We start from the raw sequence: 57,333 nt of genomic DNA, 5'->3' as shown, positions 1-57,333 counted from the left end.
TATTAAGGGACCGCTGACGACTCCAATTGGTGGAGGTATCCGTTCATTAAATGTGGCCCTCCGTCAGACGTTGGATTTATATGTTTGTCTCCGTCCGGTTCGTTGGTTTAAAGGAGTCGTATCTCCGGTAAAGGAGCCGCAGAAAGTGAATATGTATATCTTCCGTGAGAATACGGAAGATATCTATGCCGGAATCGAATGGCAACAAGGGACTCCGGAGGCACAAAAGTTATTGAAGTTCCTCACCGAGGAAATGGGAGTGAAGAAAATACGTTTCCCGGAAACTTCCTCTTTCGGCATCAAGCCGGTTTCTGTGGAAGGTACGGAGCGTCTGGTGCGTGCCGCTATCGAATACGCGATATTGCATCAGTTACCGAGCGTGACTTTGGTACACAAAGGTAACATCATGAAATTCACGGAAGGTGGTTTCAAACTATGGGGATACGCTTTAGCGGAACGGGAGTTTGCGGATCTCACTTTCACATGGCCTCAATATGAGAAGATCAAGAAAGAGCAAGGTGAGGAAGCGGCCAATACCGCCTTAGTGGAAGCTTCAAAGGCCGGTAAAATCATTATCAAGGATGTCATAGCCGATGCTTTCTTGCAAAACACTCTATTAATTCCGGAAGAATATTCCGTGATCGCTACCTTGAACCTGAACGGCGATTATATCTCCGATCAATTAGCGGCGATGGTAGGTGGCATTGGCATTGCTCCCGGCGCTAATATCAACTATAACAGTGGTCATGCGATCTTCGAGGCAACACATGGAACCGCTCCGAATATTGCGGGAAAGAATCTCGTAAACCCCTCTTCCTTATTATTATCATCCGTGATGATGCTGGAATATATGGGATGGAGTGATGCGGCTAACCTGATTACATCCGCTATGGAGCAAGCTTTCTCCGCTGGAGAGGCCACTCATGACTTGGCTCGTTTTATGCCGAACGGCAAATCTCTCGGCACCAAAGAATTTGGTGATCGTATCATCTCTATTATCGAAACAATTAAATTAGTATAGTCATGTTGAAGAAAGAATATTTAATTTACAAATTGTCCGAGGCTGCCAGAGAGGCTTGCAAGATCGACAACGAACTTTTCCCGATGTATAATGTGAAACGTGGCCTTCGTAACGAGGATGGTAGTGGCGTGTTAGTAGGATTGACCCAAGTCGGTAATGTAGTAGGATACGAACGCTTGCCAGAGGGCGGTCTTAAAGCGATCCCCGGTAAGTTATTCTATAGAGGTTACGACGTAGAGGATTTAGCGCGTGATTTCATCAAGGAAAAACGGTTCGGTTTTGAGGAAGTGGCTTATTTATTACTTTCTGGTAAACTCCCCGATAAAGAGGAATTATCAGCCTTTAAAGAACTGTTGAACGATAATATGCCCTTGGAGCAAAAGACCAAGATGAATATTCTGGATCTGGAAGGACAGAACATCATGAATATATTGGCTCGTAGCGTATTGGAGATGTATACCTTCGACGCAAACCCGGACGACACCTCCCGAGATAACTTAATGCGCCAATCTATTGAATTGATCTCTAAGTTCCCGACGATTATCGCTTATGCCTACAATATTTATCGTCATAGCACACAGGGGCGTTCTTTACACATCCGTCATCCGCACGAGAACTTATCGATCGCAGAAAATTTCCTTCACATGCTGAAACGTGATTTCACGGATCTGGACGCACGTACGTTGGATTTGCTCTTGGTATTGCAAGCAGAACATGGTGGTGGTAATAACTCTACGTTCACGGTACGCGTCACTAGTTCTACGGGAACGGATACGTACTCATCTATCGCAGCTGGTATCGGCTCATTGAAAGGCCCGTTGCACGGAGGTGCCAATATTCAGGTAGTAGATATGTTCCATCATTTGAAAGAGAATATCGCGGATTGGAAGAACGTGGACGAGATCGATACTTATTTCATGCGGATGCTTAACAAAGAGGCTTATAACAAGACAGGCTTGATCTATGGTATCGGCCATGCGGTCTATACGATTTCCGATCCCCGTGCGGTCGTATTAAAGGAACTGGCTCGTGATCTGGCAAAAGAGAAAGGTCGCTCTGAGGAATTCGCCTTCCTTGAGTTATTAGAGGAAAGAGCGATCGAATGTTTCGCCAAGCATAAAGGAACTAAGAAACGGGTTTCCTCGAACGTGGACTTCTATTCCGGATTCGTTTATGAGATGATCGGTTTGCCACAGGAAATCTATACGCCTTTATTCGCCATGGCCCGAATCGTGGGTTGGACCGCTCACCGTATCGAGGAGTTGAACTTTGACGGAAAACGCATCATCCGTCCGGCTTACAAGAACGTTTTGGACGATCGGGAATATATCTCCATCAACGAGCGATAACACTAAAAAAATCATAGTTATGTTTTCTTTCATTCATAGTTATAAGTTGAAGGATTCATAACTATGATTTTTTAGCATGCTCAGGCTGATAATAATATCCTACATAAAACCCTTAAAATGTAAATTTCTCAAGTTTCATCGCACCTAATCCTTGCAATTTAGGAACCAACGTTACGAAATGCTCAGCTTTTTCGTGAGCTGATAAGGATTCAGCGTCTTTCCACGTCTCACAAATCATCAATACATCACTACGAGTAGCGCTCTCGAAAATATCATAAGCAATACAGCCATTGTCTTTCAAAGACTTTTCAACCAATTCTTTCGCAGTCTCCAATGCGGCGGGACGATTCTCCTCACTTACTTGAATAAATACATTTAGTCTAATCATACTCATAATTGTTTTAAGAATGTTACATACTTGATCAAAAGTACAGCACAAATATAGAAATAAACCCGTATATTTGTCATTCGAAACGTATAATTAACAGCATGAAGGAATCTGTTCGTATTCTTCGTTTCGCCATTGTAGGTTCTTCTAACGCTTTGATCACCGCATTGGTAATCTGGATATTAATGGATATTCTGGATTGTAATTACTTGTGGTCGAACATGGCTGGATATGTGGCTGCCTTGGTGAATAACTTCTTTTGGAGTAAATACTGGGTATTTTCTTCCGGGAAAGGTAATTTCTGGAAGGAGATTCCTTTATTCCTAATCGCTTTTGGTTGCGCTTACGCTACTCAATTCATATTCTTGCTTTTAATGGTGGAGGTGATCGATCTAAATGAATATCTGGGTCAGTTCCTTGGACTTTTCGTTTACGGAGCCGTTAATTTTATGATGAATAAGAGGCTTACTTTTAAGAGCTAGAATCCGATAAATCGTATCAAAGGAAGTGGTATAGTACGCCAGTAGTGGTGAAGGTCAACGCGACTATTCGCATAAGCCTTCACCACTACTGGTGTTGACCATCGGGACTAGTCGCGTGAGCCATCGAGACTAATCGTGCTGAATCGCTAACGGGTAAGGCTCGTAAACTGCTTCCCGAGTCTGTAAAGATAGAAAGCTAGATGCGTAAAAGCGAATACGAATGAGATAATCAATAAGACTTTACTTTCGCCCCATCCCACGGTTTGCTGGTGCCAAAGCCCCGTAATCACGCAAAGCACGGATAGGGTAATACCGATCATATCCAATGTGGTCTGTCCCGAGCGATGTTTCTGCATATGTTCCAGTTTGCTGTGTTTGATGCCATAGCAGACATATATATCCAGACCGATTAACATCCATAATACCAAACGAATCCATGTATCAGCCGGGAGAAAAAGCATCATCACCAGACAAGTTATGATACCGGCGATAGGCACGAACGGAACCAACGGGGTTTTGAAAGACCGGGGAGCGTCCGGCATTGTCTTACGGACAATCAATACCCCGGCGCAAACTAGCGTAAAGGCGAACAAAGTCCCGATACTACACATCTCGCCCGCTACGCTCGCCGGAACGAAAGCTGCCAATGTACCGACCAATAACATAAACAGGAAATTACTTCGTGCCGGCGTGCGGAATTTCTCATGGATATGGGAAAATAGGGGAGGAAGCAGCCCATCCCGGCTCATACTCAAGAATACACGGCTCTGTCCTAATAACGTTACCATGATAACCGAGCAATACCCCAGTAAAATAGCTATTACGATCGCCCGGTTCATCCAAGGGTAATCCGGACGAATCACACCAGAAGCATCCATTTGTCCCATATGATCGATAGCTATTGCCACAGGAGCGATTCCATTCTGGCCAGCAAAAGCGGAGTAATGTACGACTCCGGTCATCACGTGGGCAAACAGCATATATAATATAGTACAAACCACCAATGACATCAATATCCCGATCGGCATATCCCGTTTCGGGTTCTTGGTTTCCTGCGCCGCCGTACTTACAGCGTCGAAACCGAGGAAAGCAAAGAATACGATAGCCGCCCCTCGTAGGATACCGGAAAATCCGAACTCGCCTAGAGTCCCTGTATTAGTGGGGATATAAGGCGTATAATTCTCCATACGGATATATTTCCATCCCAAGACTACGAACACCAAGACTACGGAGACTTTCAAGAATACGATGATCCCATTGAAGATAGAACTGCCTTCCGTTCCTCGTATCAACAAAATACTCATTAACACCACGATCAAAAAAGCCGGGATATTCACGATACCGCCATCCCAAGGGCAAGCCGTCAAGGCTTGCGGTAAATGCACTCCGAATCCTTCCAGAAAAACGACCAAATACCGACTCCAACTTATGCTAACGGTCGTAGCGGCCACGCAGTACTCGAGCACCAAATCCCAACCGATAATCCAAGCGACCAACTCACCCATCGTGGCGTACGAGTAGGTGTATGCGCTACCTGCCACCGGGATCATGGAAGCGAACTCGGCGTAACATAACCCGGCGAAACAACAGCCCAAGGCGGCGATAGCGAAAGATAAAGTAATGGCAGGCCCCGTATACCCGGCGGCCACCGCACCCGTAATGGAGAACAATCCGGCACCGATAATAACACCGACACCTAAGGCGATCAAACTCCACGGGCCAAGGATACGCTTCAGCGATTTACTGCCCGAATCATTTGCCTCGGTCATCAAATCCGCTAAAGGCTTCTTTATAAATAAACCCATCTGTATAGATTAAAAAATTAGTAATTGGGCGCAAAGGTAGGAATTTTTATTATGTTTGCCGAAAAGTAAAAGCAAGGACAGAAACAAACAAGAAAATAAATAGACAATTAAATAATGAAACAATTGATAGCCTGTTGCGGATTAGATTGCGAAAGTTGCGATGCCCGCATAGCCACAGTTAAGAATGATGATGAGCTAAGAGAAAAAACCGCCCAAAAGTGGAGCGCCATGAACAATGCGCCCGAAATTACAGCCGCAACTATAAACTGTATGGGGTGTCGTGCGGACGGAGTGAAATTTGCGTATTGCAGTGATTATTGTGAAATACGCAAATGTGTATCCGTAAAAGGCTTTAATACATGTGGCGATTGTGATGAATTAGATAGTTGCCAGATAGTCGGCGCAGTCCTTCAGCATGCTCCCGGCGCAAGAGAAAATCTATTGTAGAAGCAAATAAAGATAAATCTCTAACATATCCGATCCTAATTCCGTATTGGCAGCCGTTCCCAAAGCCACTCAGGGATCAGTCTCCAGAGAAAGACAAGGATAGCGTATTTCCAATCGATGATCGCCCTTCTCTTTTTCCGGTCTATAGCGTTGGCGATACGCAGGGCGGCATATTGGGGAGACATCAGCATAGGATAATTCCTGCCGTCTTTTAATAAATCCGTACGGACAAATCCCGGACGGATATCCGTAAATATAATAGGCTGTTTCTCCATACGGGAAAGTTGGGCTAAAGCGTCTATATAAATATTTTGGTATCGTTTGGTAGCCGAGTAGGAGGGAGCGACACCTAATCCTTTGGTTCCGGCAATAGAGCTGATTACAGATATATGCCCGCCACCTTGACTGGAAAAATAACGATAAGCAGCTAGTACCATACGTGTAAAACCCGTCACATTCGTCTGTATCGTAGCTTGTTCAATGGAAGTGTCTAAGTATTTATTCTGGTTGCCGATCCCTGAACTAAGCAAGAAGATGTCCATTCCTCCCAAATCACGGATCAACTCTTCCAAACGATCGGCGGCATCCTCGGCGGTCACGTCCAACCGCTTTATCCGGATATGTTCCGGATCTTGCCTACGAAGCTCTTCTAATCGATCCACCCGACGGCCAGCCAACCCTAATTGATATCCTCGTTTCCAATAGATCTTAGCGACCTCATAGCCAATACCGGAGGTAGCGCCAATAATGATAATTCGTTTGACCATAATACTTGATGCCATAAATTAACAATAAAGACAAATTAAATTCTCATGCCATGTCTACTGCAACCCGCCTTGCAGTAGTACTGCACCGCACGTGCAGCGTCACTGCAACGGGCGTGCAGTAACACTGCAAGGCGGGTTGCAGTGACGCAGGTTAAGTAACATACGGCTAAAATAGCATAAAATCCCTTGCAATCCCCATCTGTTTCGTTATATTTGCTACAATTTATAAACTTGATAAAATAAAACGCTATGTCAGTAAAATCTTATATCGAATCCAATAAGGATCGCTTTCTTGAGGAATTGTTCTCTTTAATCCGTATTCCGTCAATCAGCGCCAAGCATGAGAATAAGCCGGACATGTTGACATGTGCCCTACGTTGGACTGAGGTGCTGTTGTCTTCCGGTGCGGATAAGGCCGAGGTAATGCCTACGAAAGGCAATCCTGTCGTATACGCCGAGAAAATGGTATCTCCCAATGCTCCGACCGTATTGGTTTACGCTCATTACGACGTGATGCCCGCCGAACCTTTGGAATTGTGGAAGAGTGAACCTTTCGAGCCGGTGATCCGGGACGGACGCATTTGGGCCCGTGGAGCAGACGATGATAAGGGACAGGGTATGATTCAAGTAAAAGGTTTTGAGACAGCGATTAAAGAAGGTTTGTTACAGTGTAACGTGAAGTTTATTTTCGAAGGAGAGGAGGAGATAGGTTCTCCTAGCTTGGAAGATTTTTGCCGGGAACATAAAGAATTATTGAAAGCGGATGTAATCCTCGTTTCCGATACAAGCATGGTCAGCGCTGAAACACCGTCGCTCACGACAGGCTTACGTGGTTTGGCTTACTGGGAAATAGAAGTAACCGGACCGAACCGCGATTTGCATTCCGGTCATTTTGGCGGAGCCGTAGCGAATCCGATCAATGTACTTTGCAAATTGATGGCAGATATCGCCGACGTGGATGGACGCATCACGATCCCGGGTTTTTATGACGACGTGGAGGATGTATCTCCTGCGGAACGGGAGATGATCGCCCAAATCCCATTCGACGAGGAAAAATATAAGAAAGCGATCGGGGTAGACGCTCTTTTCGGAGAGAAAGGCTATTCTACGCTAGAACGTAATAGTTGTCGGCCTTCTTTCGATATCTGTGGTATTTGGGGCGGATATACGGGGGAAGGAAGCAAAACGGTATTGCCTTCAAAGGCTTATGCCAAGGTTTCCACTCGTTTGGTTCCACACCAAGATCATGCCAAGATCTCCCAAATGTTTGAGGAGTATATGGCTCGTGTGACTCCGCCTTATGTTAAAGTGAAAGTTACGCCCAGTCATGGCGGGCAAGGATATGTTTGTCCGATAGACTTGCCGGCTTATCAAGCGGCAGAAAAGGCTGTTGGCATCGCATTTGGGAAGAAGCCGTTGGCGGTTCGTCGCGGAGGTAGCATTCCTATTATCTCTACATTTGAGCAGGTATTAGGTATCAAGACCGTACTGATGGGATTCGGCTTGGAGCAAAACGCGATCCATTCGCCCAACGAGAGTCAGGAGTTGGATATCTTCTTCAAGGGAATCGAGTCGGTAGCGGAATTCTACCGTTTATATAAATAAGAAGGAAGAAGATGAGTATATTAATAAAGAATGTCCTGTTCAACGATAAAACGATTGATATCTATATCGAAGGAAAAGAGATCAAGCAAATAGGAGCGGGGCTGTCCTTTCCTGCCGATAAGATACTGGATGGTAGCCGTAAAGCCGTCATTCCCGGTTTCGTGAACGCTCATACGCATGCTGCCATGACTTTGTTCCGTGGCTTTGGCGATGATATGCCGCTTATGCCGTGGCTTGAGCAAAAGATCTGGCCGAATGAGGCGAAGATGACCCGTGAGGATGTCTATTGGGGAGCGAAATTAGCCTGCTTGGAAATGATAAAAAGTGGCACGACCACTTTCTTTGATATGTATCATAAGTTCCGGGGAACAGCGGACGCTACCGAGGAAATGGGTTTACGCGGCATGATAGCCGGTGTTTGTTTCGATCACTTCCAACCGGATCAGGCGGAGAAATGCAAACGTCACAACGAGAAACTGGTTGAAGAGGTGAACGGATATAGCAAACGTATTCAATATGCCTTAGGGCCACATGCCATTTATACGGTATCCGGAGAATTACTGCAATGGTGCCATCAATTCGCCATGGAACATAATATCCCGATTCATCTGCATTTAGCGGAAACGGAAGGCGAGGTTGAGAATTCGATCAAACATTTCGGACTGTCTCCCGTACGTTATTTATATAAGTTAGGGATCTTATCACCCCGTTTGATCATCGCTCATGGAATTTACATCGATGATGATGAGCTTCGTATGCTGGCCGATCATGAGGTGAAAGTCGTACATAACCCGGCCTCAAACATGAAACTGGCTTCCGGTATTCATTTTAAGTTCAAGGAAATGCGCCAATTGGGTATTACCGTGGGATTGGGAACGGACGGTTGTTCCTCTTCCAATAACTTGGATATGATCGAGGCGATGAAGCTGGCTTCCCTATTAGGAAAAGCTTGGCGAAAAGATCCCGAAGCCTTGACTGCGAATGAGATGCTGCAAGCCGCCACAGCGGAAGGAGCCGCTATGTTCGGTTTAAAAGCCGGCCAGATCAAGGAGGGTTATTTAGCCGATCTATGTTTGATAGATCTCAACACCCCCGCTTTTACCCCGAACTTCAACTTCGTCTCCAATCTGGTATACGCCGCCAACGGCAGTTGCGTGGATACCGTTATCTGTGATGGTAAAATATTGATGGAGAATAAGAAGGTACCGGGAGAGGACGAGATTATGGAGAAAGCGGCAGAGATAGCTTATAACTTGATGAAACGTTAAATTGATTAAATATGGAAATGATTAAAACCGAACAATATCGGGAAGCGGCCGCCTATTTAGCTAGCCGGATCGAAGGTAACCCGGAGACCGCCATTATCCTTGGTAGTGGCTTAGGCTCTTTAGCCGATCAAATAACAGACCCTATAGTGATACCTTATGCAGAAATCCCACATTTTATGAAATCTACCGCTACCGGGCATAAGGGGAATTTTATTTGTGGCAAACTAGGGGATAAGCAAGTCTTGGCTATGCAAGGCCGTTTTCACTACTATGAGGGCTACACAATGCAACAGGTCACTTTTCCCGTACGTGTAATGAAGCTCTTAGGAATCAAGAACCTTTTGGTCTCGAACGCCGCTGGAGGTATCAATAATACGTTCAAGGTAGGTGATCTGATGATCATCCGGGATCATATCAATATGATGCCGAACCCGCTGATCGGTCCGAACAATGAGGATTTCGGCACTCGTTTCCCGGATATGACCCGTGCTTATGATCGTGAATTTATCCGCTATGTGGAAGAAATAGCCGCCTCCCGATCTATCCCGTTAAAGAAAGGCGTATATGTAGGTTTGACAGGCCCTTCCTTCGAGACTCCTTCCGAGTACGCTTTCTATGGAAAAGTCGGGGGAGATGCGATCGGTATGAGTACGGTACCGGAAGTAATCGTGGCACGTCATGCGGGCTTGCGTGTATTCGGTATGTCTGTCATCACGAACGAAGGTTATCACTTCGCTGACGACTTTGTAAATGATGGTGCCGATGTTATCGTAGCGGCTAATAAAGCAGCATCTGTTATGACACAACTATTTATGGAATTGGTCAAAAAAATCCAATAAAAAAGTAGCGCAAAGGCTTGGTGGTTTCAATGAAATCACTACCTTTGCACTCGCAATCGAAACAAAGCGGTTGTATATGCGGAAGTAGCTCAGTTGGTAGAGCATAACCTTGCCAAGGTTAGGGTCGCGGGTTCGAGTCCCGTCTTCCGCTCTTTCTCGTATTGATTGCCCAGGTGGCGGAATTGGTAGACGCGCTCGTTTCAGGTGCGAGTGGTTTTGCGATCGTGCAGGTTCGAGTCCTGTTCTGGGCACCCTTCCTAAAATGCGCAGGTGGTGGAATTGGTAGACACGCTACTTTGAGGGGGTAGTGCCGGTTACGGCGTGTGAGTTCAAGTCTCATCCTGCGTACTTAAGTAAAAAAAGAAATAAGAGCATGATCTATTCAATTAGGTCATGCTTTTTTTGTGTGTCAAAATGACAGACGAATAAGATGGACGAACATAAAAAAAGCCGGACTCACGCCCGGCTTCTATATTCATAGACAAACTTATTCAGCATCTTTCTTTTTTATCGAAGTCGTGATTTTCTGCTCTTCCTTATCAAAGTCTACGATAATCGTATCGCCTTCACCTACTGAGGCACGGATAATCATCTCCGCCATCTCATCTTCCAGATACTTCTGGATCGCACGCTTCAACGGACGGGCACCGAATTGGATATCGTAGCCTTTTGTGGCGATGAAATCTTTAGCCTCGTCTGTGATCGACAACTCATAGCCCAGATTTGATACACGCTGATACAGACCCTGTAACTCAATATCGATAATCTTATGAATAGCGGCTTTATCAAGCTGATCGAACATAATGATATCATCCACACGGTTCAAGAACTCTGGAGCAAACGCTTTATTCAACGCTTTCTGGATCACGCTACGGGAGAAATCCTTATCCGGCTCACCGGCCATCTGGGTATTGAAACCAACGCCACGACCAAAATCTTTCAATTGCCGGGTACCGATATTGGAAGTCATGATCAAGATCGTATTCTTGAAGTCAATACGTCTACCCAGACTATCCGTCAAACGGCCTTCATCCAAGACTTGCAACAGCAAGTTAAATACATCCGGATGCGCTTTCTCGATTTCGTCCAATAAGACCACCGAATAGGGCTTGCGACGTACTTTCTCCGTTAACTGACCACCTTCCTCGTAACCAACGTATCCGGGAGGCGCTCCGATCAAACGGGAAACAGCGAATTTCTCCAAGTATTCACTCATATCGATACGTACCAAAGAATCCGCCGAATCAAATAGATATTCAGCAAGCTTCTTGGCCAAGTGAGTCTTACCTACACCCGTCGGTCCTAGGAACATAAAAGTTCCGATCGGCTTATTCGGATCTTTCAAGCCGACACGGTTACGTTGAATTGCCTTTACGATCTTTTGAACAGCATCATCCTGCCCAACCACCTTACTTTTCAATACGTCCGCCATTTCCAGAAGCTTGACATTCTCTGCCTTAGCGATACGTTGAACAGGTACACCGGACATCATGGCAACAACTTCAGCGACCTTCTCTTCATCAACGGTCTCCCGATGTTCTTGAAGCTCTTGTTCCCATTTAGCTTTTGCGGCCTCCAGTTGCAATAAATACTGACGCTCCTTATCGCGGAAACTTGCGGCTAACTCAAAGTTCTGAGATTTCACGGCCGCTAATTTCTCATTCTTCGTATCCTCGATCTTTGCCTCAAGCTCTTCGATACTTTTCGGAACAATGATATTAGATATATGTACACGGGAACCGGCCTCGTCTAAAGCATCGATCGCCTTATCCGGGAAATTACGGTCACTGATATATCTTTCTGTCAATTTTACACACGCTTGTAAAGCATCTTCAGTATAGATCACGTTATGGTGCTCCTCATAGCGAGGTTTGATATTACGCAAGATCTGCAAAGTTTCTTCCGCCGTAGTCGGATCAACGATCACTTTCTGGAAACGACGTTCCAACGCACCGTCTTTCTCGATATTCTTACGATATTCATCCAAAGTAGTAGCGCCAATGCATTGAATCTCACCACGAGCCAACGCAGGTTTCAGCATATTCGCCGCATCCATAGATCCGGAAGCGGAACCAGCGCCAACAATCGTATGAATCTCATCGATAAAGAGGATGATATTCGGGTTCTTCGATAACTCATTCAAGATAGCCTTAATACGTTCCTCGAATTGTCCGCGGTATTTCGTACCGGCGACAATAGAAGCCATATCCAAGCTAATCACACGCTTATCGAATAACACCCGGGAAACCTTACGCTGAATTATGCGTAAAGCCAATCCCTCTACGATGGCCGACTTACCCACACCCGGCTCACCAATCAATACCGGATTATTTTTCTTCCTACGGCTTAATATCTGGGCCAAACGCTCGATCTCCTTCTCACGTCCCACAATCGGGTCTAGACGGTTTTCTGCGGCGGCACGTGTCATATCCGTTCCGAAGTTATCCAGAACAGGTGTATCATTAGGGGATTTCGGTTGAGCGGCTCCCGCTCCAGCACCGGAAGAGGGGCGAGATGCCTCACGACGAGAGGAGAAACCTTCGTCCTCGTCATCTTCGTCATCATCCGTATATCCGTCGCTGATCTCGTCGAATTCCTCCATATTATTCAAACTGGTTCCGCTTACTAATATATTATATGCGGAACGATAAGTAATACCCGCGTCGTTCAACACCTTGGCAGCAACATTAAACTCCTCTTTCAATATCGCCAATAGGAGATGTTCCGTATCGGTCTCATCTTCCTTGAATAAACGAGATTCCAGCATACTCATACGCAAGACACGTTCTGTAGTCTTACTTATAGCGATCTCATGCTGGACAGAATCCTCAGAATCGAATGTGTTCTTTATTTCTTGCTCAATCTTGCGTTTAATATCCATCGGATCGGTATGTAGCTCTCGCAAGACACGCATTGCCTCGCCTTCGCCTTCCCGGATGATGCCTAGCATCAAATGTTCCGGCCCGATATAGCTATTCTGGAGCCTAGCCGCTTCTTCACGGCTATACTCAATCACGTCAATCAATCTTTTCGAATAATTTTTCATACTATATTATATATGTACTGATTACGCAAAGTTACATAATCTATTCCAACTATCATCAAATTTCGTGCCATTATTCCTTAATAAGCCTTGAAAAGCCCGGAGGCGCAAAATTTCAAGACAAATTCTTTCGTAGTATACGGAAAAACCTTACCTTAGTGCAATTTTTCAGAGGTGAGATATTGAGTGTAATTAATATAAAACTAAATGGTTGATCAAGACAGAATTATTAAGATTAACATCGAAGAGGAAATGAAATCGGCATACATTGATTATTCAATGTCTGTCATTGTTTCACGTGCTCTTCCTGATGTTAGGGATGGCTTTAAGCCGGTTCACCGCCGTATTTTATTTGGAATGAATGAACTGGGTAACACATCCGACAAACCTTATAAAAAATCTGCGAGAATAGTTGGTGAAGTTTTAGGTAAATATCATCCACATGGCGACTCGTCTGTATATTTCGCCATGGTTCGTATGGCCCAGACATGGTCTATGCGTTATCCGTTAGTAGACGGACAAGGTAACTTCGGTTCAGTGGACGGTGATAGTCCTGCCGCTATGCGTTATACAGAGGCACGACTGAGTAAACTCGCCGAAGAAATGCTCCGGGATATCGATAAGGACACGGTAGATTTCCAGCTTAACTTCGATGATACGTTGAAGGAGCCAACCGTATTGCCGACTCGTGTTCCTAACTTACTTGTAAATGGTGGATCGGGTATCGCCGTTGGTATGGCTACGAATATGCCGACTCATAACTTGAGCGAGGTATTAGATGGTTGTATCGCCTATATCGACGCCAAGGGAGATATCGAGGTAGAGGGCTTAATGCAATATATCAAGGCTCCGGACTTCCCTACAGGCGCTACAATTTATGGCTATGCAGGCGTGAAAGACGCTTTCGAGACGGGTAGGGGACGTATCATCCTTCGCGGTAAAGCCGAGATTGAGGTGGAGAATAATCATGAGAAGATTATTATTACCGAGATTCCTTATTTGGTAAATAAGGCTGAGTTGATCAAGTATATCGCTGACCTGGTAAACGAGAAGCGTATCGATGGCATTTCCAATGTCAATGATGAGTCCGACCGTAGCGGTATGCGTATCGTAGTTGACGTGAAACGTGACGCGAACTCGAGTGTCGTACTGAATAAATTGTATAAGCTTACGGCTCTGCAATCCTCATTCAGCGTTAATAATATCGCTTTGGTGAACGGCCGTCCGAGGTTGCTTAACTTAAAAGACTTAATCAAGGCGTTTGTTGAGCACCGTCATGAGGTTGTTATCCGGCGTACAAAATATGAATTGAGGAAAGCGGAAGAGAGAGCCCATATATTGGAAGGCTTGATCATCGCTTCCGATAATATAGACGAGGTAATCGCGATTATCAAGTCTTCCAAGAGCCCGCAAGAGGCTATCGAGCGTTTGATCGAACGTTTCTCTTTATCTGAGCTTCAAGCACGTGCGATTGTAGAGATGAGACTTCGTCAGTTGACAGGTCTGGAACAAGACAAATTGCGTGCGGAATATGAGGAGATCGAGAAGTTGATCGCTTATTTGAATGAGATTCTGGAGAAAGAGGACCTTTGTATGAAGGTTATCAAAGATGAATTATTGGAAATCAAGGATAAATTTGGCGACGAACGTAAGACGGATATCGTTTACGCCTCTGAGGAATTAAATCCGGAGGATTTCTATGCGGATGATGAGATGATCATTACCGTATCTCATATGGGATATATCAAACGTACCCCGTTGAGTGAGTTCCGTGCGCAAGGCCGTGGTGGTGTAGGAGCGAAGGGTTCCGAGACTAGAGACGAGGATTTCGTTGAGTATATCTATCCGGCATCCATGCACGCGACCTTATTATTCTTCACGGCAAAAGGTAAATGTTATTGGTTGAAGGTATTCGAGATTCCGGAAGGGGCTAAGAACGCTAAAGGACGTGCGATCCAGAATCTTCTGAATATCGAGCCGGATGATAAGGTACAAGCTTTTATACGTGTTAAGAAATTAACCACCGATACGGAATTCATTAATTCTCATTACCTATTATTCTGTACGAAGAAAGGTGTGATCAAAAAGACCTTGTTGGAGGCCTATTCCCGTCCTCGTCAAAACGGTGTGAACGCTATTACATTGCGTGAAGACGATGGCTTGATCCAAGTATGTATGACGAATGGTAACAACGAGGTGATCATAGCGAACCGTAACGGCCGGGCGATCCGTTTCCATGAAAGCGCGGTACGTGTAATGGGCCGTACGGCTTCCGGAGTGAAAGGTATGACTTTGGACGAGGATAATACCGATGAAGTCGTTGGTATGATCTGTATCAAGGACAAGGAAAAAGAGACCGTACTCGTCGTATCAGAGCAGGGATATGGAAAACGTTCCTCTATCGAGGATTATCGTATAACGAATCGTGGCGGTAAAGGCGTAAAAACCATTAATATCACGGAGAAGACCGGTAAATTAGTTGCCATCAAGAATGTTACGGACGAGAACGATTTAATGATTATCAATAAGTCGGGTATCGCTATCCGTATGAAAGTGGCCGATTTGAACGTAATAGGACGTGCTACTCAAGGTGTTCGTTTGATTAATCTAGAAAAGCGCAACGACGAAATCGCTTCTGTATGTAAAGTATTGTCTGAGAGTGAAGAGGAAATAGCCGAGCAAAAAGCGGAACAAGAAGCCAGACAAGAGAATGAGGGAAGAGAGTTGAGTGAAAATCAAGCTAGTCTAGGTACCGATGTTGATCTACCGGAATCAGAGGAGGATAACGAACAAAATGATAACGAAGAAATAACTGAATAATTTTAAACAAATAGAAATATTAATCTCAAAATTACTATCGCAATGAAACGAGTATTATTAACAGTGGCACTATGTGTCGCAGCATCGGTCTCTTTTGCACAGAAAAAAGCTGTAAATGAGGCTCAAAGTATAGCTAAGGGTTCAACTCCTGATTTCTCGGAAGCCAGAACTCTTATTAAAGGAGCTTTGGAAAATCCAGAAACAAAGGATGACGCTAAAACTTGGTATGTTGCCGGTTTTATCGAGGATCAACAGTTCAGCAACGAAAGAACTAAACAAGTCTTGGGCCAACAACCGGACGAGCCTGTTATGTACGAGGCATTGGGTAGTATTTTGCCATACTTTGAGAAAGCATATGAGTTAGATCAACTTCCTAATGAAAAAGGAAAAGTTAAACCTAAGTTCACGAAAGATATCAAAGGTATCCTAGGAGCAAACCACGTATATTACATCAATGGTGGTGCTTACTATTTCGATCAGAAAGATTATAACAAAGCTTACGATTTCTTCGAGCAATACCTGAAAATATCTGATATGCCAATGTTTAAAGGTGAGGCTGTCGCTGAAAGAGATTCAAACTTCATGACAGTTCAGTTCTATGCCGCTGTAGCAGCGACCCAACTTGGCGATTCTCAAAAAGCTATCGCAGCGTTAGAGCGTGCTAAAAATACGGATTATAGAGCAAGCGAGGTATATCAATACTTATGCTATGAGTATGAGCAAGCTAAAGATACCGTGAATTTAGAGAAGACTTTGGAAGAAGGTTTGAATAAATTCCCTGAGGAACAGTATTTCTTAATGAGCCTTATAAACAATTACATCTATTCTAATAGAAATGAGAAAGCTATTGAATATTTGAACACAGCTATCGCTAAGGATTCCAACAATCCACAGCTTTACGATGTAATGGGCCGTGTTTATGAGACTGGTTTGAAAGATTACGCTAAAGCTGAAGAGTATTTCAAGAAAGCATTGGCGATCAATCCGGACTATATCGAATCTCTCTCTAACTTAGGTCGTGTATATTACAACCAAGGTGTAAACAAGCAAGGTGAGGCTAATATGATCAACGACGCAAAACAATATCAAGAGGAATTAGGCAAAGCTAAGGAATTCTTTAAGCTAGCTCTTCCTTACTTTGAGAAAGCTCACCAAATGAAACCAGAAGAAAGAGAATATATGACCGCTTTAAGAGGTATTTACTACAACTTGAATATGGGTGATAAATTCGATGCTATTGAAGCAGAGATGAATAAGTAATTTCTTCTTTCAGAATAAATGGAACCGTCTAGTAATATAAGGTTACTAGGCGGTTTTTTATTTGTGTATCATGTATCGCGGAGTAGTCATTTTTTGATCGTTCATAATACTATTAAACATAATGGGAATTATAAAATTAATGGCAAGATAAGGATAAATTAGTGCATTCAAGCAAAGCTTGTAGCTGCTTTGAGTAAAGACACAGATCTTTTCACGGCTGTGAAACGTTTGTTTCATGGATGTGAAAAGATCATATCACAGCTGTGAAAAGATCAGATCACCTATATGAAAAGATTAATTCAGCTTGACGCAACTATTTGATTCGCTATTAACTCCTTCAAATAAAGCATGACTTTCGGATGACTTAATGGCATGTCCTCTAGGATTTCTTTAAGCTCTCGCGTACTGATATCAAATGAAACCAGATCTGAATGATATGAGAAATGAATGTTTATGTCTGGATTACTGCCTATAAGCATAGCCATTGTACCCGCCAAATCTCCCCAAGGCGGACAATCAATATGAGATGAGACAAAACAAGCAACAACTACCGTACCTTTTCCCTGTATGGAAGATATTTCCACATTCCCGCCTGTTTGCTCCGCGTTTTGTATCAAGAAAGGTAAACCTAGACCCACTTTTCGTGTCGTGCGAGTCGTATAAAACGGATTACGGATCAGAGAGACTGTTTCCGGATCCATACCACAGCCATTATCCGCGATACGAATACATATGGATGTGTCCTTTATCTGTATATCTATCTCTATATCAGAAGCTTTTGCTCTGACACTATTAGCGGTTATATCCGTGATATGAAACGAGAGATTATCCATGAGAGGCGAAAATTAAGTGATTGTCTTTTTGATCAAAAGCCTTTCGTAAGCCATCGAAGGTTAATTCCTCCGTTTGCCAAATGGAGGGCTGAGTACCTATTTGTTCGGGGTAATGAGCATCCGAGGCTGAGTATTGAGTCTGCTCTTTCAAATACCCGTGAATAGACAATAACTTACTGTATCTTTGCTGATTATTATATTCAATAGCATCTAAAGATAAGCAGGGGTCTATAAAACCTAATTGACTGATCAAGCTGAATGACGGACGTTCTACATGGGCGGCTACAAATAGAGCATCCACCTTACGTGCTTGAGCGGCTATTTGGTTTACACTTTGATCCAAGGCGGAGAGCAAAAGATAGGGTACTTCTCCTAGAATCTCATTCTCCGCATTCACCCAAACTTGATCGCCAAAACGTTCCGGATCATTTGGAATTGGAGGGAGATGCTCTTCTAAATATCGTTGGAATCGCTTACGGGATTCATCGGTCGGGAAATAAACCAGACAATGCGCTTCCTCACGGGTCGTAACTTCTACGCCCGCAAAGACCCTTAGTCCGAATCTCTCGCCAAGGGATTGAATCTCCGGGCATTGTAAGGTCGTATTATGATCCGTAATGGCAATAGCATCCAAACCTTTCGCTAAGGAACGACGCACGATCTCCGATGGACTCATTTCCAGACTGCCGCATGGCGACAGGCAAGTATGGATATGTAAATCAGCTAAATACTGTTTCATCCATTCTCATTCTGTAATAAGCGGTAAATCATACCGGAAGCCTCGAACGCGGAGCGTGTAGTTCCTAAAAGAGGGACAGCCTCTTCCCTACCTTTTTGTAAGGTCTCATCATCCGGAGAGGTTCCGTTCACGATCAATACCGCGGAGACGTCTTTTAAAGTAGCCACGGCCAGTATATTCTGATGCGTTTGCATGGTAATCCATAGCATACCCTCCTCGATATGTCCCATGACATCACTTAGTAAATCGCTCGTATAGCCCCCGGTTATCTCTGTATCAAGGCCCTCTTCTCCACAAAATACAGTAAGATTCAACATCTTCACTAAATCACAAACCTTCATATTTAGCTCCTTTCTTATAACAATCCTTATTTAAACGATCTTTCCCCCATGTCTTCTCAACGATACGGAAGGCATGCTCTTGGTCTAGTTTACCGTGCTTCTCCATATTACGTTGCATAAATACGCAATCACTAAATTGAGCCTCGTGGCGTACGATATCCTCGGCCAAGCTTTGACAGTTCGGGCTGCCGCAAGCGCCACAATCGATTCCCGGTAGGTAGCACATCAATTTCCGCACTTGCTCCATTTTCTTCAGCATCTCATCGATCGTTCCATCGTACAACCGTTTGGGATTCGGTTGCACCGGACGGATCGTAATATGCTGCCTCAAATAGGATAAAGCCTCGAAATTATCGGCGGCGTATATCATCGGTACTTTATCCCGGTTCATGGATCGCTTCATGATACGCTCGGCCGTGAGGAAACGGTTCGCTACGGCTAATACACCTCCGGCACAGCTACGGTCGCAAGCCCTCAGTTCCAGAAAGTCTACGTTACGTACCTCGCTGGTCGTTTCCATTCGTTCCAAGAAATCGATCACATTATGGATCTCATCGATCGCGAGGCAACGACCGGAGAAATGTTTGGCCTCCCCTCCTGTCTGGCTCCATCGCATCTCTTTTTTCGTTAATGGCGGAGGAAGCTCACATTCCGGCTCATATCCTCTCGGGCGATTCTTAAGAATATGGTATACCTTATTATATAGGGTATCCATATTTATCACGCCTTTGATCGTAGATGAATAACCTTCCGCTCCCTTCAACGCCGCGATTTTCGCCGCACAAGGCGTAACATAAAAGATACCGATCTCTTCCGAGGGAATACCTTGCCCTTCCAATATCTTATGATAGTAAGTAGCCGAGGCGTTTACCGGCGCTTTCACCAATAAGATATTATCCACCAGCGCAGGGAAACGGACTTGTATCAACCGGACGATAGCGGGACAAAAAGAACTGATCACCGGCTTTTCCTCGGCGTTTTCCATCTGCCGTACCATTTCCTTATGGATCATATCGGCGGTAAACTCTACTTGGAAAACATGGGTAAAGCCCAGTTCCATAACGGCGCTGATAATTTCCTTCTCGGTCGTGTACTTTGAGAACTGCCCGATAAATACCGTGGGCATCAACGCTACCCTGCATTTATAATCAAATATACGCTGGAAGTCATCCTGCTCCACATAGATAGCCTCTGTCGGGCACGATTTCAAGCACTCGCCGCAATCCACGCACCAATCCTTATGGATCAAAGCCTTACCATCCCGGATACGGATCGCTCCCGTAGGACACTCTTTCATGCAATGCGTACAGCCTATACAGCGGTCATTGTCAATCTTCAAGGCATGATAAAAATTAGCTTCCTCCATGGTCTACGCTCCTTCTTTATTAAACCATGTGACCATACGTACCGTGGTACCTACGTCTACTTGGCTCTCGATCGTTAATTCATCTACGTTCTTCTTCATATTTGGAAGTCCCATTCCGGCACCAAATCCCATCTCACGCACGGCCTCGGATGCCGTCGAATACCCTTCACGCATAGCTAGCGATATATCCGGGATTCCGGGCCCTTCATCCTTCAGTTCCAAAGATATTTTATCAGCGTCCAATTCAGCGACAACCGTTCCTCTCCAAGCGTGAGCCACGATATTCACCTCCGCCTCATAAAGCGCCACGACCACCCGCTTAATGATCCGGGGATCGATAGCCAATTGCTTCAAGACCTTCTTTATCTGGCTAGACGCATAACCCGCCTTCGAGAAATTACCGCCCTCCAACTCAAACTTAAATAGCATATCTCACGACCTCCTTTCTCAATATATAGGAAGGAGCCCCGCGCTATAAAGCTCTCCGACCGTATGATACATAGAATGATCCGTCTCCAGAAGAACCATATTGTTCTCACGAGCCAGCTCCAGCATATCCGGGGTTACTTTCTTCCCCCGCACGAAAAGTATATAAGAAACTTCCGCCATCTCCGCGGTACGGATCGTTTGCAAATTACAAAGTCCTGTCACCAACAGCACATCACCACAATCCAGCGTAAGCACGTCACTCATCAGATCGCTGGCAAAAGCGCACTGCACATCGTTCTCCCGTTTCTCTGAGCCACAGACGATGGAGGCATCGGTAAGTTCTTGAATTCTTTGAATCTTCATAAGGTACCAGAGGTTACATTTTACATGGGCTAATGTAAGAAATAATTTCGAATGTCGGCCTAGTATATTACATTAATTACTATCTTTGGTACACTAACAAAAAATAATCCTTATGTTCAGTAAAGAAACTTATATGGCCCGCCGGGCTAAGCTGAAACAAACCATAGGTTCCGGTTTGTTGCTATTCCTTGGAAACGACGAGAGTGGGATGAACTACGCCGATAATACGTATCACTTCCGTCAAGACTCTACCTTCTTGTATTTCTTCGGATTGCCATACGCCGGGTTATCCGCTATCATCGATATCGATAACGATAAGGAGATCATCTTTGGCGATGAGTTGACTATAGATGCGATTGTATGGATGGGTACGCAGCCCACCCTAAAAGAGAAGAGCGAGGCCGCAGGTATCAAGGAAGTCCGTCCTTTCAAGGAGATCGAGACTTACTTGAAGAATGCCCAGCAAAAAGGCCAGCCAATCCATTATCTGCCGACGTATCGTGCGGAACACCAGATCAAGTTATTCCAATGGTTGGGTATCGTACCCGGCGCGGAGAAACCTTCCGTACCTTTCATCATGGGTGTCGTAAACCAACGAAATTACAAGAGCGAGGAAGAAATCGCCGAGATCGAGAAAGCTTGTATCGTAACCGCCGATATGCACCTGACTGCCATGCGTACCGTACGTCCGGGAATCCGGGAGTCGGATGTAGCGGCTGCCGTTGCGGAAGTAGCTTTCGCCAACAATTACCAGCTCTCCTTCCCTATCATCGCCACGATCAATGGGCAGACCTTGCACAACCATGATCATAGTCATATGATTAAGAGCGGTGATATGCTATTATTGGACGCCGGTGCCGAGACTGAGATGGGATATGCCGGAGATATGTCGTCCACCATCCCGGCCGACTCTAAGTTCACGACCCGTCAAAAAGACATCTATGATATTCAAGTAGCCGCCCATGAAGCTGCCGTAGCAGCTTTACGCCCGGGTATTCCTTTCGTGGATGTATATGAGTTGTCTTGTAAAGTGATCATGGAGGGTTTAAAGGACCTTGGTTTCGTGAAAGGAGATCCGATGGAGGCCGTAAAAGCCGGTGCTCACGCCATGTTTATGCCTTGTGGCTTAGGCCATATGATGGGATTGGATGTACATGATATGGAGAATCTGGGAGAGGTATACGTTGGTTATGACGGACAGCCGAAAAGTACGGAATTCGGACGTAAGTCATTGCGCTTGGGACGTAAGCTGGAACCGGGTTTTGTCTTGACCATCGAGCCGGGTGTATACTTCATCCCTGAATTAATGGATTTATGGAGAGGCCAGAACAAGTTCACCGAATTCATCAATTACGAGAAGTTGTTTACATATAAGGATTTCAGTGGCATACGTAACGAGGAAGACTATCTGATTACCGAGAACGGCGCTCGTCTATTAGGAAAGAAGATCCCTTTGCGTACGGAAGAAGTGGAAGCCATTCGATAAATCCTATACATTATTATATATAAGCTTATGCAAAAGGGGGAGCCTTAAAACAGCTCTCCCTTTTTGGGCTAAACGAGAAAGACAATGTATGAAACGATTTAAAAGCGGTATCCGATACTTAGAAAGAACGAATGCATAAAACGAATCCGAGGCATACTAAGCCTTTTCCCCTCTACAACGAAGTTTCGCCCTCCACTATATAAATCAAAATTCGAGAATATATACCCCAAAGAGAATATATACCGCTGGTCTATATCGAGGCTCAACATACTTTTAATATGATAAAATAACGATTTACCTCCCTTGTTCTTTATATGATCGAATTTTTGAGGTATCCATACCCCGGGAGTGTTTGGAACATAGCTTATATTAAACTCTTGATTGACAGGCAAAGGAATGGTTAATCCGGGTGAAACGACCAAAGAGAGTCCCGTATCCTTGTCTTTCCCGAATTTAAAAGCGGGAGTTACTAACTGGATGGCCGGACGTAACGCAAAGAAATGACAGCCCGGATTACTCTCATCTGAATCCCAGAACCACTGATTATCTCTTGAAAACCCCGTATAACTATCTTTCTCAATCGTATTACAGAAAAGCAACCCCATAGTAATTCCCACATAAGGAATCGGTAGATAAGTAACAGATGGCTCTACCTCCCATGCTGAATTATTATTCAAGGCACCGGAGAGTTCTACTTTCCACATATGGGATTTTTCTTCCTCTTGCGCCTGTCCCCCAAAGGTAAAGATCAAACAAATAAAGAAAAGTATAGATCTCATTATTTATAGGATGTTAGTTGTTCATTTACAGTAAAGACAGAGGACCTTCTCAATCACCCTATCCATTAGGGTTAATAAATCAAAAAGAGTTAATAATAAACACGGACTTAAAAAGAAAGCGTACATTTCCTTCTCAGACTATACATGATATTTCATCTTCTCGAAACGAAAACTCGTGAATCGATAAAAAAAGGCTGTCCCATCTTGAAGTGGAACAGCCCTCTTTGCTAAATAATACTGATTAAATTGCTTTCAGAATCTCGGTCAGTTTTTCCGGGGTGACGTTGGCGGCGATTATCACTCCTTCGTCGTTAATCAAGAAGTTCTTGAAACCTTTTCTTAAATCATACTTCTTGTACAACTCTGACTCTTTACCCAGTCCTTCGTGAAATTGCGTTGACAGATCCAACTTGTCAATCTTTACCGTCTCGGTAAAAATAGATTCTTTCTCATCCATAGAGATCGAACACATCGCGATTTTGTCCGGACCAAACTTGTTAACCTCATTCGCCAATTGCACGTTACGAGCCCGCGATTCCGCATCGTAAGCCGCCCAAAAGTTGAGCAATGTATAACGTCCTAATTGGTTGTGGAAACTGGCTTTAGCGTCGTTTCCCAAAAACTCTATTCTCGGAGCTAGATCACCGGGGTTCACACCCTCGGTAAGTTTCGCCTTTTTCGAACCGGCAGACATCCCTAATAACGCTACCGATGCGATGAGAACATAAGCTCTTACCTTCATATTTTCAATTTTACGTTAAACTTAATCGGGGGAATCTCCCGGGGGACAAACTCCCGACTCCTGATTTTCAGGATCGTAAACAAGCATGTTTCTTTCGCTAAAGAGACACTTACTTGTCTTTAACGGGTGCAAATATAAAGCCAAATACTTCTTTCTACCAAATTATATAGCGATTTTCCGCAAATTAGCAAGCTTTTTTATATGTTTTAGCGCACACATCGATAAAAAATTAACTGTTTTGCAACATAAATTTAGAAGTAGAGTACCTTTTTCTCCCCGAGAGAACCGCAAAATTATCAAGAATCATTAGCTTCCCGCTCCCCTACCTTTAGACCGATAACAGGGTATCCTTAGCGATTTCATCTTTAAGTATAGATTATCCAACGGCTGTTACATAATCATCTAACAGTTGGTGCATGATCTTCCAACAGCCGTTAGATGATCATGCACCAACTGAAAAATTAGCAATGCTTCAAGAGCAAACCGCTAATCCTTCTTGGAAAAGAGGCTAATAGCATTAAGAGATTCCCTTTAATCACCTTGTACTGCCATCTTGAAAAATAAAAGGAAAAAAATACCCTTCCCTCTTGTTTATTCAAAAACTTCCACTACATTTGCAGTGTACTATTAAACTAACACACTAAAGCAGCAAAACATATGATTACATTAAAAGAACTCTCATTCAGCTATAGCCGCAAAAAAGAGGTACTTGATCGTATCAATCTTGAGGTTGGATCGGGACACATCTGTGGTTTATTGGGAAAGAACGGCGAAGGAAAGACTACGCTTCTAAACCTTCTAAGCGGACAGATCTTTCCGGATCAAGGTTCTTGCCTCGTATTGGAGGAAACTCCTTCAGAGAGAAACGCTCGTTTCTTGCAGCAGATCTTCTTATTGCCTGAGGAAATCTCCATGCCTGAGGTCACCGCCATAGAATATATAAAGATGTACGCGCCTTTTTATCCGACATTTAGGGACGATATCTGCAAGGCTTGCGTAGAATCGTTTGAGATCAATCTATCCGATCGCCTGTCGAAAATGTCTCAAGGACAACGGAAAAAGGTGGCGATAACCTTGGCGCTGGCCGCTCATACGCCCCTGCTTCTAATGGATGAACCAACAAATGGGCTGGACATTCCCTCGAAAGCGACATTCCGCAGACTGGTAGCCTCTTTGATAGATGACAATCAGACGGTTATTATCTCCACGCATCAGGTCAGGGATCTGGAAAGCTTGATCGACACGGTATTGATCTTAGACCAAAGGCAAATCCTATTGAATAAGACGTTGAACGAGATCGGCGAGAAACTTTATTTCGGACCACTCCTGCCGGAAGAGAAAGCTCTTTATTCCGAGCCTACCCCGCAAGGGACAATAGGCGTCACCGCAAGGGATGGCAAGGAAGAGACGGCCGTATCCTTAGAGTTGCTCTTTAACGCGGCGATAACTTATCCCAAAGAGATCCAAAGAATCATGAACTCCTAAAATACACATAGATATGAAAACAGATTTCAGTATACAACGCATCAATCTTTTACTTCGCAAAGATTGGATAGAGAATAAGAAGAAATTAGCTTATGGGGTGTTGGTCATCCTCGGAGTCCTCTTCTTTTTCCTATTATCCTCCATTTTATGGGCTACGAGATTCCGTACCTTTACATTATATGTATTGGGATCATTAGGAACTTTTATCGCTTTCTGTAGCTACGTAAACTTAATGATACACCGTCCTAGAGGATTATTCTTGACGCTTCCCGCGAGCAACCAAGAGAAATTTGCCGCTATCTTGATCGAAGGCATCGTGGTATTCTTAACATACCAAGTCACGTTCTGGACTGGGACGGGAATAGCCTCAATGCTCATTCATATACAGCCTGTAGCATTCAAGGACATTATCATGACCTTGCAAGATTTCACCATGCTGGCGTTTGTCGGTTCCTTGATGTTCCTCTCTTACGTCACATTCAAGAAGTATGCTTTAGGAATCGCTTGTGGTGGATATATATTGATAATCGCTTCTATCATAGGGATTGTCTATCTATGCATAAACATCTTGAATATCCAGCCGGGTATGAATAGTTTTTGTTATGAATCTTCACCGTTTTATACCGCCGTGTATTGGCTAAGCTTTGCCTTTACACCCGCATTTCTCATCACTACCCTCGTGATCTTATACGTCGCTTATCTAAAACTTAAAGAAAAGGAACTAAGATGAACTACAATACGAATCAATCCATATTTATCCAAATAGCCGAGCGGATTTGCGACCGGGTATTGAGTGGTAATTACAAAGCCGATAGCCGTATCCCGTCCGTACGGGAACTGGCGGTAGAGATGGAGGTAAATCCAAATACGGTCATGCGTTCCTTCGAGCGCCTGCAAGCCAACGATATTATTTACAACAAGCGTGGGATCGGCTACTTCGTCGCTTCCGACGCCGAGCAGAAAATCCGTGAGATGCGCCATAACCAGTTCGTGGAAGAGGTACTTCCCGCCGTCTTCAAGGAGATGCACCTGCTAGATGTAGGTATCGACGAGCTTACGAAAGCCTATACATTATATATATCTACCATTAAATAAAGACAATCATGAAAAAAAGTAATCGCGTATTTATCGCCTTGATAGCGACATTATATATCGTTCCAGCCCTCACTTTCGGCGTTGCCCAGTTTACGTCGGAAAAATGCCTTACAGGTTTCACGCAAAAGTTTCAGATTATCCAGATAGATAATCCGGAGTTGAAAGCGGAAAACATAAAAGTCGATACGAGAACCGCCTCCAAATTTCCCCGGGGGCAAATACTGGAAGCAAAGGACCGGTCGTTACTCTATTACGAAGGAATGAAACGGTATTTGCCGGAAGTCAGCCGCCACGATTCTCTATTATTGGTTAGCGGGGCGAGGGACGCCGGGCAAGATAAAAATCTCACGTTGCATATCCGTATCAACAATATCCAGAAGATCCGTCTGAACGGAGAAGAGATTTGGACTAAGTAACAAGCACATACACACATTATTTCTTAATCATTAAATCGTACTATAATGAAACAAATCATTATGGCAGCCCTTCTTATATCCTTTTCTTGGGGTATTCGGGCACAACAATTACAGATCCGGGGGAAAGTCATCGATCTATCCGACAAGTCTCCTCTTGAGTTCGCGAATATCACGCTTCAAACAGCCGATTCCGCATTCATCACAGGGACGACGACGGATAGTAAAGGACTTTTCCGGATCGAGAAAGTCAAGGCCGGAGATTATCAAGTATCTGTTTCCTCCATAGGTTACAAGACTTCGGTAGTCTCCGTGCTGGGACTTTCCCAGAATATAGATCTCGGTACGATCTCATTGGCATCCGCTTCTATATCCTTAGATGAAGTCACGGTCAACGCTTCCGCTATCCGTAATACGGCAGACCGTAAGATCGCATTCCCTACCTCCGAGCAAAAAGCGGCCTCCAGCAATGGCATCAATCTATTGAACGCCTTGATGCTTCCCCGTTTGGAAGTGGACCCGATCCGGAATAGCGTATCGCTATCGAATGAAGGGACGATTCAATTCTGTATCAACGGTATCAAGGTAGAGCTGTCCGATATCCGGGGTTTATCGCCACAGGAGGTAATCCGGATAGAATATCATGATAATCCGGGCTTACGTTACGGTAACGCCTCTGTCGTACTCGATTACATTGTACGGAGGGAAACTAGCGGAGGTTCTGTCAATCTGGATCTTAGTAATTCGCCGACCACCTCTTTTGGAGACGATCAAGTATCGGTGAAGTTCAATCATAAGAAATCAGAGTTCGGATTGCAATACGCCGTCCGTTACCGGAATCCGTATCATATCTGGACGGAAGGAGTCGAGACCTTCCGCTTTGAGAATGGCGAGACGCTGGAACGTACCTCGGAAGGTCTGCCAAGAGGAATGTCTGAGACCGCCCATAACCTCTCTCTTAATTACAATTTGGTAGATAACGACCATTATTATTTCAATGCCACGCTACGCTATTTCCTATCGGATGAGGATAAAGGTAGTGATAAGAACCTGTATACCAATAACCATCCCGAGGATAAGACATACGCTTGGAATCCAAATAGCAACTCTACCAAACGTCCTTCCCTCGACCTTTATTACCAACACTCCTTACCACATAAGCAGACATTGATACTTAATATGGTAGGTACGTACATACATACGAACGCAAACCAAATGTATCAAGAATGGAAAAACGATATCCTCTTATCGGATATCTTGTCGAACGTGGACGGAGACAAATATTCCATCATCGGCGAGGGAATCTACGAACGGCAATTCGAGGCCGGTCGATTGGGAGGAGGATTGAAACACACCCAATCGTGGACGGATAACACCTACAGCGGAACGGTTGGAGGACGAACCAAGATGAAACAGTCGGAGACGTATCTCTATACGGAATTCAGCGGACGTGTCAAGAAGTTGAATTATACGGCCGGAATAGGTGTCTCCCGCTCATGGCTCAAGCAAGAAGGCGAGGAAGATTATCAATATTATACGTTCCGCCCAAAGGTATCCTTACAATATAACTTTACGGATAATATGTATTTCCGGGTAAACGGTAGCGTAAATAATGTCTCACCTAGCCTATCGGAACTAAGCGCCATCGAGCAATACATCGATACGCTCCAGATACGCCGGGGAAATCCTTATCTGAAACCCTATAAGAGTTATGACATGCAAGCCAATTATCTATATAAAAAAGGAATATTCACCGGAGACTTAAACTTTTATTACAGTAATAGCCCGGACCGGATCATGGAGGAAGTGATACGAGAAAATAATAAGTTCATTCGCATTACCGATAACCAAAAAGGATGGCAGAAACTAAGCGGTGACTTGACATTACGTGTCGGCCCTATCATCAAGCGGATCATAAGCCTATCCGTGACAGGTGGAGTCAATCGTTATATCAGCGAAGGAAATAGTTACTCGCATACCTATAACAATTGGTATTACCGGGCTTCCGTCATGGCTATGTACAAGAAATTCATGGCTATGTTCCAGATACAAAGTAGCTATAATACGTTTGTCGGCGAATTATTGCATGGCGGCGAGAATATCCATATGTTTATGTTCCGGTACAATCAAGGTAAATTCGCCGTTGGAGCCGGATTGATGATGCCTTTCTCCAGCCAGTACAAACGGGTAGAGGAAAATCGGAACGCTTACGCTCCCAGCCGTACGAACATGTACGCGAACGACTTCAGCCGAATGTTGATGCTAACCTTCTCTTGGAATTTTGACTTCGGCCGCAAGTTCAAGGAGGCCAACAAGAAACTTTGGAATAGTGACGAGGATTCGGGTATCATGCGATGATCCTCAAATAAAAAAAGTCCGGTATTAATTACCGGACTTTTCTTTTCTATCTTCAGGAGGGGGAATTGGAACCCCTTCTTTAATAAACTCATCATATACGATCTTAGGATGGTCTTGCGGAGAAGCCAGTTGATATTCTGCGGCGAAATTATCCCGCCTAAAATTCTTCAGCTTAAGGTTTTCCGCGCTGTAATTTCTCAAGGTCTCCTTTCTGTCACCAAACAAAGAACTGTTCAATACTTCCGAATCCAGAATGTTTTCTTTCGGAGTCATTGTCGGCAAAAGGTTTTGTTCCAACAATCCTCTATAAGCGCCAATGTATTCGCACCAAACAGAATTACCTTTTTGATAGATTCGATAGGTGTAGTTAGACCAAGCTGTCGTTACATGAATCTCATGCTCCCAGATATCGACGCATGCCTCTGAATCAAAGTAGGGATCTTTAATCGTCACACGTCGCAATCCATGATTCTCATCTCTCACTAAAGTCAGCCACTTATCTGAATGAAGTATTTCAGAAATAATGTCGGGCAACTTTTCCTTGATTTCAAATTGGATTCTCATACATTTCGCCTGCCGGTCAGGACTTTTTAAGGTTGCCAGGTTCTCATTAAACATTTTGTCGTTAATACGATAAAACAAATATAAGCAAAAATGTTTAATATAATATACTCTTTTTCGATAATTCTTACGTACTTTTGCCTAATAGAATGACAAATATGGCACAAAACGACGAAATAATACTGATAAATATCAATGGTGCGGATCGTCCGGGTGTAACGGCAGCTCTTACGGAGATTCTAGCCAAGAACAACGCTGTTATCCTCGATATCGGTCAAGCGGATATCCATAACCATTTATCATTGGGTATCTTGTTTCAAAGCACGGAAGGAAATTCCGGCGATATATTGAAAGAACTACTGTTCAAGAGTTACGAATTAGACGTCAATATCCGTTTCAATCCCATTACAGAGCAAGAATATAGTAAATGGGTAAGTATGCAGGGCAAGAACCGGTATATCATCACGATATTAAGCCGTAAGCTTACGGCCAAGCAAATCGCGGGTGTTTCCCGGATCGTAGCGGAGCAAGATATGAATATTGATGATATCAAGCGGCTCACGGGACGTATCCCGTTGGACGAGAATGCCCGTACTCCTAAGGCGAGCGTGGAGTTTTCCGTACGTGGTACCCCGAAAAACAAGGAGTGCATGAAAGCGGAGTTCATGAAACTTTCCACGGAGCTTGAGATGGATATCTCTTTCCAAGAGGATAGCATGTATCGCCGTATGCGCCGTCTGATTTGTTTCGATATGGACTCTACCTTGATAGAGACGGAGGTTATCGACGAGTTGGCGATACGTGCCGGAGTTGGCGATCAAGTAAAAGCGATTACAGAGGCAGCCATGCGTGGAGAGATCGATTTCTGCGAGAGCTTCCGCCAGCGTTGTGCCTTATTAAAGGGGTTGGACGTATCCGTGATGCAGGAGATCGCCGAGAATCTGCCGATCACCGAAGGTGTGGACCGCTTGATGCGTATCTTGAAAAAGGTGGGCTTCAAGATCGCTATCCTTTCCGGAGGTTTCACTTATTTCGGTAATTTCCTTAAACAAAAATATAATATCGACTATGTATACGCCAACGAGCTTGAGATCGAGAATGGCAAGCTAACGGGTAATCATGTGGGTGATATCGTAGATGGGAAGCGTAAAGCGGAGTTATTACGCCTGATTGCGCAAGTGGAGAACGTAGATATTCGCCAGACTGTAGCGGTTGGCGACGGGGCGAACGACTTGCCGATGATTAGTATCGCCGGTCTAGGTATCGCCTTCCATGCCAAACCAAAGGTTAAGGCGACCGCCAAGCAATCTATCTCTACGATTGGCCTCGATGGTATCTTATATTTCCTTGGATACAAGGATTCGTATTTGGATGAACAGATGTAATATATATAATTAACGTATAGCGATTATGATCAGACATATTGTAATGTTTAAGTTGAGGGAGTTTCAAACTCCGGCTGAGAAGCAAGCCAAAATGCAAGAAATTAAGGATAAACTGGAAGCCTTAATCAATAAGATAGACGTATTGAAAATGATCCGTGTAGATTTTAATTGTAATCCGGCGGAGACTTGGGATATTATTTTAACTACTGAATTGCCTACCTTGGAAGATGTAAATACGTACGCTAATCATCCGGAACATGTAGCGGTCGCTAAAGGAATTATTGGCCCGGTAAAGGCGGACAGAGCTTGTGTTGACTATGAAATCCTTTGATATAGAGGAGCGTGTGAACCAAGCGGTCCACAACTTCGAGTCCGGATATAATTGCGCTCAATCTGTATTCCTCGCTTATTCGGATGTCTTCGAGTTGGATTTAGAACTGGCGAAAAAGATGTCTGTATCTTTTGGAGGAGGTGTCGGACGCATGCGTGAGGTTTGTGGTACCGTAAACGCAATGGCGATGTTAGCCGGATTTAAGTATCCGGTATTTGATCCGCTAGATCAAGAGGCGCGTGCCCGCAACTATGGCATGGTACAAAAAATGGCGGCTTTATTCAAGGAGAAACATGGGACGATCATTTGCCGTAGCCTTCTTCCTCCGGAAGAGACATCGACGAATCCCGCTCCTTCCGCACGCACACAACAGTATTATGCCAAACGTCCTTGCGGTAAATACGTTGAGGAAGCGGCTCGTATCGCCGGGCATATGCTAAAGGGTGAACTTGAATAAACGGCATTGTCAAGCTAGAAGACGTATTTGTGAAATGTAACCAAGTTTTCGAATCTCAGTGAATAACTCACTGTAAGAGGACTTGGATTTCACATTGACTTTATAGGTAATTGTCGACGTATTCTTGTCGTAATTATGCTCATAAGAAAGACTTACGATAAATATGCTCCTATTTTCCAAGATTTTCCGGATACCTTTAAGATCGGGAGTCGAGGTTGAGCAATTTATCGTAAGTATTTTATTAACACCATCCAAATACATACGTCGCTCCAGCCTTTCTAAAGAGACCAATACGAACAAGGTAAATGCCGTAGTGATAGAAGCGGCCAAGAACATGCCGGCACCAGCGGCCAAACCTACTACAGCCATTACCCAAATACAAGCCGCCGTAGTGAGTCCATGCACGCTTCCATGACTTTGAATAATAGCTCCTGCTCCCAAGAAACCAATACCTGTAAGGACTTGGGCGGCGATACGCCCCGGATCTCCATTCAAGAAATTCGGATAGGTTTGTGGTATCCAGATAGATATCAACATGGCGGCGGCGGATCCCATACAGATCAAGGTAAAGGTTCGCATACCAGCGTCCCTGCGGCGAAATTGTCTTTCTACACCGATAATAGCGCCAAGCACGAAACTGATAGCTAATCGTACGGCGGCGGTCGAGGCCGTTATCTGAGTATTCTCTAAAATATCGTTCAAATGTTCCAGCATAGTCTGTCATTCATTCTAAGTTATACAAATATAGAAAATTTCTATGTACCGATTATGGAATGAAAACAATGTAAAATCGTCAAAAGTTGTATCTTTGAGACAGATTAAAAGTCATTCACCTCTAAACTTAGAAAAATTGAAAATAATAACGTACAATACAAATGGATTAAGGGCTGCCGTAGGTAAAGGCTTGCCCGAATGGTTGGCTCAAGAACAGCCAGACGTGTTATGTATCCAAGAGACAAAGTTACAACCAGACCAGTTTCCATCGGAAACATTCGAGGCTTTAGGATATAAGTCTTATTTGTTTAGTGCCCAAAAGAAGGGATATAGTGGCGTGGCCATTCTTACGAAACAGGAACCGGATCATATCGAGTATGGAATGGGGATCGAGAAGTATGATAATGAGGGACGTTTCCTCCGTGCGGATTTCGGGGATGTATCGATCGTAAGTGTCTATCATCCTTCCGGGACTAGTGGGGATGAACGGCAGGATTTTAAGATGATATGGTTAGAAGATTTCCAGAAATATGTCGTTGAGTTACAGAAATCCCGTCTGAACTTAATTCTCTGTGGCGATTACAACATTTGCCACGAGCCGATAGATATTCATGATCCGATCAGGAACGCAAAGAACAGTGGTTTCCTTCCGGAAGAACGGGAATGGATGACTCGCTTCTTATCCGCAGGTTTTACGGATACATTTCGCTTCTTGAACCCGGATAAGCAAGAATATACATGGTGGAGTTATCGCTTCAATTCCAGATCTAAAAATAAAGGATGGCGTATTGATTATTGTATGGTTAGCGACAATATGAAGCCGAAAGTTAAAGCCGCTTATATATTAAACGATGCCGTACATTCTGATCATTGTCCGGCCGTATTAGAGATCGAATAATCTTTCATAATAAAAAGAAAGGATGTGTTCTTTTTGCGTAAGCGAACACATCCTTTTTTATTATTGAAAAAATGGAAATAAAGTCTATAAATGAACTTAGATTATCTCTGAATATCCAATGCTCCGATCAACTCTTTTACTGATTTAAAACCATGTCGGTCACAATAGTCATTCAATCCATCAATAACCTTGATAGAAACAGTTGGATCTACAAAGTTATAAGTTCCGATCTGGATAGCACTAGCCCCAGCTAACATGAACTCCACGGCATCTTTCCAATTTGAAATACCTCCCAAACCTATAATTGGAATCTTTACCGCATGATACGTTTGCCATACCATACGTAGAGCTACAGGTTTTACGCAAGGCCCGGAAAGACCTCCAGTTATTGTAGATAATATAGGTTTACGTTTCTCTGCGTCGATGGCCATTCCAAGCATCGTATTAATTAACGAAACAGAATCCGCACCCTCCGCTTCAACAGCTTTAGCGATCTCTGTAATATCAGTTACATTAGGAGAAAGTTTTACAATAAGTGTCTTTGGATAAACCCTACGAACAGCCTTTACAACCTCCCCCGCACCACACGTAGTAACGCCGAAAGCCATACCACCTTGCTTTACGTTCGGACAAGAAATGTTCAGTTCGATAGCGGGAATCCTATCTAACTCTGCGATCTTTTCCGCACACTCGACATACGTTTCAATCGAAGATCCACTCACGTTTACGATCATATTCGTATCGATGTCCTTGATCTCCGGATAAATATGCTCAGCGAAATAATCGGCGCCCTTATTCTGAAGCCCCACGGCATTCAACATTCCGGAAGGAGTCTCCGCCATTCTTGGATAATCATTACCTTCACGAGGTTGGATAGTGGTACCTTTCACGAAAATACCCCCCAAACGTGAAATATCCATGAAATCAGCATATTCTATACCATATCCGAACGTGCCGGATGCTGTCATTACCGGATTTTTCAACGGTAAATTCCCAATGTTTACATTTAATTCAGCCATGACAATTTCTCAATATTAAATACGGGACCTTCTGTACATACACACACATTATGACCTTCCTTGTTTTTCTCTACGCAGCACAAACAAGCACCTATGCCACAAGCCATCGTGTTCTCAAGAGAAACCTCGCAAGAAATAGCTTCCGCACCTGCGTATTTCGCTACCGCCACCATCATTGGTTTAGGACCACAAGTATAAATCTGGTCAAATCGGACCTCTTTAAGGATCGTATGGTTAGTCACATACCCTTTCTCGCCTAGCGAACCATCTTCGGTTGTGATATAAACCTTACCAAATCTCTGGAATTCATCTAATTGCAATACATCATCCTTAGAACGAGCCCCAAGTAGAAAAGTAGGCTCAAAACCGGCTTCTTTTAAACAAGCTCCTAGATATAACATCGGAGCGGTTCCAACACCACCACCAATCAGCAAAAGTCTTTTGTTCTCCTGTTCCTTGGAAGGAATTGTAAAACTATTACCCAGTGGTAGCATTATGTTTACAATATCACCGGGACGGAATTCTGCCATTTTTCTCGTGCCATCACCAACAAGTTGAATCAATAACCACAACTCATTTTTAGACTTATCTACATAGTTGACAGAAATCGGACGACGTAAGAATGTTGTAGGAGAGTTTTCTACATGAACCTCTACAAATTGTCCGGGAAGCATCTCTGGAAGATTCCCATCCGAGGTTAACTTTAGCAGGCAATAATTTTTATGAAGGTGACAGTTTTCAGTTACCTTCATGTCTAAGATGTACTTCTTCATATACACGATTACTCAATTTATCCGCAAAGATACATGAATATAACGTATATACCGAACAGTTTACCTTAGTCTTTCTTGTTTTTTTCAGGGACGAAAGTATCAAACGTATTGTCGGAGTAAAATATCATTATTTTACTAACATTTTTAGAAGGCTTTTCTTGGCATATAACTTGCTCTACAACAGGTTGTTTTTGGATGTTTACAGGTATCTCAACCCCAATTTCCTTGCGATTTTCGGCAACAACTTGTACATTGGGACGATTTTCAAGCATATTTGTAAACAAATTAGGTTCAGTTAACACATGTTCTCGGACCATTTCGCCTTTGCCAAACAATAGCCAGTCAGAATCAACATAAGTGAACCGTTCCAGTATTTTTAGCAGAACATCCAAACTCGGATTATTTCTCCCAGATATAATATGTGACATTGCCGAACGCTGTATACCGATCGATTCGGCAAATTTAGAAGGGGTAAGTCCTTCACGTTCCATTATTTTTAAAATACGATCTCTCATATTCATATATATCTTAAATTCTTACTAGAATACTGCCATTATGACCGTTTACTAAGATAAATATCCACAAAGTAAACTGGATACAAAGATAAATCAATATTTCCATTTGTGCAATTTATTTTTATAAAACTAAATTGATACATATGTATCACGCCGATACATATGTGATGGGTAGAACTGTAAACCGTGTTCAAGAAGGAGGTATAGAGTATTTAGAAAAACTTTAGAAAAATAGCATATATATCTGATCTATATGTAAATATAATAATACATATGATGTATAGTTAGGGGGTTTTTATACGTTTGTAGACAGAAAAACATGTTTAGTTAATGTAAACAATCAATATTTCTATATAAAAAACTGGTTATTTATAATTTATAGCAAATCTTACGTGGATAAAGAAATATATAGTAATCCATGATTTATATTAGTAATGTGAACATGATACATTTGTAACGTCTATATAATGATTACAAAAACCACCAACATTTGTAATCTACTCAAATACTTTTATTGTATATATGATTGTAAACATTCATTTCTCGGTTATATTTGTATACAATATAATTTTACTCTATTTATTTTACTGCCAACTTGTCTATTTTTCCTTTAACGGATAATGAAGGCAATCTATGGCTATACCGATTATAGCTTTAAGTATGGATTTCTTGGAATTTTTGAGGAAGAAGGTACGTGATTGAATAAATTTTAAAATCTCAGAGAGATAAAATATGCGTAATTAATTGATAAATAAACAAAAAGGCCTCTTTTTCCAGTTTGACTTTTTCATCATTCTAGGAAAAAAGGCCCTTTTGCCTGCACTAAGTCTATGATTTCTGTTTAATGTAAAATTTTGTAAAGTAATTCTTTTAGTAAATCTGCATCTGTCGCTGAAGAGTTTTCCACTCCCTTAGATCTTGCGTCAGTCGTTCGGATATCGCTGATCAAATTAAAAACTTTCATCGCTGGATAATTTTTCATCCCCAAAAGATAGTCCTTTACTTGATAAGTTCCCCGTAAACCAAGTGCGGTCATCAATCCTGATTCCGATCGATCCTTTGAATAATAACAAATCAGCAAGTTTGAGAAATAGTTAAATAATACAGGAAGTGTCATCTGTATCGGATTACTTTTAGGTTTTTTCTCAAAATACTGAGCGATCCGGTTAGCCTTTAATATATCCTTCATGGCAAGTGCCTTTATCAGCTCAAAGTTATTGTATTCTTTACTAATCCCTATATTTTGCTCGATCAATTCCGGTGTGATGCGTTTTGAGGCCTTTTCAGCCAAGATAATTGCCAGCTTATCTAATTCCTTATTGAGACGGTTTAAATCGTTTCCAAGGAAATCTGAGAGCATTTGAGCGGCTTTTGGATCGATACCGATAGAACGCTGTTGCATCAAAGAGGTGATAAAACTCGGCATTTTATAATCCGGGATCTTTTTTGACTCATATAAAATACCGTTTTTATCGGTTGCGGCCGCTAACGCACGACGGCGATCTAAAGTCTTATATTTGTAATTTATGACCAAAATAGTTGATGACAAAGGATTCTTCACATAACTGCTCAGCAACTCTATATCTCTCACTAATTGAGCCTCTCGAACAACGATCAATTGATATTCGGACATCATCGGAAAACGACGTGCCGCATTGATAATAGAAATGGCATCTGTATCTGCGCCGTATAGAATAATCTGATTGAAATCTCTCTCAGATTCCTCTAATACGCTTTTTAATAACAAATCTGTTATTTGATCGATGAAGAAAGGCTCTTCGCCCATTAACACATAAACAGGCTGAAACTTCCTTGCTGTTATATCCCTACAAATCTCCTCGAAAGTAATTTCTTTTTTTGCCATAAATTATGAGGTTTCGCTATTACCAACTAAAACGGATATGACGGATGGTTTTCTTACCATCCAAAATCTGTTGAAGAGCTTCAACTCCCAACATTACCTGTTCTCCTACAAATTGTTGAGTTACCTTCCGGTCACTCGCTTCTGTTTTTACACCATCTTCTTCCATCGGTTTATCCGATATCATCAACAATGCACCCGTAGGTATTTGGTTAGCGAAACCGGCAGTAAGCAAGGTTGCGGTTTCCATATCGATACCAGTGGCATGCGTACTACGAAGATATTCCTTGAAATCATTATCGTATTCCCAAACCCTGCGATTTGTCGTGTAAATCGTACCTGTCCAATAATCTTTTCCATGATCACGTATGGCGGAAGAAATGGCACGAAGCATTGAAAAAGCGGGCAATGAAGGTACCTCAGGTGGTAAATACTCATTCGACGTTCCCTCACCTCGGATCGCCGCTATTGGCAATACATAATCCCCTAATACATTCGCTCTTTTTAATCCTCCACATTTACCGAGGAAAAGCACCGCTTTGGGCATGACTGCTGACAATAAATCCATGATTGTAGCAGCGTTCGCACTTCCCATCCCAAAATTGATAATGGTAATCCCTTCTGCCGAGGCATTGGGCATCGAACTTTTCAATCCCAAAATCGGGACATTAAAATGATCCGCAAATATCTCGACATATTTAGTAAAGTTAGTGAGTAATATGTGCTTAGTGAAGTCTTCTAGCTTTCGCTCGGTATAACGAGGCAGCCAATTTTCTACGATTTCTTGTTTTGTTCTCATAAATAACTACCTTTGAGGTGCATTTTAGTTAGAATATAAATAGCAAATATAGCAAATGCTCCCATTAAATCTACCAAAATTCTCAGTCAAAGTTACGAAGAAAGCAGGAAAGCCTTCTATTTGGGATCCTGTACGCCGAAAATTTGTCGCATTAACGCCAGAGGAATGGGTACGACAACATTTCGTGAACTATTTGGTCACGGAAAAAAACTATCCTCAAGAACTTTTAGCGAATGAAGTAGCGGTAAAACTAAACGGAACATCCAAGCGATGCGATACCGTTGCATACAATCGGTTTCTAGCACCTCTAATGATTATTGAATATAAAGCTCCACATATCGAGATAACAAGCGCTGTATTCGATCAAATCGTACGTTATAACATGGTCTTACACGTAAAATACTTAACCGTAAGCAACGGCATCCGTCATTTTTGTTGCAAAATTGACTATGAGAAACAGACGTATGCTTTCCTCGAAGATATACCGGAATACAATCTATTGGAGAAAATCGTTTAATTATCTAAAATAAGTCCCCCTTATCCTTCTATGCACTCGCACGGATCAGATAAGGGCTTACTCAGCCCAACCAGTGAGTAGTTCTATCGATCAGGAATTTACAGTTTGCAGATAAGTCATCTTGTTCTATATACTCGACATCACCGGAAGTCTTAGAAGGTAGCACCATATCTGATACTTCTACCTCCTCATTTTCAAGGCAGGCAAACTTAAACAGATTATATATGCTTGATAGAAAGAGAAGAAAAAGAAACAGGAATGCCTTTGCGACACTTCCTGTTTTTTCTATATATTGAGTAGATTTCAAATCCATATCCCACGCATTAAAAGTTACATGGGCACAAACATAGCAATATTCGTCAAATAAACAAATATTTTAACACGAAAATTTTATTTCGTAAAGAGATAATCCTCCGGTTTTGCGATTCGTAAAATATATTCCGGAGTATTAGGGAGCCTTTTCGCATACAAAGTGACAGAATCACCCCTCTCAGGTATCGTAGAATTAGATTCCAACGATATCTGGTCAACATTACGCAATTTTATTTCATCATCTTTATCGAAAAAGAATGAGTATCCTAATAAAACCGCAAAAAAAGATAAAATCAATGGCTTCATGTCTAACTTGTTTTTATGACTATATAAGTTTAGATGCTTATAAAACGATAAACGCTGCATATTATTTCAAAATAATTACATGACATGATACAGATTTACTTCACACGCAATTAACAATTAAAAGAACGTGTGTAAGATGTCAAACAAAGCAAGAGAACGTAAAAGTTACAGCATGGAGTTCAAGCTCCGTATGCTGAAGGAGTATTATGAGAGTGGCTCAACCAAGTACAGCCTATGTAAGAAATATTCGGTTGATTACGTGACATTTAGTCGCTGGGAACGTTATTTTGAGTCAAAAACGCTATCTTTACCGTCCGATCTGACAGAGTTAGAGCATCAGGTATATATGGCACGAAAGAAATCCGAATCATCCAAGGCGACCGGTCCCCAAACGGAGAGCGAGAGGCTCCGGGAGGAGAACTTGCGCCTACGCAAGGCGTTGGCCTACTCAGAGTTGCGCAATGAGGCTCTGCATGAGCTTCTTAAGATCGGGCGGGAACAATATGGCATCGACCTGCTAAAAAAAGCTGGCGCCAAGCGGTAGACAACCTTCGGCTCAGGCATCCCAAGGAATCGATCGGTAGCCTGAGCGGGCTGTTTGGCAAGACAAGAGAAGGTTATTACTCCGTGAGCAAGGAGAAACGTATGCGCAGGGAATTGTCAGAGAAAGAGATACTTGACACCGTGAGGGATATCCGGCATGAGGCTCCGGGCATCGGGGCGTACAAGCTGTACCTGATGCTCAAGGAACTCTATCCGGACGGGATGCGTGGCCGGGATTGGTTCTACGGGCTGATGCATGAGTCACACCTGATGCTGAAGCCCGGGAAGCGCCGTCACACGACAAGCTCCAACCATCCTTACAGGAAGTACAAGAACATGATCAAGGGATTGACCGTCAACAGGATCAACCAATTGTGAGTGGCCGACATCACCTATATCGACACCGATGAGGGCGTGGCCTACCTGCATCTCCTGACGGACGCGTTCACGCATGAGATCATAGGCTGGGTCCTTTCCGACAGCTTGGTCGCCTCCAACACCGTGACGGCTCTGGACATGGGTATCTCGCACGTGTCACCCCTGGGGTTCGATGGACTGATCCACCACTCCGACCGCGGCGTTTAATATTGTTGTAATCAATATATTGATCGTCTACAGGCCATTAAAGCCACGATCAGCATGACGGAGGACTACAAGCCTACCGACAACGCGATCGCCGAGCGGGTCAACGGCATCATCAAGCAGGAATGGCTCTACAGGATGAAACGCCCCCCGGACGTGGTGGCCGCAAGGGATTTGTTGGCGAGGATCATAGACTTCTACAACAATAGGAGACCGCATAGGAGCAACAGGGACATGCTCCCACCTGTCAGGTTCCGAGAAGCACTGACTTGTATGTGATCGCTCAATGGAGGCTTTGCGCCTCCAGCCGCAAGGCTTCCTCCGCAGTGGTTTTTTCATGGTTGTTTTGCATGGAAAAAGAAAAACGGTATTTTTGCCGCTGTGAACCGGTTCAGGAAACAACTTTCAACCCCGTGAAGTTTTTCAGGAGAAGGTTCTCTAAGATGTGAAGTACCTTAGAAAATAACAGTAAAATCTATGAAGTAAATTTAGGCATAGTCAACATTTTTAATGTGCCGACATAGAAGTACGACTTATTTCGTTAATGAAGTATATATCCTATGACACATGCAGTATATATCCTATAGCATTTGAAGTATATCTTCGTAAAGAGGAGTTTCAGGGCCAAAATAAAAAAGGCGAGGATCTTACCCCCGCCTTCTATCTGTAGATATAGAAATCCTATTTTATCCACCGAAATCATCGAAGTGCAACATCTCACGAGGTACACCCAAGTTATCCAGCATATTTTCTACGGCCTTTGACATCGGGCCCGGACCACACATGTAGTATTCGATATCTTCCGGAGCCTCGTGATCCTTCAAGTAAGTATCATGGATTACTTGATGAACGAATCCAGCCGTATATTTAACACCCGCAGCATCAGCGGCAGGATCAGGACGGTCAAGCGCCAAGTGGAACGTAAAGTTTGGGAATTCTTTCTCTATTTCCAAGAAATCTTCCAAATAGAACACTTCGTTCAAGGCACGCGCGCCATAGAAGTAAGACATCTTACGATCCGTAGTCTTCAACGTCTTCGTCATGTGCATGATTTGGGCACGCAACGGAGCCATACCAGCACCACCACCAATCCACATCATCTCTCTCTTAGAATCGAAAATTGGGTGGAAATCACCATAAGGACCACTCATAGTCACCTTATCACCCGGTTTCAACGTAAAGATATAAGAAGAAGCGATACCCGGCATCACATCCATGAAGCCAACTTGTGGTTTCGGTTTGAACGGCGGCGTAGCGATACGCACGGTCAACATGATACGGTCACCCTCAGCAGGATAGTTAGCCATAGAATAGGCACGGATAGACGGTGAGTCGTTCTTACACTTCAAACCGAATAAACCGAATTTCTCCCAAGCCGGCAGATACTCGGGGCCGATCAAGCTCTTATCGATATCCTTGTTATAATCCATTGAGTATGTAGGGATCTTGATCTGAGCGTAAGAACCCGGAATAAAGTCCATGTGCTCACCTTTAGGCAACGCAACGATAAACTCCTTGATAAATGTAGCGACGTTCTTGTTACTGATAACCTCGCATTCCCATTCCTTAACGCCAAATACCTCGTCTGGTACCTGAACGACCATATCCTCTTTCACCTTGCATTGACAAGCCAAACGCCAATGATCTTTCACTTGTTTACGAGAGAAGAAACCTTTCTCAGTAGGTAGGATCTCGCCACCGCCATCAATAACTTGAGCACGGCACTGACCGCATTTACCACCACCACCACAAGCGGAAGACAAGAAGATGCCACCGCTCTGTAGCGCACCTAGCAAAGTTCCACCAATCGGGGTCTCTATATCTTTCTCTCCGTTAACCTTCAAGCTTACATTCCCTGAAGGCACCAATTTTGCTTTGGCGAACAAAAGCAAACCGACCAAGATCAGCGTGATCAATAAGAATACTATTGCGCTGACACCAATCGTAAGTCCGCCCGACATTAATAAAGTCATCTTTATATTTTGTTTAATGCGTTAATACTTAAATCTTCAGACCAGAGAAACACATGAATGCCATACCCATCAAACCCGTGATGATGAAAGTAATACCCAAACCTTTCAAAGCATTGGGGACATTTGAATATGACAATTTCTCACGGATAGCCGCCATACCTACGATAGCCAGCAACCAACCGATACCAGATCCTAAACCATAAACAGTGGCGACACCTACATTAGGGAACGCTTTTTGTTGCATAAACAGAGAACCACCCAAGATAGCGCAGTTTACAGCGATCAGCGGCAAAAAGATACCAAGGGAAGCATACAAAGACGGAGAGAATTTCTCGACTACCATCTCGACCAACTGCACGAAAGAAGCGATAACGGCGATAAAGATAATAAACGCCAAGAAGCTAAGGTTCACCTCCGCATATTCCGGGCCTAACCAACTTAACGCACCTTCTTTCAATACATAATTCTCAAGCATATAGTTAATCGGCAACGTACAGAAAAGTACGAATGTCACTGCTATACCTAATCCTAAAGCGGTCTTCACGTTCTTTGAGACAGCCACGAAAGAGCACATACCCAAATAGTATGCGAAGATCATGTTGTCAACGAAGATCGAGCGGACGAATGTGCTTAATAATTGTTCCATTCTATTATTCGTTTAATCGTTAACATTAATTTTCTTGAAGTTCCTTGTTCTTAGCACGATGAACCCAAATAATAACAGCGATCACGATCAACGCCATCGGAGGCAAGATCATCAAACCATTGTTCACGTAACCCAGATCATAGAATGCCTGCGGAATCACTTGGAAACCCAATAAGGTACCAGATCCTAGCAATTCACGGAAGAAACCTACGATAATAAGAATAATCGCATATCCCAGACCGTTACCAATGCCATCCAAGAACGATTCCCATGGGCCGTTACCCAAGGCGAACGCTTCCAGACGTCCCATCAAGATACAGTTCGTAATGATCAAACCGACAAATACGGAAAGCTGTTTGTTTACGTCATAAGCAAAAGCTTTCAACACCTCACTAACGATTGTCACCAAAGCGGCAACTACCACCAATTGCACGATAATACGGATACGGTTCGGAATCGTATTACGCATCAATGAAATGATCACGTTAGCGAAAGCTACGACAGCCGTCACCGAGATACCCATCACGATGGCCGGCTCAAGTTTTGATGTTACAGCCAACGCAGAGCAAATACCCAACATCTGAACGACAACCGGGTTGTTAGCGCTCAACGGGCCTAACAGAACTTCTTTATTCTTTTCAGATAATAATCCCATCTTCTACTTAATTTTGTGAGGTCAAAAATTTAACATAACCGCTCAAGCTGTTGAATAACATTTCATCCACACCTTTACTGGTAATTGTACCACCTGAGATACCGTCTACATAATCCTGTCCCGCTACGCTCTTACCCGGCTTAACAACAGCGACAGACTTGAATTCTCCACTCATGAAGATCTTCTTACCTTTGAACTCATTGCTGAACGCCGGTTTAGAGATCTCAGCTCCCAGACCCGGAGTTTCACCTTGGTGGCTGAAGTCAGCACCATAAATAGTATTCTTATCACTATCTACAGAGATATAACCCCATAACGGACCCCAAAGACCTGCTCCATGCAAAGCCATGATATATTTCGGTTGACCATCTACATTCGCGACGAAAACCGGATATTGATGCTCAGTGGCAGCCTTAACTACATCCGTAGCGAAAGCGTCGCCTTCAACCTTCTCACCATTCTCGTTTACCAAGAAAGCTTCCTTGATCAACTCGTTGTACTTGGTCTCAGCCTCAGAAGAAGAAACATTTACGTTGATAGAACGCAGAATTTGTTGTCTCTTATCGTTATCCTCGTTCTGTTTCTGAAAACTTCTCAATGATTGTGAAGTAAACGCCAATACGACAGCCACTAGCACAACCATCACAGCCGCATAAACAACCGTATAAACATTGCTATCCCGGTTTATGCCTTTCTTAGCGGCGCCCTCCTCCTTGATTTCCTCAAATTCGGAAGCAGGAGCGGAACATACCGGGCAAGTGTCAGGAGCCTTATTTCCCTCGTGGACATAGCCACATACCTTACATTTATATTTAGCCATATTCCTTCTTACTTTATTTTATTACACGTTTCAATCTGCGAGAGATATTAGCTTCCACAACATAATAGTCGATCAGCGGAGCGAACACGTTCATCAACAGGATAGCGAGCATCATACCCTCTGGATAACCCGGGTTCAACGCACGAATAATAATGGCCATAGCACCTACAAGGAAACCATAGATATATTTACCTGTCTCCGTACGAGCGGAAGTCACAGGGTCTGTAGCCATGAACACGGCACCAAAAGCGAAACCACCTAAGAACAAGTGATCCAGCGGAGATACGCACATAGCGACCGTAGTACCGATCATATTAAAGATCAATGACATGAAAGCACCACCCACGAACACGGAAACCATTGTCTTCCAACTTGCGATACCCGTAACCAACAAGATAACCGCACCGATCAAAATAGCCAATACGGAAGTCTCACCGATAGAGCCCGGGATCAAACCAATAAACGCGTCCCAAGTAGAGATCGGGTTGCCTAATACGTCAACAGCTTGGAAAGAACCGATCATCTCCTTACCAGCGATAGCGACTTGTCCTAGCGGAGTAGCTCCGGAAAAACCGTCAACTACTTGGCCAGCCCCGATACCAAACGTATCAGCCGTACGAACGAACACTTGATCACCAGACATTGCTGCCGGGTAAGCGAAGAATAAGAACGCACGTGTAACCAATGCTACATTAAATATATTATATCCCGTACCACCAAATACCTCTTTCGCGAAAATAACAGCGAAAGCAGTAGCTACAGCGATCATCCATAACGGAGTATCGACCGGAACGATCATCGGAATCAAGATACCGGAAACCAAGAATCCTTCTTGAATCTCTTCCTTCTTCACTTGGGCGACAGCGAACTCTATACCCAAACCTACCACATACGAAACAATGATCTTAGGCAATACCGCCAAAAATCCAAAAATAAAAGTCATCAAAAATCCCGGATCAGCCCCCACAGCTAAATTGTGCTGATAACCGACATTATACATACCAAAAAGCAAAGCAGGCAACAAAGCGATGATAACCACGGTCATGGCACGCTTTGAATCAATACAGTCATGAATATGTACGCCCGTTTTAGAGGTCTCGTTCGGAACAAATAAGAATGTTTCGAAACCGTCAAAAACAGAACGGAACATCGCCAGCTTTCCGCCTTCCTCAAAGTTAGGCTTAATCTTGTCGAGATAATTCCTTAACGCTTTCAATGTATTATAAGTTTTTTATGTTATTAATTCATTTCCTTATACAACAGGTTCAATCCGTCGCGAACGATCTTCTGCAACTCGATCTTGGAAGTGTCCACGAACTCGCAAAGAGCGAAGTCCTCGGGAGCCACCTCATAGATACCAAGGTTCTCCATCTTATCGATATCGAACGCGATGATCGCTTTCAACAAATATTCCGGATAGATATCCATCGGGAACACTTTATCGTATTCATTAGACATGATCATGGCACGTTTACCACCTTTGATACGGGCGTCGATCACATATTCCTTGCTAGTACCTAACCAGCTAAAGTAACTATGGCTGGCGCTGAACTGGTTGAAACGAGGCATAGCGAAACCTAAGAACTCATGCGTCTCATCACCTTCCGGAATCACGGTGATCTGGTTATCATAAGCACCTAGGTAACCATCCATATTTACCTTGGTACCTGTCAAAACATTACCGCTGATAATACGGATATGTTCCTGTCCTAACACTTTACCGTTAACCAAGCTCTTAATCGTACAACCTGAAATTGTCTTAACATAACCTCTCTCGGTAGTCTCGGAACCGGTGATAGCAACCATACGACTGAAATCGGCGACACCCTTGTTGAACAAGCGTCCGATTACGATCACATCCGCCGGATTAACCGTCCAAACTACCTCACCCTTGTTAACGGGCTTGATATGATTGATCTGCACGCCAACGTTCGCCGCGGGATGCGGACCTTCTACTTCCACGATCTCCACACCTTTCATTCCGCTCACGACAGAACCACTTCTTACACCCACATACACTTTTCCATTCGTTAATTTAGCTAGGGCGTTTAATCCAGTCTGGAAATCAGCCTCCTGACCTTTTACGATAAAATCGAAGTTTGGAGCCAACGGAGCGGAGTAAAAAGCCGAAACGAAGATATCACGCGGAGTATCCAATGGAGCGGCGATGATATCGTATGGGCGTTGCTTGATAAACGGCCACATACCGGCGTTCAGAAGTGCCTCTTTCACCTCTGCCCCCTGTAGGGATGCTACGTTCTTCTTACCGAACTCCTCATACTCGATCTGCGCATCCGGCTTCACAACGATGCTTAGCACCTTACGCTTCTCTCCTCGGTTTACGGCAGTTACCTCGCCACTGACCGGCGAAACAAACTTGATCTCGGGGCGGTTCTTGTCAATCATCAGTACAGAACCGGCTTTGACTTTTTCTCCTACTTTCGCAACAACTTTGGGGAGAATACCGTTATAATAATCGGGGACGATCGCGTAAGACTCGCTCTTGCCGCCGTTTAACAGTACATCCGAAGCTTTGCCCTTCAGATTAATGTCTAAACCCTTTTTAATCTTAATCACATTTGCCATGATACAACTAAAATTGTTTATATGTAATTTTCCTGCAAAAGTAAACATTTTTTCATGCTTTAGAGCAGGGAAAGGCAAATAAATAGAGAAATAATTCCATAATTTTGCGTCGTTAAAGAAAGTAATAAGAAAATGAAAGTTTTTAAAATCCTATTTCTGCTGCTTATCACGGTTTTAGTACCGTTGAACGCTCAAGTGACTTACTTCACCAACGTTAGCGATAAGCAAATAAAGACCCTCCAAGTGAAGGTTGCCGGCGAGATGTTCTCCGACCCATTCATTGAACTGGGCGGTGAAAACCGTATCGAAGTTAATTTCGATGCTTTTAATCCGGGCTTCGGGCGATACGCCTATAATCTGGTTCATTGCAACGCCGATTGGACGCAATCGAATCTTTCCCCGATTGAGTATATGAATGGTTTCCAAGGGAGCACGATCGAGGATTTCGCCAATGCGATGGGTACTACGGTGCAATACACCAACTACCGATTACTTTTCCCAAACGATGACGTTCAACCGAAGGTCTCGGGGAATTATGCCTTGCAAGTATATAACGAGGATGATCCCTCCCAGATCGTATTTACCGCATGCTTTTCTATTTTTGAGCCGATGGTTAGTGTCGCCGCTACGGTGAGCGGAAATACGGATATCGATACCAATCAGTCACACCAACAAGTCAGCTTTGCGATCAATAACAAGAATTTCCCCATCACCTATCCTCAGACCGACTTGAAAATCTGGGTTTATCAGAATAACCGCAGGGATAATGCCGTAACAGGTCTTCAGCCTATGACTATTTTAGAAAACCAGATCTCTTATACGAACAATCAGAACTTGATCTTTCCCGCAGGAAACGAATATCGCCGTATGGAATTTTTGAGCAACAAATACAATGGCATGCACGTAGAAAGTATCTCGTTCCATAATCCATATTACCATGTAGAGTTGATGACGGACTATCGGCGTGACCAATTATCGTATCAATACGATCAAGACCAAGACGGCCGTTTTTTCATCCGTTGCAGTAATTGTAACGACCCGGATACGGAAGCGGACTATTACATCGTTCACTTTACCCTCGCCATGGACTTAATTCCCGATGGAAACGTGTATTTGAACGGTGAATTATATAATAATGTATTGGACGAGAAAAGTAAGATGGGCTATAATCCGGAGACGCATCAATACGAGAAATCCGTCTTACTGAAACAAGGCAGTTACAACTATCAGTACCTCTTTGTCCCTAACGGACAGACCGTAGGACAGACCGGCCCTATCGAGGGTAATTTCTTCCAGACGGAGAACGAATATAGCATTTACGTCTACTATTGTCCAATGGGAGCACGGTATGATCGTTTAATCGGTGTAACTAGTATCAGAAATACAATGCCCGTGCTATAATTATTCGCGTAAAAGGCATACTTTTACGCATAAAATAATTGAGCATGAAAACGAGACGTATTGTTATCAGTACCGTATTATTAGTCGGGGGACTTCTCTCGATCGTTCAAGTCATGCCTAAAAATCCACTGTTGATAGGCGAAAGGTTATTTCCGTATGGAGGATGGATACAAGTGATACTTGCCATGCTATACGGTGGTTGGCTCTGCTATAAGATGCAAGATCGGCAAGAACGTCCCAAATGGAGAAAACGAGCGTGGTTGTTATTCTCGATCGTTTTTTTCGGGCAACTTGCTCTAGGGATTTTTGCCGATCCCATTTTCCTTATGACCGGGAAACTGCATTTACCGATCCCTGCGGTAATCTTGGCCGGACCGCTTTATCGCTTTGATGGATTATTCATGCCCATACTTTTTATCAGCACCTTATTACTATCCGGTCCCGCTTGGTGTAGCCAGCTTTGTTACTTCGGGGCATTCGACGCATGGAGTGCCCGGGGAAAATTGGAACGAAAAAGGTTCCCCTATCACAAGCAAATGCGATACAGCATATTATTTCTGGTTATGTTGGGGGCCATCCTACTCCGAATATTCGGAGCGAGCGGCAGGATAGCCACCGCTTTTGGAATAGCGGTCGGAGTTATCGGCCTACTTGTCATGCTATTGTTTTCCAGAAAGAGACGGAAGATGGTGCATTGCAGTAGTTATTGTCCGATCGGGACTTTAGTGTCTTTCCTCAAATACCTCTCTCCTTTCCGGGTACGACTGACCATGGATTGTTGCCATTGCATGGCTTGCACAAACGCTTGCCGTTATGATGCCCTACATAAAGAAGAGATCGAGAAGGGAAAGATCGGCTATACCTGTACCTATTGCGGAGATTGCCTCTCCGCTTGCAAGCACGGGGCTATAGAATATCATTTCCCGGGATTGCGCCCGACTACTGTCGAGCGCCTATGGATCGTCGTAACGGTCGTATTACATACTTGCTTCTTGATGATCGCACGAATCTGAGCCGTATACTCGCTTGCCCATTATATAAGTACATACCGTATTCCGGTCATCGCCGAGGGTTTGCAAGCCAAACAGCTTATTCTCGATCGTCCATTTATCTCTCGAACGAAGATACTCCATACGCAATTTCTGGACAGAGGTAGCGGCATAATCCACGACTATGAAATCCGCTTCACGGCCAGGGAGGAAACTTCCGATTCGGTCGTCCAACGATAAGGCCCGTGCAGAGCCTAGCGTACATTTATAGATAGCCTCCAAAGCTGTCATCGGATAACCGTTCAACTGTTGTACCTTATAAGCCTCTCCCATCGTACGCCACATAGAGAAAGATGTACCCGCACCGACATCTGTCGCCAAGGTAGTACGTACGCCGTAACGGTTCGCTTCCCTCATATCGAATAATCCGCTTCCAAGGAAAAGGTTCGAGGTCGGGCAATGGGCGATAATGCCTCCCGTTTCTCCCAACCGCTTATATTCCCGATCGGTTAGATGGACACAATGCCCGAATATCGAACGATCGGTCAACAATCCGGCACGCTCATAGACCTCCAGATAATCCGCATGACCGGGACATAGCGATAATACAGATTCAATCTCTCCCAGATTCTCCGAAAGATGTGTCTGTATATAGGTACTGGGATATTCGGCATGTAAACGACCGGCAGACTTTAATTGATCCGGCGTACTGGTTATGGCGAAACGGGGCGTGATCACATAGTGATTCCGTCCTTTCCCGTCCCAATCCTCGATTAAGCTACGGCAGTCCAACTCACCCTGATGCGTGGTATCCATCAGATAATCCGGAGCGTTCCGGTTCATCATCACCTTTCCAGCCAAGATACACATATTATACTCCGTAGCCACGGAAAATAATGCGGTTACGGAAGCAGGATGAACCGTGGCATAAGCAGCACAAGTCGTAGTTCCGTTCTTCACCAGTTCCTTCACGAAAAAGCGAGCGATATCTTGTGCATATTCCATGGAAGAGAAAGCTTCCTCGGCGGGAAACGTATATTCGTCCAGCCAATCCAGAAGTTGCTTGCCATACATTCCCTGTATCTCCGACTGGGAGAAATGGATATGGGAATCAATAAAGCCGGGTGTAATCAATTTACCGGAATAGTCTGTCACCGGGAAATCCGGGTAACGGGAACGCATCGCCTCGAACGGCCCCGCCTCTACAATCTTTCCATCAACAACAGCCAGTCCCCCATCCTCAAAATAGCGGTAAGCCTCCACATGATCCAGCGGGGAAGCGATCAAATAGAACACTTCTCCCCTATATAAGTTCTTCATCATGGTCAAATAACAATTCGTTTATTTAATTGGTTCCACGTGCAAAGCGATGTGCGTAGCCTGACCGAACTTATCACGCAGATTCTGTTCGATCTCTTTCGTCAAGTCATGGGCACGAGTCACGGTTATCTGTCCGTTCACCCGTATATGCGCCTCGATAGCAAAATTATTACCGATGCGGCGGGTACGTAGATTATGCGGGCTCTTTACCTCGGGAACCTCACTAATGATCGCCAAGATCTCATCCTCCACCTCCTTCGGCAAAGATTTCTCCAATAAGTCATTAATCGCCGGGATCACTAGTTGTAAGGCTACTTTTACGATAAATAAACTGACAATCACAGCCGCCAACGGGTCCAGCACACGCCAATTATCCCCCAACAAAATCGCCCCTCCGATACCTAAAGCCGTACCGATCGAGGAAAAGGCATCCGAGCGATGATGCCAAGCGTTAGCGATAACGACTTGACTATTCTGCTTCCTTCCTACCCAAACGGTAATATGATACAGTAATTCCTTGATCACAATGGAGATAAGAGCGGCAACTAAAGCGATCATTCCCGGACTTTCCAACGGAATCCCCTTGAAATAAAAGTCATAAATCTTGTTCGCTCCCTCCCAGAAAAGGCCAAAACCTACACAAAGCAAGACGATACCGACAATTGAAGTCGCCAAAGTCTCGTATTTACCATGCCCGTAATCATGGCTCTCGTCCTTCGGCTTGGAAGATATATTGACAAAAAGAAGTACGATTATATCCGTTACGAAATCAGATAACGAATGCACCGCATCGGCGATCATAGCGCTACTATGCCCCCAGATACCCGCCACGAACTTGAATACCAATAAAACAAAATTAGCGAATGACCCTAAAAGTGTCACTCGCATAATCTCTTTTTTCCTCGCCTTTGGTGCCTCCTCCATAGAATCCCATTAACAAGATTTACCGGTCATGATGTCCAGCACCAGACGATCCGTCGCCTCCATTCCTTTAGAACCGATAGCGGTCAAGTTCGCGATCGATTTATCCACATCCTCATCGATGATACCTTCCACGGAAGTCACCACCTTATCCTCCATGGCCATCAAAGCGGAAAGCATCGCCGTAGATACGCCACTAGATACTTTCATCGCGCAACTCGGCTTGGCACCGTCACAGATCATTCCGGTAATATTACCGATCATATTCTTGATCGCATAAGAAATCCGCGCCTTATTTCCTCCCATCAAATAGGTGATAGCGCAACTCGCTCCCGTAGCGGCAACCACACAACCGCAAAGGGCGGACAAGCGTCCCAGACTTTGCTTGATATAGATCACCATCAAATGGCTTAACATCAACGCACGGATCAGTTGCTCTTCCGAGCATTGAATATCCTCGGCGAAAGAAAGAACCGGAAGCGTAGCGGCGATTCCTTGATTACCGCTTCCCGAATTACTCATCACCGGGATCATAGCGCCGTCCATGCGAGCGTCGCAAGCGGCGGAAGTCATGATCAACATATGCGTATAAGCGGAATCTCCCATGAACTTACGGCCGAAAGCACCCGAGACTGTCTTGCTTACAGTATGTCCGTAATTGCCTTTCATGGAAGCTTGGGCGGCTTTCTTATTCAACTCGGCCGTTTCTAAAATAAAACGAATCTCATCCAATGGCATTTCCATGGCAAACTCATAGACCATAGAGAAGGAAAGACGTAAATCCTTATTCTCACATACTTCCTCGCCAGAAGCGTTTGCCGTACGTAAATCAGTCAATACCTCCCCGTTTTTCTCTACATATATTATATGGGTATGCTCATGGCAAATGATCACCCTTGAACGATCGTTCCCTGCTGAACTTATAATTTCGATATAAAGTTTATCTACATTCTCTTTCAGGTCTATACCGATACATTTCTTGCAGACCATTTCCTTACCTTCTTTCAATCCCTCCGGAGTCAAGTCTTTCAGCACCTCTAGCCCATAAGCGGACTTACCGATGATCGATCCCAAAGCGATAGCGATAGGCAACCCCACCATGCCAGTCCCCGGGATTCCTACTCCCATGGCATTCTTCAGGATATTGGCGCTCAGATAAACCTCTATCTTCTCTGGCTTACGCCCCAGCACTTCCGCCGCTTTTGCGGCCGCCAAAGCCACGGCAATAGGTTCCGTACATCCGATAGCAGGGATTACCTCCCTGTGAATCAAATCTATAATTTGAGTTTTTATGATAGTATCCATACTGATAGTCTCTATTTAGAATTAGATAGTTAATATACAATAGATTAAGAACAAAACTCAACAACGATATCTCGCAAGGCATCGTATTGTTTTCCCAATGCATCTTCATAACGCAACGCTTCTTCCAGATTCCCTTCTCTCAACAGCGATAGTATATTATTCGATACATCGAATAGATTTACCAGACCTAAATTAGCGGCTATCCCTTTCAAGGTATGCGAATATAGCTTGGCATTCTCCAAATCCCGCTCTACTAAAGAGCTCCGTAATTTCACATACGAACCATCTGTAGTAATAAATTTATATAGAAACTTTTTGAAGAGGCTATCACTATTCATAAAACGATCTAAGGTATTCTCTTTATCCCAAGCAGCTACATCTATTAATGCGTTATAAAAAGCATCGTTCTCATTCATTTTTTTATGATATTAGTTTTCGTACAAAATTAGGAATTTTATAGACACTACCAACGTTAGCGGTATTCTTTTTCTTTACTTACCGCAACTTGGGTACGGAACGATAATTTTAGTACTTTTGTCGCCTACTTCGGGACCTAGAACGCCCGGGCTGTATTTATCCGATTAATAGAATTGAAAAAGGAATGGGAATTTCATCGCCGCTTGTAGATTTGCAACATCAATATGATCTCCTGCAGAAAGAATATGAATATGAGAAGGAAACATACCGACAGCAATCCGAGCGTACGGGTTTGCGAAAACGAGTGGCGCAGGGCCTCTGTTGGTATCCGGTCACTCCGGGACGCAGTTATTATAACTCCTTAAACCAATTGGTGATCGAGATCGAAAGGACAGAAGACCGGGAGATCGAGCATAATTTTGAGTACGGGCGCCCGGTTTGCTTCTTCACGGCAGATATCAGTGGTAAATTTAAGTATCTGGATTTCTCCGCCACGATCAGCTACGTGCAAGAGGACCGGATGGTGGTAGTTCTCCCCACTCCTTCCGCCTTGATGGATATACAAGGAAAAAGCAATGATCTCGGCGTGCAACTCTACTTCGACGAGACCAGCTATAAAACGATGTTTTCCGCTCTCTCGGACGTGATGCGGGCAAAAAACAACCAACTCTCTCATCTAAGGGACGTATTGCTGGGACAGGAAAAACCGGGACAGCGCGAATTATTCCCGATCCGCTTCCCTTGGTTGAACCGCTCGCAGGAAGAAGCTGTAAATAAGGTATTGGGAGCGAAACAAGTATCTATCGTACACGGCCCTCCCGGAACCGGGAAAACAACCACCTTGGTGGAAGCCATTTACGAGACCCTTCACCGGGAGAATCAAGTGATCGTTTGCGCCCAAAGTAATACCGCCGTAGACTGCATCTCGGAGAAACTGGTAGATAGAGGCATTAACGTCCTGCGCATCGGGAACCCCACTCGTATCAATGACAAGATGCTCTCTTTCACATATGAACGCCGTTTCGAATCGCATCCGGATTATCCCGAGTTATGGAGCATCCGGAAAGCGGTACGGGATATACAATCCAATATGCGAAAGAAAAGCCGGGAGGAACGGGATACGATCCGAAACCGCCTCTCCCGTTTGAAATTCCGGGCGACCGAACTGGAAGTCAAGATCGATACAGAGCTGTTCGACGAGGCTCGTGTTGTCGCTTGCACCTTGGTTGGCTCCGCAAACCGGGTCATGATGAACCGGCACTTCACGACCTTGTTTATCGATGAGGCCGCCCAAGCCTTGGAAGCCGCTTGCTGGATAGCGATCGGCAAGGCGGACCGGGTCATACTAGCGGGCGATCATCACCAATTGCCCCCTACTATTAAATGTATAGAAGCGGAACGAGAAGGCTTAGGACGTACCTTGATGCAAAAGATAGCCCACACGAAACCGGAAACGGTCTCTCTCCTGAAGATCCAATATCGTATGCACGAGGATATCATGCGCTTCTCCTCCCAATGGTTCTATCATAACGAACTCGAATCCGCTCCCGAGGTAAGTGGGCGGGGAATCTTGCGACTGGACACTCCCATCGTATGGTTCGATACGTCCGAGTGCGATTTCACGGAAAATACGAGAGAAGAGACCATGAGCCGTGTCAACAGGCAAGAGGCGGAATTGCTCGTGGAACAATTACGCTCCTATATACAGAAAATATCCAAGGAGAGAGTGCTGGAAGAGAATATCGACTTCGGATTGATCTCCCCTTATAAGGCGCAGGTACAATACATCCGTAAATTGATCAAACAAGACGCTTTCTTCAAGCCTTTACGCAGACTGATCACCGTACACACCGTTGACGGTTTCCAAGGGCAAGAACGCGATGTCATCTTGATCAGTTTGGTAAGGGCCAACGAGGATGGAAAGATAGGCTTCTTGAACGACTTGCGGCGCATGAACGTAGCGATCACCCGTGCCCGTATGAAACTGATGATCTTGGGAGACGCTTCCACCCTTACCCGGCACGCATTTTATAAAGAACTCTATAATTATATCTCCCAAAGAGGTAAAATAATCACGATCAACACGAAACAAGAGCATGAACTATAAATTATTGGTACTGGATTTAGACGGTACACTGACAAACAGTAAAAAAGAGATCACCCCGTTTACGAGGGAAACCCTTCTGCAAGCGCAGGAAAAAGGATTGCATCTGGTCTTAGCCTCCGGCCGGCCCACCTACGGTATCGTGCCTTTAGCCGAGGAACTGAACATAAAGCAATATGGTGGTTTTATCCTTTCCTTCAACGGCGGTAAGGTGATCGACTTGATGACAGACAAAGTACTTTTCGAACAGGCTTTGCCACCCGATATCGTACCTGTTTTATACAACCGCTCCAAAGAAGCGGGACTGGCTATCCTTTCCTACAACGGTAAATATATCTTAAGCGAGCATCCGGAAAATAAATACGTACAATACGAATCTTTCTTAACCAAAATGAAGATCAAGGCTACCGACGATTTTCTGCGGGATTTGCATCAGCCAGCCGATAAATGCTTGGTGGTAGGCGAACCGGAGATGTTGGTACCGTTGGAAGAGAAGCTCCGCCAAGAATTAGGGAAACGTATCAACGTATATCGTTCCGAGGCATTCTATCTGGAGCTTGTCCCCAAAGGTATCGATAAGGCAGCCTCGTTATCCCGCTTACTAGAGCGAACCCGGATAAAACAGGAGGAAGTGATCGCTATCGGCGACGGTTTCAATGATGTATCCATGATCCGTTTCGCCGGATTGGGAGTCGCTATGGCCAACGCCCAGCCCCCTGTCAAGGCCAATGCCGACCGCATCACCCAATACACGAACGATGAGGATGGAGTGGCTCGTTTCATCCAAGAATTGCTTTGAAAAAAAACACGTACGTATTTTCCGAAAAACATGTACATGTTTTCGCGAGAACACGTACGTGTTTTTTCAGAGACATTTACACCAGTATCGACACAGGCCGATGCCTATACCGGCATACGCCTATACCAGTAGTGCCGTAGGGCTACGCCAGTATAGGCGTGAGCTTGCGCCGATATACGTAAATTCCTTTCATGGAAATGTCTTCTAACTATCAACTATTTTATGTAATTCTGGAAAACTTTCGTTAGTGACTTATACAAAGGACTTTGGGAGAATTACCCGATTTTGAGGTAATGACTTG

59 protein-coding genes and 3 tRNA genes (1 of these 62 only partly in view) are annotated in these 57,333 nt (G+C 44.0%); 31 read left to right on the top strand and 31 right to left on the bottom strand.

Going from position 1 to position 57,333, the window contains the following annotated elements; translation table 11 throughout:
* Both icd and D7V92_RS14980 read left to right on the top strand, forming a co-directional pair.
* On the top strand, window positions 1–1,021 hold the 3' portion of the coding sequence (gene icd, locus D7V92_RS14985) for an NADP-dependent isocitrate dehydrogenase (protein WP_005856984.1). 257 nt of this gene lie to the left of the window's left edge; only the last 1,021 of its 1,278 coding nucleotides appear in the window; the start codon falls outside the window, past its left edge; the stop codon is at window positions 1,019–1,021.
* Window positions 1,022–1,026: 5 nt separating this feature from the next.
* The gene (locus tag D7V92_RS14980) at window positions 1,027–2,370 is read left to right on the top strand and encodes a citrate/2-methylcitrate synthase (protein ID WP_008772165.1); all 1,344 of its coding nucleotides are present in this window, start codon (window positions 1,027–1,029) and stop codon (window positions 2,368–2,370) included.
* Window positions 2,371–2,482: 112 nt separating this feature from the next.
* On the opposite strand, the gene D7V92_RS14975 is transcribed toward D7V92_RS14980, so the two are convergent.
* Entirely contained in the window at window positions 2,483–2,758 is a 276-nt protein-coding gene (locus D7V92_RS14975; protein WP_057326245.1) for a putative quinol monooxygenase, read from the bottom strand.
* A 101-nt stretch (window positions 2,759–2,859) separates the two neighbouring features.
* Here D7V92_RS14975 and D7V92_RS14970 point away from each other — a divergent pair, with 101 nt between their 5' ends.
* Window positions 2,860–3,240: a GtrA family protein gene (locus D7V92_RS14970; protein WP_005856979.1), complete on the top strand. Its 381-nt coding sequence runs from the start codon at window positions 2,860–2,862 to the stop codon at window positions 3,238–3,240.
* Window positions 3,241–3,386: 146 nt separating this feature from the next.
* Here the strand turns inward: D7V92_RS14970 and D7V92_RS14965 are convergent, their stop codons facing one another.
* Window positions 3,387–5,045 (bottom strand): amino acid permease, encoded by a 1,659-nt coding sequence (locus D7V92_RS14965; RefSeq protein ID WP_121773201.1) that lies wholly within the window; start codon window positions 5,043–5,045, stop codon window positions 3,387–3,389.
* Window positions 5,046–5,159: 114 nt separating this feature from the next.
* Between D7V92_RS14965 and D7V92_RS14960 the strand changes: the two genes are divergently transcribed.
* Window positions 5,160–5,492: a DUF3795 domain-containing protein gene (locus tag D7V92_RS14960; RefSeq protein WP_121773200.1), complete on the top strand. Its 333-nt coding sequence runs from the start codon at window positions 5,160–5,162 to the stop codon at window positions 5,490–5,492.
* Between the two features lie 35 nt (window positions 5,493–5,527).
* Here the strand turns inward: D7V92_RS14960 and D7V92_RS14955 are convergent, their stop codons facing one another.
* Complete coding sequence (locus D7V92_RS14955; RefSeq protein ID WP_121773199.1) at window positions 5,528–6,259, bottom strand: SDR family oxidoreductase; 732 nt, start codon at window positions 6,257–6,259, stop codon at window positions 5,528–5,530.
* Between the two features lie 249 nt (window positions 6,260–6,508).
* Between D7V92_RS14955 and D7V92_RS14950 the strand changes: the two genes are divergently transcribed.
* From D7V92_RS14950 to D7V92_RS14925, 6 genes are all read left to right on the top strand, one after another.
* Window positions 6,509–7,864, top strand: a complete 1,356-nt coding sequence (locus tag D7V92_RS14950; protein ID WP_121773198.1) for a dipeptidase — start codon at window positions 6,509–6,511, stop codon at window positions 7,862–7,864.
* 11 nt (window positions 7,865–7,875) lie between these two features.
* Window positions 7,876–9,132: an amidohydrolase family protein gene (locus D7V92_RS14945; RefSeq protein WP_121773197.1), complete on the top strand. Its 1,257-nt coding sequence runs from the start codon at window positions 7,876–7,878 to the stop codon at window positions 9,130–9,132.
* A gap of 11 nt (window positions 9,133–9,143) precedes the next feature.
* Entirely contained in the window at window positions 9,144–9,971 is an 828-nt protein-coding gene (locus D7V92_RS14940) for a purine nucleoside phosphorylase I, inosine and guanosine-specific (RefSeq protein WP_121773196.1), read from the top strand.
* Between the two features lie 78 nt (window positions 9,972–10,049).
* Window positions 10,050–10,122, top strand: a tRNA-Gly gene (locus tag D7V92_RS14935).
* A 16-nt stretch (window positions 10,123–10,138) separates the two neighbouring features.
* Window positions 10,139–10,222 (top strand) — tRNA-Leu (locus D7V92_RS14930).
* A 13-nt stretch (window positions 10,223–10,235) separates the two neighbouring features.
* Window positions 10,236–10,319 (top strand) — tRNA-Leu (locus D7V92_RS14925).
* Between the two features lie 139 nt (window positions 10,320–10,458).
* Here D7V92_RS14925 and D7V92_RS14920 read toward each other — a convergent pair.
* Complete coding sequence (locus D7V92_RS14920) at window positions 10,459–13,017, bottom strand: ATP-dependent Clp protease ATP-binding subunit (RefSeq protein ID WP_121773195.1); 2,559 nt, start codon at window positions 13,015–13,017, stop codon at window positions 10,459–10,461.
* 204 nt (window positions 13,018–13,221) lie between these two features.
* On the opposite strand from D7V92_RS14920, the gene gyrA reads away from it, so the two are divergent.
* Together gyrA and D7V92_RS14910 are read left to right on the top strand one after the other, a co-directional pair.
* Window positions 13,222–15,834: a DNA gyrase subunit A gene (gene gyrA, locus D7V92_RS14915; RefSeq protein WP_121773194.1), complete on the top strand. Its 2,613-nt coding sequence runs from the start codon at window positions 13,222–13,224 to the stop codon at window positions 15,832–15,834.
* 42 nt (window positions 15,835–15,876) lie between these two features.
* Window positions 15,877–17,094 carry a lipopolysaccharide assembly protein LapB gene (locus D7V92_RS14910; RefSeq protein ID WP_009017452.1) on the top strand — a complete coding sequence of 406 codons (1,218 nt, stop codon included), beginning with the start codon at window positions 15,877–15,879 and terminating at the stop codon, window positions 17,092–17,094.
* A gap of 299 nt (window positions 17,095–17,393) precedes the next feature.
* Here the strand turns inward: D7V92_RS14910 and D7V92_RS14905 are convergent, their stop codons facing one another.
* From D7V92_RS14905 to D7V92_RS14880, 6 genes are read right to left on the bottom strand one after another with little or no spacing between them, the layout of a single operon-like run.
* Window positions 17,394–17,927 carry an ATP-binding protein gene (locus D7V92_RS14905; protein WP_121773193.1) on the bottom strand — a complete coding sequence of 178 codons (534 nt, stop codon included), beginning with the start codon at window positions 17,925–17,927 and terminating at the stop codon, window positions 17,394–17,396.
* On the bottom strand, window positions 17,920–18,666 hold the full coding sequence (locus D7V92_RS14900) for a PHP domain-containing protein (protein ID WP_008779888.1): 747 nt from the start codon (window positions 18,664–18,666) through the stop codon (window positions 17,920–17,922). Before D7V92_RS14900 ends, D7V92_RS14905 begins: the two co-directional genes overlap by 8 nt.
* A complete protein-coding gene (locus tag D7V92_RS14895) occupies window positions 18,663–19,007 on the bottom strand; it encodes a DRTGG domain-containing protein (RefSeq protein ID WP_022192654.1) in 345 nt (114 codons plus the stop codon). Before D7V92_RS14895 ends, D7V92_RS14900 begins: the two co-directional genes overlap by 4 nt.
* Complete coding sequence (locus tag D7V92_RS14890; protein WP_008772157.1) at window positions 18,994–20,373, bottom strand: [Fe-Fe] hydrogenase large subunit C-terminal domain-containing protein; 1,380 nt, start codon at window positions 20,371–20,373, stop codon at window positions 18,994–18,996. The genes D7V92_RS14895 and D7V92_RS14890 overlap by 14 nt, the downstream gene beginning before the upstream one ends.
* Before the next feature lie 3 nt (window positions 20,374–20,376).
* The gene (locus D7V92_RS14885; RefSeq protein WP_005856948.1) at window positions 20,377–20,802 is read right to left on the bottom strand and encodes an ATP-binding protein; all 426 of its coding nucleotides are present in this window, start codon (window positions 20,800–20,802) and stop codon (window positions 20,377–20,379) included.
* A gap of 18 nt (window positions 20,803–20,820) precedes the next feature.
* The gene (locus D7V92_RS14880) at window positions 20,821–21,165 is read right to left on the bottom strand and encodes a hypothetical protein (RefSeq protein ID WP_005856945.1); all 345 of its coding nucleotides are present in this window, start codon (window positions 21,163–21,165) and stop codon (window positions 20,821–20,823) included.
* A 112-nt stretch (window positions 21,166–21,277) separates the two neighbouring features.
* On the opposite strand from D7V92_RS14880, the gene D7V92_RS14875 reads away from it, so the two are divergent.
* Window positions 21,278–22,651: an aminopeptidase P family protein gene (locus D7V92_RS14875; RefSeq protein WP_005856943.1), complete on the top strand. Its 1,374-nt coding sequence runs from the start codon at window positions 21,278–21,280 to the stop codon at window positions 22,649–22,651.
* Between the two features lie 98 nt (window positions 22,652–22,749).
* Here the strand turns inward: D7V92_RS14875 and D7V92_RS14870 are convergent, their stop codons facing one another.
* Both D7V92_RS14870 and D7V92_RS14865 read right to left on the bottom strand, forming a co-directional pair.
* Window positions 22,750–23,430: a hypothetical protein gene (locus D7V92_RS14870; protein ID WP_121773192.1), complete on the bottom strand. Its 681-nt coding sequence runs from the start codon at window positions 23,428–23,430 to the stop codon at window positions 22,750–22,752.
* 241 nt (window positions 23,431–23,671) lie between these two features.
* Window positions 23,672–24,172 (bottom strand): thioredoxin family protein, encoded by a 501-nt coding sequence (locus D7V92_RS14865; RefSeq protein WP_005856939.1) that lies wholly within the window; start codon window positions 24,170–24,172, stop codon window positions 23,672–23,674.
* Between the two features lie 657 nt (window positions 24,173–24,829).
* On the opposite strand from D7V92_RS14865, the gene D7V92_RS14855 reads away from it, so the two are divergent.
* The 5 genes from D7V92_RS14855 to D7V92_RS14835 are packed head-to-tail and all read left to right on the top strand — an operon-like array spanning window position 24,830 to window position 29,523.
* Window positions 24,830–25,657, top strand: a complete 828-nt coding sequence (locus D7V92_RS14855; RefSeq protein WP_005862293.1) for an ATP-binding cassette domain-containing protein — start codon at window positions 24,830–24,832, stop codon at window positions 25,655–25,657.
* A 13-nt stretch (window positions 25,658–25,670) separates the two neighbouring features.
* The gene (locus D7V92_RS14850) at window positions 25,671–26,387 is read left to right on the top strand and encodes a hypothetical protein (RefSeq protein WP_121773191.1); all 717 of its coding nucleotides are present in this window, start codon (window positions 25,671–25,673) and stop codon (window positions 26,385–26,387) included.
* Entirely contained in the window at window positions 26,384–26,752 is a 369-nt protein-coding gene (locus tag D7V92_RS14845) for a GntR family transcriptional regulator (RefSeq protein WP_005856933.1), read from the top strand. The genes D7V92_RS14850 and D7V92_RS14845 overlap by 4 nt, the downstream gene beginning before the upstream one ends.
* 8 nt (window positions 26,753–26,760) lie before the next feature.
* Entirely contained in the window at window positions 26,761–27,168 is a 408-nt protein-coding gene (locus D7V92_RS14840) for a hypothetical protein (RefSeq protein ID WP_121773190.1), read from the top strand.
* Between the two features lie 45 nt (window positions 27,169–27,213).
* Window positions 27,214–29,523 carry an outer membrane beta-barrel protein gene (locus D7V92_RS14835; RefSeq protein WP_121773189.1) on the top strand — a complete coding sequence of 770 codons (2,310 nt, stop codon included), beginning with the start codon at window positions 27,214–27,216 and terminating at the stop codon, window positions 29,521–29,523.
* A 24-nt stretch (window positions 29,524–29,547) separates the two neighbouring features.
* Here D7V92_RS14835 and D7V92_RS14830 read toward each other — a convergent pair whose 3' ends face one another.
* A complete protein-coding gene (locus D7V92_RS14830; RefSeq protein ID WP_005862283.1) occupies window positions 29,548–30,141 on the bottom strand; it encodes a hypothetical protein in 594 nt (197 codons plus the stop codon).
* A 101-nt stretch (window positions 30,142–30,242) separates the two neighbouring features.
* Between D7V92_RS14830 and serB the strand changes: the two genes are divergently transcribed.
* The 3 genes from serB to D7V92_RS14815 are packed head-to-tail and all read left to right on the top strand — an operon-like array spanning window position 30,243 to window position 32,257.
* Window positions 30,243–31,469 carry a phosphoserine phosphatase SerB gene (gene serB / locus D7V92_RS14825; RefSeq protein ID WP_121773188.1) on the top strand — a complete coding sequence of 409 codons (1,227 nt, stop codon included), beginning with the start codon at window positions 30,243–30,245 and terminating at the stop codon, window positions 31,467–31,469.
* Window positions 31,470–31,494: 25 nt separating this feature from the next.
* Window positions 31,495–31,800, top strand: coding sequence for a Dabb family protein (locus D7V92_RS14820; RefSeq protein ID WP_005862281.1), 306 nt, complete (start codon window positions 31,495–31,497; stop codon window positions 31,798–31,800).
* Complete coding sequence (locus D7V92_RS14815; protein WP_008772149.1) at window positions 31,787–32,257, top strand: C-GCAxxG-C-C family protein; 471 nt, start codon at window positions 31,787–31,789, stop codon at window positions 32,255–32,257. The genes D7V92_RS14820 and D7V92_RS14815 overlap by 14 nt, the downstream gene beginning before the upstream one ends.
* Window positions 32,258–32,266: 9 nt before the next feature.
* On the opposite strand, the gene D7V92_RS14810 is transcribed toward D7V92_RS14815, so the two are convergent.
* A complete protein-coding gene (locus D7V92_RS14810; RefSeq protein WP_005856919.1) occupies window positions 32,267–32,971 on the bottom strand; it encodes an MgtC/SapB family protein in 705 nt (234 codons plus the stop codon).
* 136 nt (window positions 32,972–33,107) lie between these two features.
* Between D7V92_RS14810 and D7V92_RS14805 the strand changes: the two genes are divergently transcribed.
* Window positions 33,108–33,869, top strand: coding sequence for an exodeoxyribonuclease III (locus tag D7V92_RS14805; RefSeq protein ID WP_121773216.1), 762 nt, complete (start codon window positions 33,108–33,110; stop codon window positions 33,867–33,869).
* A gap of 101 nt (window positions 33,870–33,970) precedes the next feature.
* Here the strand turns inward: D7V92_RS14805 and D7V92_RS14800 are convergent, their stop codons facing one another.
* From D7V92_RS14800 to D7V92_RS14780, 5 genes are all read right to left on the bottom strand, one after another.
* A complete protein-coding gene (locus D7V92_RS14800) occupies window positions 33,971–34,888 on the bottom strand; it encodes a dihydroorotate dehydrogenase (protein WP_121773187.1) in 918 nt (305 codons plus the stop codon).
* Entirely contained in the window at window positions 34,876–35,661 is a 786-nt protein-coding gene (locus tag D7V92_RS14795; RefSeq protein WP_005856914.1) for a dihydroorotate dehydrogenase electron transfer subunit, read from the bottom strand. Before D7V92_RS14795 ends, D7V92_RS14800 begins: the two co-directional genes overlap by 13 nt.
* A gap of 65 nt (window positions 35,662–35,726) precedes the next feature.
* A complete protein-coding gene (locus D7V92_RS14790; protein ID WP_057326311.1) occupies window positions 35,727–36,176 on the bottom strand; it encodes a helix-turn-helix domain-containing protein in 450 nt (149 codons plus the stop codon).
* 841 nt (window positions 36,177–37,017) lie between these two features.
* A complete protein-coding gene (gene holA, locus D7V92_RS14785; protein ID WP_121773186.1) occupies window positions 37,018–38,040 on the bottom strand; it encodes a DNA polymerase III subunit delta in 1,023 nt (340 codons plus the stop codon).
* Window positions 38,041–38,059: 19 nt separating this feature from the next.
* Window positions 38,060–38,836: an AMP nucleosidase gene (locus D7V92_RS14780; protein WP_005862265.1), complete on the bottom strand. Its 777-nt coding sequence runs from the start codon at window positions 38,834–38,836 to the stop codon at window positions 38,060–38,062.
* A 55-nt stretch (window positions 38,837–38,891) separates the two neighbouring features.
* Between D7V92_RS14780 and D7V92_RS14775 the strand changes: the two genes are divergently transcribed.
* Window positions 38,892–39,353 carry a type I restriction enzyme HsdR N-terminal domain-containing protein gene (locus D7V92_RS14775; protein ID WP_057327669.1) on the top strand — a complete coding sequence of 154 codons (462 nt, stop codon included), beginning with the start codon at window positions 38,892–38,894 and terminating at the stop codon, window positions 39,351–39,353.
* Between the two features lie 61 nt (window positions 39,354–39,414).
* Here D7V92_RS14775 and D7V92_RS14770 read toward each other — a convergent pair whose 3' ends face one another.
* Both D7V92_RS14770 and D7V92_RS14765 read right to left on the bottom strand, forming a co-directional pair.
* The gene (locus tag D7V92_RS14770) at window positions 39,415–39,666 is read right to left on the bottom strand and encodes a hypothetical protein (RefSeq protein WP_008772145.1); all 252 of its coding nucleotides are present in this window, start codon (window positions 39,664–39,666) and stop codon (window positions 39,415–39,417) included.
* 77 nt (window positions 39,667–39,743) lie between these two features.
* Window positions 39,744–39,971 carry a hypothetical protein gene (locus D7V92_RS14765; RefSeq protein WP_233572856.1) on the bottom strand — a complete coding sequence of 76 codons (228 nt, stop codon included), beginning with the start codon at window positions 39,969–39,971 and terminating at the stop codon, window positions 39,744–39,746.
* Between the two features lie 136 nt (window positions 39,972–40,107).
* Here D7V92_RS14765 and D7V92_RS14760 point away from each other — a divergent pair, with 136 nt between their 5' ends.
* The 4 genes from D7V92_RS14760 (at window position 40,108) to D7V92_RS14745 (ending at window position 41,375) form a co-directional block, all read left to right on the top strand.
* On the top strand, window positions 40,108–40,515 hold the full coding sequence (locus D7V92_RS14760; protein WP_048928764.1) for a transposase: 408 nt from the start codon (window positions 40,108–40,110) through the stop codon (window positions 40,513–40,515).
* An 83-nt stretch (window positions 40,516–40,598) separates the two neighbouring features.
* Window positions 40,599–40,892 (top strand): hypothetical protein, encoded by a 294-nt coding sequence (locus D7V92_RS14755; RefSeq protein ID WP_121773185.1) that lies wholly within the window; start codon window positions 40,599–40,601, stop codon window positions 40,890–40,892.
* Window positions 40,893–41,099 (top strand): DDE-type integrase/transposase/recombinase, encoded by a 207-nt coding sequence (locus tag D7V92_RS14750; RefSeq protein ID WP_121773184.1) that lies wholly within the window; start codon window positions 40,893–40,895, stop codon window positions 41,097–41,099.
* Between the two features lie 54 nt (window positions 41,100–41,153).
* Complete coding sequence (locus tag D7V92_RS14745; RefSeq protein ID WP_121773183.1) at window positions 41,154–41,375, top strand: integrase core domain-containing protein; 222 nt, start codon at window positions 41,154–41,156, stop codon at window positions 41,373–41,375.
* A gap of 407 nt (window positions 41,376–41,782) precedes the next feature.
* On the opposite strand, the gene nqrF is transcribed toward D7V92_RS14745, so the two are convergent.
* Genes nqrF through D7V92_RS14715 form a run of 6 tightly spaced genes read right to left on the bottom strand, consistent with a single transcriptional unit; the run spans window position 41,783 to window position 47,776 of the window.
* The gene (gene nqrF / locus D7V92_RS14740) at window positions 41,783–43,057 is read right to left on the bottom strand and encodes an NADH:ubiquinone reductase (Na(+)-transporting) subunit F (RefSeq protein WP_010182986.1); all 1,275 of its coding nucleotides are present in this window, start codon (window positions 43,055–43,057) and stop codon (window positions 41,783–41,785) included.
* A 40-nt stretch (window positions 43,058–43,097) separates the two neighbouring features.
* The gene (gene nqrE, locus D7V92_RS14735; RefSeq protein ID WP_005856893.1) at window positions 43,098–43,715 is read right to left on the bottom strand and encodes an NADH:ubiquinone reductase (Na(+)-transporting) subunit E; all 618 of its coding nucleotides are present in this window, start codon (window positions 43,713–43,715) and stop codon (window positions 43,098–43,100) included.
* A 25-nt stretch (window positions 43,716–43,740) separates the two neighbouring features.
* Entirely contained in the window at window positions 43,741–44,370 is a 630-nt protein-coding gene (locus D7V92_RS14730) for an NADH:ubiquinone reductase (Na(+)-transporting) subunit D (RefSeq protein WP_005856891.1), read from the bottom strand.
* A gap of 7 nt (window positions 44,371–44,377) precedes the next feature.
* Entirely contained in the window at window positions 44,378–45,190 is an 813-nt protein-coding gene (gene nqrC, locus D7V92_RS14725; protein WP_005856889.1) for an NADH:ubiquinone reductase (Na(+)-transporting) subunit C, read from the bottom strand.
* A gap of 13 nt (window positions 45,191–45,203) precedes the next feature.
* Complete coding sequence (locus D7V92_RS14720; protein WP_005862260.1) at window positions 45,204–46,406, bottom strand: NADH:ubiquinone reductase (Na(+)-transporting) subunit B; 1,203 nt, start codon at window positions 46,404–46,406, stop codon at window positions 45,204–45,206.
* A 23-nt stretch (window positions 46,407–46,429) separates the two neighbouring features.
* The gene (locus D7V92_RS14715) at window positions 46,430–47,776 is read right to left on the bottom strand and encodes a Na(+)-translocating NADH-quinone reductase subunit A (protein ID WP_036612195.1); all 1,347 of its coding nucleotides are present in this window, start codon (window positions 47,774–47,776) and stop codon (window positions 46,430–46,432) included.
* 132 nt (window positions 47,777–47,908) lie between these two features.
* Here D7V92_RS14715 and D7V92_RS14710 point away from each other — a divergent pair, with 132 nt between their 5' ends.
* Together D7V92_RS14710 and D7V92_RS14705 are read left to right on the top strand one after the other, a co-directional pair.
* Window positions 47,909–49,177: a DUF5103 domain-containing protein gene (locus D7V92_RS14710; protein WP_005856883.1), complete on the top strand. Its 1,269-nt coding sequence runs from the start codon at window positions 47,909–47,911 to the stop codon at window positions 49,175–49,177.
* Window positions 49,178–49,221: 44 nt separating this feature from the next.
* Entirely contained in the window at window positions 49,222–50,190 is a 969-nt protein-coding gene (locus D7V92_RS14705) for a 4Fe-4S binding protein (protein WP_036612192.1), read from the top strand.
* Here D7V92_RS14705 and guaD read toward each other — a convergent pair.
* Genes guaD through D7V92_RS14685 form a run of 4 tightly spaced genes read right to left on the bottom strand, consistent with a single transcriptional unit; the run spans window position 50,155 to window position 54,128 of the window.
* Window positions 50,155–51,495 carry a guanine deaminase gene (guaD, locus tag D7V92_RS14700; protein ID WP_080707561.1) on the bottom strand — a complete coding sequence of 447 codons (1,341 nt, stop codon included), beginning with the start codon at window positions 51,493–51,495 and terminating at the stop codon, window positions 50,155–50,157. The two genes, D7V92_RS14705 and guaD, sit on opposite strands and share 36 nt — an antisense overlap.
* Window positions 51,496–51,507: 12 nt before the next feature.
* A complete protein-coding gene (locus tag D7V92_RS14695; protein ID WP_008772138.1) occupies window positions 51,508–52,410 on the bottom strand; it encodes a cation diffusion facilitator family transporter in 903 nt (300 codons plus the stop codon).
* 9 nt (window positions 52,411–52,419) lie between these two features.
* A complete protein-coding gene (locus D7V92_RS14690; protein WP_008772137.1) occupies window positions 52,420–53,712 on the bottom strand; it encodes a serine dehydratase subunit alpha family protein in 1,293 nt (430 codons plus the stop codon).
* Window positions 53,713–53,756: 44 nt separating this feature from the next.
* Entirely contained in the window at window positions 53,757–54,128 is a 372-nt protein-coding gene (locus D7V92_RS14685) for an Hpt domain-containing protein (RefSeq protein WP_005856873.1), read from the bottom strand.
* Window positions 54,129–54,313: 185 nt separating this feature from the next.
* Between D7V92_RS14685 and D7V92_RS14680 the strand changes: the two genes are divergently transcribed.
* Window positions 54,314–56,236, top strand: a complete 1,923-nt coding sequence (locus D7V92_RS14680) for an AAA domain-containing protein (protein ID WP_057327679.1) — start codon at window positions 54,314–54,316, stop codon at window positions 56,234–56,236.
* Window positions 56,226–57,032 carry a Cof-type HAD-IIB family hydrolase gene (locus D7V92_RS14675; protein ID WP_005862248.1) on the top strand — a complete coding sequence of 269 codons (807 nt, stop codon included), beginning with the start codon at window positions 56,226–56,228 and terminating at the stop codon, window positions 57,030–57,032. The genes D7V92_RS14680 and D7V92_RS14675 overlap by 11 nt, the downstream gene beginning before the upstream one ends.
* The last annotated feature ends 301 nt before the right edge of the window (window positions 57,033–57,333 follow it).

Source organism: Parabacteroides sp. CH2-D42-20 (assembly GCF_003670185.1).
GTDB classification, from domain to species: domain Bacteria; phylum Bacteroidota; class Bacteroidia; order Bacteroidales; family Tannerellaceae; genus Parabacteroides; species Parabacteroides distasonis.
This window is presented reverse-complemented; position numbering and strand designations above follow the sequence as displayed.

What these genes read in the sequence shown, in the direction of transcription:
- D7V92_RS14975 (WP_057326245.1), bottom strand. Translation starts at nt 2,758, where the DNA reads ATGATTAGACTAAATGTATTTATTCAAGTAAGTGAGGAGAATCGTCCC.
- D7V92_RS14970 (WP_005856979.1), top strand. Translation starts at nt 2,860, where the DNA reads ATGAAGGAATCTGTTCGTATTCTTCGTTTCGCCATTGTAGGTTCTTCT.
- D7V92_RS14965 (WP_121773201.1), bottom strand. Translation starts at nt 5,045, where the DNA reads ATGGGTTTATTTATAAAGAAGCCTTTAGCGGATTTGATGACCGAGGCA.
- D7V92_RS14960 (WP_121773200.1), top strand. Translation starts at nt 5,160, where the DNA reads ATGAAACAATTGATAGCCTGTTGCGGATTAGATTGCGAAAGTTGCGAT.
- D7V92_RS14955 (WP_121773199.1), bottom strand. Translation starts at nt 6,259, where the DNA reads ATGGTCAAACGAATTATCATTATTGGCGCTACCTCCGGTATTGGCTAT.
- D7V92_RS14950 (WP_121773198.1), top strand. Translation starts at nt 6,509, where the DNA reads ATGTCAGTAAAATCTTATATCGAATCCAATAAGGATCGCTTTCTTGAG.
- D7V92_RS14945 (WP_121773197.1), top strand. Translation starts at nt 7,876, where the DNA reads ATGAGTATATTAATAAAGAATGTCCTGTTCAACGATAAAACGATTGAT.
- D7V92_RS14940 (WP_121773196.1), top strand. Translation starts at nt 9,144, where the DNA reads ATGGAAATGATTAAAACCGAACAATATCGGGAAGCGGCCGCCTATTTA.
- D7V92_RS14920 (WP_121773195.1), bottom strand. Translation starts at nt 13,017, where the DNA reads ATGAAAAATTATTCGAAAAGATTGATTGACGTGATTGAGTATAGCCGT.
- gyrA (WP_121773194.1), top strand. Translation starts at nt 13,222, where the DNA reads ATGGTTGATCAAGACAGAATTATTAAGATTAACATCGAAGAGGAAATG.
- D7V92_RS14910 (WP_009017452.1), top strand. Translation starts at nt 15,877, where the DNA reads ATGAAACGAGTATTATTAACAGTGGCACTATGTGTCGCAGCATCGGTC.
- D7V92_RS14905 (WP_121773193.1), bottom strand. Translation starts at nt 17,927, where the DNA reads ATGGATAATCTCTCGTTTCATATCACGGATATAACCGCTAATAGTGTC.
- D7V92_RS14900 (WP_008779888.1), bottom strand. Translation starts at nt 18,666, where the DNA reads ATGAAACAGTATTTAGCTGATTTACATATCCATACTTGCCTGTCGCCA.
- D7V92_RS14895 (WP_022192654.1), bottom strand. Translation starts at nt 19,007, where the DNA reads ATGAAGGTTTGTGATTTAGTGAAGATGTTGAATCTTACTGTATTTTGT.
- D7V92_RS14890 (WP_008772157.1), bottom strand. Translation starts at nt 20,373, where the DNA reads ATGGAGGAAGCTAATTTTTATCATGCCTTGAAGATTGACAATGACCGC.
- D7V92_RS14885 (WP_005856948.1), bottom strand. Translation starts at nt 20,802, where the DNA reads ATGCTATTTAAGTTTGAGTTGGAGGGCGGTAATTTCTCGAAGGCGGGT.
- D7V92_RS14880 (WP_005856945.1), bottom strand. Translation starts at nt 21,165, where the DNA reads ATGAAGATTCAAAGAATTCAAGAACTTACCGATGCCTCCATCGTCTGT.
- D7V92_RS14875 (WP_005856943.1), top strand. Translation starts at nt 21,278, where the DNA reads ATGTTCAGTAAAGAAACTTATATGGCCCGCCGGGCTAAGCTGAAACAA.
- D7V92_RS14870 (WP_121773192.1), bottom strand. Translation starts at nt 23,430, where the DNA reads ATGAGATCTATACTTTTCTTTATTTGTTTGATCTTTACCTTTGGGGGA.
- D7V92_RS14865 (WP_005856939.1), bottom strand. Translation starts at nt 24,172, where the DNA reads ATGAAGGTAAGAGCTTATGTTCTCATCGCATCGGTAGCGTTATTAGGG.
- D7V92_RS14855 (WP_005862293.1), top strand. Translation starts at nt 24,830, where the DNA reads ATGATTACATTAAAAGAACTCTCATTCAGCTATAGCCGCAAAAAAGAG.
- D7V92_RS14850 (WP_121773191.1), top strand. Translation starts at nt 25,671, where the DNA reads ATGAAAACAGATTTCAGTATACAACGCATCAATCTTTTACTTCGCAAA.
- D7V92_RS14845 (WP_005856933.1), top strand. Translation starts at nt 26,384, where the DNA reads ATGAACTACAATACGAATCAATCCATATTTATCCAAATAGCCGAGCGG.
- D7V92_RS14840 (WP_121773190.1), top strand. Translation starts at nt 26,761, where the DNA reads ATGAAAAAAAGTAATCGCGTATTTATCGCCTTGATAGCGACATTATAT.
- D7V92_RS14835 (WP_121773189.1), top strand. Translation starts at nt 27,214, where the DNA reads ATGAAACAAATCATTATGGCAGCCCTTCTTATATCCTTTTCTTGGGGT.
- D7V92_RS14830 (WP_005862283.1), bottom strand. Translation starts at nt 30,141, where the DNA reads ATGTTTAATGAGAACCTGGCAACCTTAAAAAGTCCTGACCGGCAGGCG.
- serB (WP_121773188.1), top strand. Translation starts at nt 30,243, where the DNA reads ATGGCACAAAACGACGAAATAATACTGATAAATATCAATGGTGCGGAT.
- D7V92_RS14820 (WP_005862281.1), top strand. Translation starts at nt 31,495, where the DNA reads ATGATCAGACATATTGTAATGTTTAAGTTGAGGGAGTTTCAAACTCCG.
- D7V92_RS14815 (WP_008772149.1), top strand. Translation starts at nt 31,787, where the DNA reads ATGAAATCCTTTGATATAGAGGAGCGTGTGAACCAAGCGGTCCACAAC.
- D7V92_RS14810 (WP_005856919.1), bottom strand. Translation starts at nt 32,971, where the DNA reads ATGCTGGAACATTTGAACGATATTTTAGAGAATACTCAGATAACGGCC.
- D7V92_RS14800 (WP_121773187.1), bottom strand. Translation starts at nt 34,888, where the DNA reads ATGGCTGAATTAAATGTAAACATTGGGAATTTACCGTTGAAAAATCCG.
- D7V92_RS14795 (WP_005856914.1), bottom strand. Translation starts at nt 35,661, where the DNA reads ATGAAGAAGTACATCTTAGACATGAAGGTAACTGAAAACTGTCACCTT.
- D7V92_RS14790 (WP_057326311.1), bottom strand. Translation starts at nt 36,176, where the DNA reads ATGAGAGATCGTATTTTAAAAATAATGGAACGTGAAGGACTTACCCCT.
- holA (WP_121773186.1), bottom strand. Translation starts at nt 38,040, where the DNA reads ATGGCAAAAAAAGAAATTACTTTCGAGGAGATTTGTAGGGATATAACA.
- D7V92_RS14780 (WP_005862265.1), bottom strand. Translation starts at nt 38,836, where the DNA reads ATGAGAACAAAACAAGAAATCGTAGAAAATTGGCTGCCTCGTTATACC.
- D7V92_RS14775 (WP_057327669.1), top strand. Translation starts at nt 38,892, where the DNA reads ATGCTCCCATTAAATCTACCAAAATTCTCAGTCAAAGTTACGAAGAAA.
- D7V92_RS14770 (WP_008772145.1), bottom strand. Translation starts at nt 39,666, where the DNA reads ATGGATTTGAAATCTACTCAATATATAGAAAAAACAGGAAGTGTCGCA.
- D7V92_RS14765 (WP_233572856.1), bottom strand. Translation starts at nt 39,971, where the DNA reads ATGAAGCCATTGATTTTATCTTTTTTTGCGGTTTTATTAGGATACTCA.
- D7V92_RS14760 (WP_048928764.1), top strand. Translation starts at nt 40,108, where the DNA reads ATGTCAAACAAAGCAAGAGAACGTAAAAGTTACAGCATGGAGTTCAAG.
- D7V92_RS14745 (WP_121773183.1), top strand. Translation starts at nt 41,154, where the DNA reads ATGACGGAGGACTACAAGCCTACCGACAACGCGATCGCCGAGCGGGTC.
- nqrF (WP_010182986.1), bottom strand. Translation starts at nt 43,057, where the DNA reads ATGTCGGGCGGACTTACGATTGGTGTCAGCGCAATAGTATTCTTATTG.
- nqrE (WP_005856893.1), bottom strand. Translation starts at nt 43,715, where the DNA reads ATGGAACAATTATTAAGCACATTCGTCCGCTCGATCTTCGTTGACAAC.
- D7V92_RS14730 (WP_005856891.1), bottom strand. Translation starts at nt 44,370, where the DNA reads ATGGGATTATTATCTGAAAAGAATAAAGAAGTTCTGTTAGGCCCGTTG.
- nqrC (WP_005856889.1), bottom strand. Translation starts at nt 45,190, where the DNA reads ATGGCTAAATATAAATGTAAGGTATGTGGCTATGTCCACGAGGGAAAT.
- D7V92_RS14715 (WP_036612195.1), bottom strand. Translation starts at nt 47,776, where the DNA reads ATGGCAAATGTGATTAAGATTAAAAAGGGTTTAGACATTAATCTGAAG.
- D7V92_RS14710 (WP_005856883.1), top strand. Translation starts at nt 47,909, where the DNA reads ATGAAAGTTTTTAAAATCCTATTTCTGCTGCTTATCACGGTTTTAGTA.
- D7V92_RS14705 (WP_036612192.1), top strand. Translation starts at nt 49,222, where the DNA reads ATGAAAACGAGACGTATTGTTATCAGTACCGTATTATTAGTCGGGGGA.
- D7V92_RS14695 (WP_008772138.1), bottom strand. Translation starts at nt 52,410, where the DNA reads ATGGAGGAGGCACCAAAGGCGAGGAAAAAAGAGATTATGCGAGTGACA.
- D7V92_RS14690 (WP_008772137.1), bottom strand. Translation starts at nt 53,712, where the DNA reads ATGGATACTATCATAAAAACTCAAATTATAGATTTGATTCACAGGGAG.
- D7V92_RS14685 (WP_005856873.1), bottom strand. Translation starts at nt 54,128, where the DNA reads ATGAATGAGAACGATGCTTTTTATAACGCATTAATAGATGTAGCTGCT.
- D7V92_RS14680 (WP_057327679.1), top strand. Translation starts at nt 54,314, where the DNA reads ATGGGAATTTCATCGCCGCTTGTAGATTTGCAACATCAATATGATCTC.
- D7V92_RS14675 (WP_005862248.1), top strand. Translation starts at nt 56,226, where the DNA reads ATGAACTATAAATTATTGGTACTGGATTTAGACGGTACACTGACAAAC.